Source organism: Stenotrophomonas maltophilia (assembly GCF_006974125.1).
In the GTDB taxonomy this organism is placed as follows: domain Bacteria; phylum Pseudomonadota; class Gammaproteobacteria; order Xanthomonadales; family Xanthomonadaceae; genus Stenotrophomonas; species Stenotrophomonas maltophilia_O.
Window position 1 is genome coordinate 456848 of record NZ_CP037858.1, and the last position, 56998, is coordinate 513845.

Consider the following 56998-nt stretch of genomic DNA (forward strand, 5'->3'; position numbering starts at 1 on the left):
CTGGCGATGCCGGCGCAGCGCGTGTTGCGGCTGGGTGCGCCCAAGGCCACGCCCAAGCGCGTGTTCGCGGCCGGTCCGCCGGCTGCGGTTTTGCTCGCCGCCGTGGCACCCGAACGCCTGCTGGGCTGGCCGATGAAGGTCTCGCCCGACGCACTGGCGCAGCTGCCGGCAGCGCTGCGCACGTTGCCGGTGGTCGGTCGCCTTGCCGGGCGCGGCAGCACGGTCAGTCTCGAGCGCCTGCTCGCGATGCAGCCGGATCTGGTGCTGGATGCCGGTGACTTCGATGCCAACTACCGCGACTCGGCCGAGCGGGTCTGGAAGCAGACCGCGATTCCCTTCGAACTGATTGCCGGACGCCTGCCCGATCATCCGGCGCAGCTGCGCCACGTTGGCCGGCTGCTGGGTGTTGCCGCACGCGGCGAAGCGCTGGCGCAGGCGGCCGAGGCGCAGCTGGCACTGGTGCGTGAGGTGCTGGCGACGCGTCCCTCTGCGACGCGGCCCACCGTGTACTACGGGCGTGGCAGCGACGGCCTGGAAAGCGGCCTGTCCGGCTCGATCAACACCGAAGTCATCGAATTCTGTGGCGGCCGCAACGTGGCCGCCAGCGCCGGGGCCGGTGGCCTCGCCCGCGTGTCGTTCGAACAATTGCTGGCCTGGGATCCGGACGTGATCCTGACCCAGGATGCCGGCTTCGCCGCGCATGCGGCACAGGATCCGCGCTGGCGCGGCCTGCGTGCCGTGCGCGAACGTCGCCTGCATTGCGCACCGGTACTGCCGTTTGGCTGGCTGGATGGTCCGCCCGGTGTCAACCGCCTGCCCGGCCTGCCGTGGCTGCTGTCCAGGCTGCATCCGGGTGCAGTGCCCGCATTGGCGCCTGCCGCGCTGCGCGCGCGCATCGGTGCGCTGCATCAACTGCTGTGGGGCGAGCCATTGCCCGCCCAGCTTGCACGCAGCCTGGATGCGAACGCCTGAGCATGCGCACGCTTCCACGTTGGGCCTGGCATGCCGGTGGCTGGAGCCTGCTGCTGGCGATGCTGCTGCTGGCGTTCTCGGTCGGCCAGTTCCCGGTGCGACCGGCGGCGCTGCTGCACGCCATCGGCTGGCAGCTGTTCGGCATCGGCGAACCCAGCCCGCCTGCGGTGCAGGCCGCGCTCTGGCATATCCGCCTGCCGCGCGTGCTGGCCGCCGTGCTGATCGGTGCGGTGCTGTCGGCGGCCGGTGCGGCCTACCAGGCCATGTTCCGCAATCCGCTGGTGTCGCCGGACATCCTCGGCGTCTCCGCCGGTGCCGGCCTTGGCGCTTCGCTGGGCCTGTTCCTCGGCCTGCCGATGCTGCTGGTGCAGGGCATCGCCTTCGCAGGCGGCCTCGGTGCGGTGGGCCTGGTCTGCCTGGTGGCTGCGCTGGTACGGCGGCACGATCCGGTGCTGGTCCTGGTACTGGCCGGCGTCGCAGTGTCCGCGCTGCTCGGTGCCGGCATCTCGCTGCTGAAGCTGCTGGCCGATCCGTACACGCAGCTGCCCTCGATCACTTTCTGGCTGCTGGGCGGCTTGAACGCGGTGGTCATCGACGACCTCAAGGTCACCGCGCCACTGCTGCTGATCGGGCTGTTGCCGCTGGTGCTGCTGCGCTGGCGGGTGAACCTGCTCGGCCTGGGTGATGAAGAGGCCAGCGCGCTGGGCGTGGCGGTCACCCCGCTGCGCTGGACGCTGATTGCCGCCGCCACGCTGTGCACTGCGGCGGCGGTGTCACTGGCCGGCATCATCGGCTGGGTCGGACTGGTGGTTCCGCATATCGCGCGGCTGCTGGTCGGCGCCGACTTCCGCCGCCTGCTGCCGGCCAGCCTGCTGCTCGGCGCCAGCTTCCTGCTCGCCGCCGATACGCTGGCGCGCACCCTGGCGCCAATCGAGCTGCCGCTCGGCATCCTCACTGCGTTCGTCGGTGTGCCGTGCTTTTTGCTGGTACTGGCGCGCAGCGAGCGTCGCCCATGAGCACCGCCACACTGCTGCTGGAAGCACGCAGCCTGGCCATCGGCCATGCCGGCGTGGCACTGGGCGCGCCGTTTGCGCTGTCGGTACAGCCTGGCGAGGTGCTGTGCCTGCTTGGCCCGAACGGCTGTGGCAAGACGACTCTGTTCCGTACACTGCTAGGCCTGCTGCCTGCGGTGCACGGCGAGGTGGACCTGCAGGGCTCGCCGCTACGCGCGCATGATCGTGCCGCCCGCGCCCGCCGTATGGGCTATGTGCCACAGGCCGCGCCGTTGCCCTTCCCCTGGCGCGTGCGCGAGGTGGTCGCCATGGGCCGCGCCGCGCACCTGGGCCTGCTGGCGGCACCGGGTCGCGCTGATGAAGCCATCGCCGATGACTGCCTGCGCGAACTGGGCCTGCAGGCGCTGGCCGACCGCACCGTCACCACGCTCAGCGGTGGTGAGCGCCAACTGGTGCTGATCGCACGCGCACTGGCGCAGCAGGCGCAGTTGCTGATCATGGACGAACCCACCGCCAGCCTCGACTTCGGCAACCAGCTGCGCATCCTCGATACCGTGCGCCGCCTGGCCGATCGTGGCATCGGTGTGCTGCTGTCCACCCATCAACCGCAGCACGCGCTGCAGGTGGCCGACCGCATTGCGTTGATGTCCGCCGGCAGCCTGCAGGCGCTCGGCCCTGCCCGCGAGGTCGCAACGCCCGAACGCCTCGCCACCCTGTATGGCGTCGATGCCGCACGCGTCGCCGCCGCCCTGCCCGCTTCCGGAACTTCTACATGAGTACACCGCTACCGACCCCGATCGACCACAGCGCACGCTATCGCCAACACCTGCAGGCCTGTGGCTTCCAGGCCAAGCCGGCCAGTGCCTGGGACGCGCGTGCCGCACAGTCCAGCTGGAAGCGCCGTCACGACGACTACAGCGAGGCGTTCCTCGCCCGGCTTGATCTTTCCGGCGTGGCCACCGTGCTCGACGTGGGCTGCGGCCCCGGGCTGCTGAGCCTGCCGATCGCCACGCAGGTCGGTCATGTGCATGCGCTCGACTACAGCACCGGCATGCTCGACGGCCTGCGTGCCGCCATCGCCCGCGACGGCGCTTCCAACGTCACGCCGTGGGCGCTGTCGTGGACCGACGACTGGCACGACGTGCCGCGCTGTGATCTGGCCATTGCCTCGCGCTCGCTGATGGTGGCGGATCTGGAGGCCGCGCTGCGCAGGCTGGATGCGCACGCCCGCCAGCGTGCCTGCATCACCTTCGCCACCGGTCCTCGGGCCGGCGTGCCGGAGTTGGCCGAGCTGCTTGGCCGTGATTGGGTGCCGATGCCCGACCACCGCTACCCGATCAACATGCTGCTGGACATGGGACGCGAGCCGCAGCTGGACTACCTGCCCGAGTCGGTGCGCGACGTCGCGCAGGATGCCGACGGCCTGGTGCGCCAGGCGGTGGAGCTGTTCGGTGCGTTGGATGCGGATGAGGAAGCACGCGTACGTGCATGGCATGCGCGCTCGCCACAGCATCGTTTCGGCATGGCGCCGACGCGGCGCTGGGCGTTCATCCAGTGGGCGACGAACGGCTGAACCGGTAGCGCCGGCCGCGGGCTGGCTGCTCCCGATGTCGTGGTTGCCGGCCAGCGGCCGGCACTACCATCACAGGTCAATTGCCAACGATGCGACCATCCACTACACGCGCCACCTGCTGCCCAAACACGGCCACATCCTGCGGATCGTGGCTGATCAACAACAGCGGGATACCGGTCTTGTCCAGCACCGTCTCCAGCTCCTGGCGCAGGTGCTGGCGAAGATCATGGTCCAGCGCAGAGAACGGCTCATCCAACAGCAGAGCCTGCGGTTGCGTCACCAGGGCGCGCGCCAGTGCAGTGCGCTGGCGCTGGCCACCGGACACCTGGGAAGGCAGCAGATCGCCCACCGTGTCGATGCGGAATGCGTGCAACCACTGCTCCACCGCATCGAAGCGCTGACCGATCCGCGGATTCAACCACCCCTTCTCCAGACCGAACGCCACGTTCTGGCGCACGCTCAGGTGCGGAAACAGCGCGTAATCCTGGAACACGTAGCCCAACCGGCGGCACTGCGGCGGCAGATCCACACCGGTGGCCGCATCGAACAGGGTCTGTCCCTGCAGGCGCACATGGCCCTGGCCCGGCCGCAGCAGGCCGGCCACCGCCTTCAAGGTCAGGCTCTTGCCCGCGCCCGAGGGCCCGAACAGCACCACCTGGCGCTGCGTGCACTGCAGCGATACGTCCAACACGAAATCCTGGCCGGCCGCCTGCAGGCGACGCTGCACCTGCAGGTCAAGCCACATCACGCAGCTCCCGGCGACGTCCGCCCACCAGCCGTGCAGCCAGCAACAGAATCACGATGCAGACCACCGAGGTCAGGATCACCAGCGCATTGGCCTTGCCGTCCTGGCCGGCCTGCACCGCCTCGTAGATGGCGATCGACAACGTCTGCGTTCGGCCCGGAATGCTGCCCGCCACCATCAACGTCGCGCCGAACTCGCCCATCGCGCGTGCGAACGCCAGCAGCAGGCCGGCGAGGATGCCGCGCCAGGCCAGCGGCAACGTGATGCGGAAGAACACCGCTGCTTCGGACACTCCAAGCGTACGCGCGGCCTGCTCCAGCTGACCATCCACTTCCTCGAACGCCGCGCGTGCCGGCTTGAACACGAGCGGCAGCGAAGCCACCGCCGCGGCGATCACCGCCGCCTGCCAGGTGAACACCAGGTTGATGCCGAACCACGACTGCAGCCACGCGCCGATCGGGCCGTTGCGACCGATCAGCACCAGCAGGTAATAGCCCAGCACCGTCGGTGGCAGCACCATCGGCAGGGTCAGCAGCGAATCCAGCAACTCACGGCCGGGAAAGCGCCGCCGCGCCAGCAGCGCGCCCAGTGCCACGCCCAGCACCAGATTGATCGCGGTGGCCCAGCCGGCCACCTTCAGCGACAACCACAGTGCGCTCCAGTCGAGATCCATGCCTCAGGGATTGCCGAACCCGTGCTTGGCCAGGATCGCCTGGCCCTGTGCCGAACGCACGAAGGCGGTGAATCGCTTTGCTTCGCCGGGCTGCGCGCTGGCCTTGGTCACCGCCAGCGGATACGCAATGCGCCCCGCCACCGGCACCGCGAAGGCACGGCGCACCCGGTCGGGCATCGCCTGTGCATCGGTGGCATAGACGAAGCCGGCGTCCACTTCGCCGCGCGCCACGTAATCCAGCGACTGGCGCACGTTCTGGGTGGTGATGGTCTTGCCCTGCACCGACGGCCACAGGCCCGCTGCTTCCAGCGCGCCCTTGGCATAGCGGCCGACCGGCACGCTGTCCGGGTTGCCCAGTGCGATGCGTTGCACGCCTGCACCGGCCAGGTCCTTCAAGGTACGTGGCGCAGCCTTGGCCTGCGGCGGCACCACCACCCACAGCGCATTCACTGCGAACACCTCGCGGGTACCGGCCGCCAGCAGGTCCTGCTGCTGGGCCTGGTCCATCGTGGCTTCGTCGGCCGACGCGAACACATCCACCGGCGCGCCGCGGCTGATCTGCTGCAGCAGTACGCCGGACGCGGCGAAGTTGAAGTCGACCTTGGTCCCCGGGTGCGCCTTCTCATAGGCGGCGCCCAGTTCGCGGAAGCTCTCGGTCAGGCTCGATGCCGCCGACACCGTCAGGTCGGCCGCCCACGCCGGCACCGTGGCCAGCAGTCCCAGCAACAACAGTCCAGCTCGCTTCATCGTCGGCTCCCGGCCAGGTTCAGTTCGGATCGGATTCGTCGGCCACCGCCAGCGCCGCCAGGCGCTCGGGCTGCAGCAGCAGGATCTCACGCTGCTTCACCGCGATGATTCCATCATCGCTCAGGCGACGCAGCACGCGGCTGGCGGTTTCCGGCGCCATCCGCAGGTAATTGGCGATCTCGGTACGCGCCATCGTCAGGTTGAAGCGCGTGGCGGAAAAACCACGCCGCGCGTAACGCTCGGACATGTCCAGCAGGAACGCGGCCATGCGCTCTTCAGTACGGTGGTTGGCGGCCAGGGTAGCGACCTTGCCGATCTCCGCACTGAGCAGGCTGAACAGCTTGGCCTGCAGACCCGGCATGCGCGTGGCCAGCGAGCTCAGCTTGGGGAACGAGATGCGGCACAGGTGCACCGTATCCAGCGCCACCGCATTGCAGGGGAAGCGCGAACCGTGGATCGCATTCAGGCCGATCACTTCGCCCGGCAGGCTGAAGCCCAGCACCTGCTCGTTGCCCTGGCTGTCATCGACGAAGGTCTTGACCATGCCCGCGCGCACCGCAGCAATCGAATCGAACGATTCGCCGGCGCGGAAGATGTAGTCACCTGCATGGAACGGACCGACATGGTCGACCAGCACGTGCAGATCACCCAGTGCGGTCTTGTCGTAGCCCTGCGACATGCACGCGTCGGAAAACGCGCAGGTGCTGCAGAAGTGCAGCGCATCGCCGTCATCGGCGGCGGCGGGGTTCGGTGTGGCCTGGCCGAGGCGGCCGTGCGAAGGCGGATTCGAAGACATCGGGGCAAGACTCAAGCGATGGCGGCCGCCGGCCGGAAGCATGCGGCCATCATACGCCACAGCAGCCGCCCTTCTTCGGCCAGCCGCAGTACGCGCCCATCCCAGTGTGCCCAGCCGCGCGCCAGCAACGGTGCCAATGCCGGCAGCTGCTCGGCGAAGCATTCTTCGAACGGTTCATCGTTGCGCCATTCGAAGGCAGCCGCATCGAGCGCGTGATCGCAGGCGATGCTCTGCGCCACCTCGGCCGCCAGTCGCTCGTCTTCGGACAGGATCAATCCGGCAGACACGCCCATGTGCCCAGCCTGCAGCCGCGCACGCCATTCGCCCAGTTCGTCCTCCAGGCGGTAGAACACCTCGCCGATCTGGCTGCAGGCGGACAGGCCAAGCCCGATGAAATCGCTGCGGTCGCGGCGTGGCGCGCCGGCCAGGTCACAATGACGCTGGCCATCGCCCGGGCCATGCGGGTTGGGCAGGTCGCCGCGCTGATAGTGATCGCCACCGATCGGCTCGTAACCCGCTGCGCGCAGCAGGCGCCAGCTCTGCAGCCATCGTGCGGCCGAAGGATGTTCCGGCAGTGCGCACGGCGCCGGCAACAGGATGCGCTCGGGCGCTTCGGCCAGCACCTCATGCAGTCGTTCGATGAAGCCGGTGTCCTCGCTGCCGGGCACCCGCAACTGGTAGTAGCGCGCGGTAAAGCCGACCTGTCGCGCCTGCGCCAGCAGGGTCGGCCCGGGTGCATCGGCGCGATCGATCACGTTCAAACGGGTGCAGCCCACCGCACGCAGCTGCGCCGGTGACAGCGCACTACCCGCGTCCAGACGCACCTCCACCTGTGGCCGCGCCACCGTGCGCAGGTGCTGCGGCACCGCATCCAGCAGCTGGCCCAGCTGCGGCGGCGGCAGCGTCTCGGCCAGCCCCAGCTGCAGTACCATCGCCACTACCTCGCGATCTTCAGCCAGCGCGCCGGCCTGCAGGCGCAGGGCCAGCAGCAGGGTGTCCAGATACGCCTGCGCTGGCGCATCGCGTCCACCACGACCAACCTGGAAGCCGAGCGTCAAGCCACGCGGGATCAGGTGCTCGTTGCTGGCGCGCACGGCGCCGCGCCACCCGCTTTCGCCAAAGCCGGTACTGAACTGGTCAGCCGGCGGAAATAGCACGTGCCGGGGCTGCCGCAGCAATGCCGCCTGCAGCGCAGTGTCCTCGCTCTCGTCAACGTGGAAGCTCATGGCAGACATCTTCGGGCGTTCCTCTTCGCGTGGCCCTGATTGAAATCAAGCGTGGCGCATCTGATGGTTCCTGCCGGCCAGCGGCCGGCACTACCCTTTCATCCACCACTCGGTAGTACCGGCCGTTGGCCGGCAGCACCCTTCACCCGCCACGCACCCGCTCGGCGGCAGCCGCATCGATGGCTTCGGGCAGATCGGTTTCGCGGTCGATCTGCGGGAAGTGGCGGCGTTCCATGCGACGGATCGCGAAGTGCATCCATGCCAGCGCAGCCGCCACCAGCACGAACAGCAGCATGAAGCAGCTGCTCCAGATGCCCACTGCATCGTTCAACGCGCCGAACACGATCGGCAGGATGAAGCCACCCAGGCCACCGATCATGCCGACCACGCCGCCCACGGCACCCACGTGCTTCGGGTAGTACACCGGAATGTGCTTGTAGACCGCGGCCTTGCCCAGCGACATGAAGAAGCCAAGCACGAACACCAGCACGGTGAACATCACCACGCCGATGGCCAGATGGAAGTGGATCGGGCCATGGATACCCTTCACCACATACTCGGTATCCGGGTAGGCCAGCAGGAAGGTGCAGATGGCCGACACGCCGAAGGTCCAGTACATCACCCGGCGCGCGCCCATCCGGTCCGACATCCAGCCACCCACCACCCGGAACAGGCTGGCCGGAATCGAATAGCACGCCGCCAGCATGCCGGCGTGGCCCACGTCCATGCCATAGGCGCCCACCAGGTAGTGCGGCAGCCACAACGCCAGCGCCACGAAGCCGCCAAACACGAAGAAGTAGTACAGCGAGAACCGCCAGACCTGCAGGTTCTTCAGCGGTGCCATCTGCTCGGCAAACGGCACCGGCTTCACGCCTTCGCGGCGGCGCTGCTCCAGCGACGGATCTTCCTTGCTGAAGAGGAAGAACAGCACCGCAGTAACCGCCAGCGCAACGGCCCAGACCTTGGCAACCATGGTCCAGCCGGCCGCCACCATCACCAGCGGCGCCAGCAGCTTGGTCACCGCCGAGCCGATGTTGCCGGCACCGAAGATGCCCAGTGCGGTGCCCTGCTTGCTGGCCGGGAACCACTTCGACACGTAGGCCACGCCCACCGAGAAGTTGCCGCCGGCGATGCCCACGCACAGCGCGGCAATCAGGAACTGGGTGTAGGTCTGCGCATAGGTCAGCATCCAGGTGGCCACTGCGCCACACAGCATCACCAGCACCATCACCTTGCGGCCACCGAACTGGTCGGACCAGATGCCGAGGAAGACGCGGCTGACCGAACCGGTCAGCACCGGCGTGGCGATCAACAGGCCGAACTGGGTGTCATTCAAGCCGAGCTGTTGACTGATCTGGATGCCGATGATCGAAAAGATCATCCACACCGCAAAGCACACGGTGAAGGCGAACGTGCTCAGCCACAGCGCACGTTGCTGCTGCCCGGCGCTGGCGGGGGCAAGAGCCTGGTTCATGAATTTTCCTCGTTCAGGGGGGTTCAGCCGATATCCGCTTCGGCTTCGATCTCATCCAGCCCGCGCACCGGGTAGCGCTCCTGCAGCTGCAGCGGGTAGGCCTGCACCTCGCGCTGCCGCACCTGCAATTCCAGGTAGTCACGCAGCTGCGGCAACACGGCCTCGAACGGCTGCGGCTGGCCTTCCTCGCGGGCATCGACGCAGACCACGTGGTAGCCCCAGCGCGATTCCACCGGGAAGCCGGCCAGGCCCTCGCGCAGGCGGAACACCTGTCGGTCGAACTCCGGCGTGGTCTGCCCACGCTGCAGCCAGCCCAGGTCACCGCCTTCGCTGCTGGATGGGCAGCGTGAATGGCGCAGGGCGAAATCGGCGAACAGGTGCGGCGACTCCTTCAGCAGCCCGACCAGCCGCTCACCCTCGGTACGTGCGGCGAAGCGCCCGGCCACGTCGTCGGCCGGCGCGGCCAGCAGGATATGGCGCAGACGCACGCGGTCGGGAGAGCGGAAGCGCTCCGGGTTCTGCTCGAAGTAGCGGCGGCAGTCTTCATCGGTCGGCACGCGGTCTTCGATCGCGTCTTCCAGCAGTTGCTGGATCAGCACTTCCTCGTCGCTTACCCGGTTGCCGTCCGGCGCCTGCAGACCCAACCGCTGCGCTTCCAGCCGCAGCAGCTCGCGCACCACCAGTGCACGCGCCGCCTCGGCCCGTGACTGTTCCGGGCGCATCGCCCGGTGGTGCTGCATCTCGCGGGCGATGTCAGCCTCGCTGATCGCGGTCTCGTCCACGAACAGCCGGCACGGTGCCGGCTGCCCGAGCGAGCGTGGCCCCTGCGCTGGCGCGTCATGGTGATGCGAATGCGCCTCGGCGGGAACCGGTGCGGCGGAGTCGATCACGGTGATCGGCAGGAATTTCGGCAGGCTGCCCATGGCTTACTCCCGCGGACCGTAGCGCAGCGTGGCCTGGCGGCGGCGCACCACCTGGTAGGGCCGCCACAGGTAGCTGATCGGAATGCTCCACACGTGCACCAGGCGGGTGAACGGCGCGATCAGGAACAGGGTCAGGCCCAGGAAGATATGCATCTTGTAGACCCAGCTGACGCCCTCGATGTAGTCAGCGGCACCGGCGCGGAAGGTCACGATGTGCTGCGCCCACTCGGCCAGCTGCACCATCACCCCGCCGTCCAGGTGGCCGGACGAGACGCGGATGCTGTACAGGCCCAGGCACAGCTGGGCGAACAGCAGCACCAGCACCAGGGTGTCACCGAAGCTGCCGGTAGCCCGCACGCGCGCGTTGAACAGGCGACGTACCAGCAGGATGCTGATGCCGATGAAGCACAGTGCGCCGAACACACCGCCGACCACCATCGCCAGCATCTGCTTCTGCGACGAGGTGATGAAGTGCTCGTACACCGCGTGCGGAGTCAGCAGGCCGACCAGGTGGCCACCGAGGATGGCCAGGATGCCGATGTGGAAACAGTTGCTGCCGATCCGCATGCCCTTGTCCGACAGCATCTGGCTGGAGCCGGTGCGCCAGGTGTACATGGCCTTGTCATAGCGGGCCCAGCTGCCGATCAGCAGCACCGCCACGGCGATGTACGGGTAGTACTGGAAGGCGAATTGATGCAGGGAGTAACTCATGGCTGGACCTCTCGATGCGAAGGACGGGCCGGCGTACGCACGGGCGGCTTGCAGTCTTCGGCGGGAGCTTCGGCGCCGAAGCGCACCGCCTCCTCCTCCCACAAGCGGTCCATGGCCTCGGCGGTATCGTCGCGGACTTCTTCGCTGGCACGCTGGCGCAGCGCATGCAGATCGGCCTTGCCGTCACCGGCTTCGACCAGAATCTCGAACAGCACCCGGTGCGGCAGCTTACGCTCGGCCGCACGTGCCGCCAGCATCCCGGCGATGTGGCCGATGTGGTGCAGCCACTCGCGGGCCTCGCTGCCGGGGCGATGGGCCAGGAACTCCAGCAGCAGCGGCAGGTAGTCCGGCAGCTCGCGTGCATCCAGCTCGAAGCCGTTGCGGCGGTAGGTTTCGACCAGATCGACCATGGCCTGGCCACGGTCGCGCGACTCGCCATGGATGTGCTCGAACAGCAGCAGGCTCATCGAGCGGCCGCGGTCGAAACTGGCCAGCCATGCGGCCTGTGCGTCCAGCGCGTCGGTGGCCAGCAGCTGCTGCACGAAACTGCGCAGCTGCTGGCGGCGGGCGGCGTTCAGCGCCGGGTCGTCACAGGCGGCGAGCAGTTCCTCGCCGTGCTCCCACAGTTCTTCGCGGGGGTAGTCCAGCAACACCCCGACCAGCTTGAGCACGCTCATCACACCACCTCCTTGCGGCGGTGGTTCGGACCCTTGTCCACCACGAAAGTGGTGGTCTTGCGCTGGCCGAACAGGTCGGCCGGGCTGTCACCATTGCAGCCGTTGCCGAAGGTGAAGCCGCAGCCGCCGCGCTCGCCGAAGGCATCGTTGGCGTACTCGCGGTGGCCGGTCGGAATCACGAAACGGTCCTCGTAGTTGGCGATGGCCAGGTAGCGGTACATCTCTTCCACCTGGGCGATGCTCAGCCCGGTCTGTTCCAGCACCGCGGTGTCTTCCACGCCGTCCACGTTCTTGGCCCGGCGCCAGGCACGCATGGCCATCAGCCGCTCCAGCGCGCGCACCACCGGCGCCTCGTCACCGGCCGTCAGCAGGTTGGCCAGATAGCGCATCGGAATGCGCAGCGAAGCGACGTCCGGCAGCTCGCCGCTCATGCCCACGCGGCCACGCTCGGCAGCGGACTGGATCGGCGACAGCGGCGGCACGTACCAGACCATCGGCAGCGTGCGGTATTCCGGGTGCAGCGGCAGCGCCAGCTTCCAGTCGATCGCCAGCTTGTACACCGGCGACTGCTTGGCCGACTCCAGCCAGCTGTCCGGGATCCCCTCCTTGCGCGCGGCGGCGATCACCGCCGGGTCGTTCGGGTCCAGGAAGATGTCCAGGTGGGCCTGGTACAGGTCCTTCTCGGCGGCCACCGAAGCGGCCTCGGCGATGCGGTCGGCGTCGTACAGCATCACCCCCAGGTAGCGGATGCGGCCCACGCAGGTTTCCGAGCACACGGTCGGCTCACCCATCTCGATGCGCGGGTAGCAGAAGATGCACTTCTCCGACTTGCCGCTCTTCCAGTTGTAGTAGATCTTCTTGTACGGGCAGGCCGAAACGCACATGCGCCAGCCGCGGCACTTGTCCTGGTCGATCAGCACGATGCCGTCTTCCTCGCGCTTGTAGATCGCGCCCGAGGGGCACGCCGACACGCACGCCGGATTCAGGCAGTGCTCGCACAGGCGCGGCAGGTACATCATGAAAGTCTTCTCGAAGGCGCCGTAGATCTCCTTCTGCACCTGGTCGAAGTTGTAGTCGCGCGAGCGCTTGCTGAACTCCGAACCGAGGATTTCCTCCCAGTTCGGGCCCCACTCGATCTTCTGCATGCGCTCGCCACTGATCAGCGAACGCGGCCGCGCGGTGGGCTGGTGCTGGCTGTCCTTGGCGGTGTGCAGGTTCTGGTAGTCGAAATCGAATGGCTCGTAGTAGTCGTCGATCTGCGGCAGATCCGGGTTGGCGAAGATCTTGGCCAGCATGCGCCAGCGGCCACCGGCACGCGGCACCAGCTTGCCGGCGCGGGTACGCACCCAGCCGCCGTTCCACTTGTCCTGGTTCTCCCATTCCTTCGGGTAGCCGATGCCCGGCTTGGTTTCCACGTTGTTGAACCAGGCGTACTCGACGCCCTCGCGCGAAGTCCAGACGTTCTTGCAGGTGATCGAGCAGGTATGGCAGCCGATGCACTTGTCCAGGTTCAGCACCATCGCGATCTGTGCGCGGACCTTCATCACACCACCTCCTTGGCGGCGGCCGGCACGGCCTCGCCATCTAGCCAATCCACCTTGTCCATCTTGCGCACGATCACGAATTCATCGCGGTTGGTGCCGCAGGTGCCGTAGTAGTTGAAGCCATAGGCCAGCTGCGCGTAGCCGCCGATCATGTGTGTGGGTTTGAGCACGATGCGGGTCACCGAGTTGTGGATGCCGCCGCGGGTGCCGGAGATCTCCGAGCCCGGCACGTTGATGATGCGTTCCTGGGCGTGGTACATCATCGCCATGCCCGGCATCACGCGCTGGCTGACCACCGCACGGGCGGCGATCGCACCGTTGACGTTGAACAGCTCGATCCAGTCGTTGTCGACGATGCCGGCGCTGCGCGCGTCGTCCTCGCTGATCCACACGATCGGGCCACCGCGCGACAGCGTCTGCATGATCAGGTTGTCGCTGTAGGTGCTGTGGATGCCCCACTTCTGGTGCGGGGTGATCCAGTTCAGCACGATCTCCTTGTTGCCGTTCGGGCGCTGGTTCAGCAGCGGCTCCACCGTGCGCGTGTTGACCGGCGGCCGGTAGCTCATGAACGCCTCGCCGAAATCGATCATCCACTCATGGTCCTGGTAGAACTGCTGGCGACCGGTCACCGTGCGCCACGGAATCAGCTCGTGCACATTGGTATAGCCAGCGTTGTAGCTGACGTTGTCGTCTTCCAGGCCCGACCAGATCGGCGAGGAAATGATCTTGCGCGGCTGTGCCTGGATGTCACGGAAGCGGATCGCCTCGTGCTCCTTGCCCACGGCCAGGTGGGTGTGCTCGCGGCCGGTGAAGGTGCCCAGCGATTCCCAGGCCTTCACCGCCACGTGGCCGTTGGTTTCCGGCGCCAGGTGCAGGATCACTTCGGCTGCGTCGATCGCGGTCGAGATGGCCGGGCGGCCTTGGCTTACGCCTTCTTCGTGCACGGTGTGGTTCAACTTGCCGAGGAACTCGACCTCGTGCTTCGTGTCCCAGCTCATTCCCTTGCCGCCGTTACCCTGCTTGTCCAGCAGTGGGCCGAGCGAGGTGAACTTGCGATACAGGTTCGGGTAGTCACGCTCCACCACCGTCATCGACGGCATGGTCTGGCCCGGAATGGCCTCGCACTCACCCTTCTTCCAGTCGGCCACGCCGAACGGCATGCCCAGTTCGTTGGGGGTGTCGTGCAGGGTCGGCACCAGCACCAGATCCTTCTCCACACCCAGCACGCCCGGCGCCATCTCGCTCACGGTGCGGGCCACCTCCTTGAAGATGTCCCAGTCGCTGCGCGATTCCCACGCGGGGTCCACCGCCTTCGACAGCGGGTGGATGAACGGGTGCATGTCCGAGGTGTTGAGGTCGTCCTTCTCGTACCAGGTGGCGGTCGGCAGCACGATGTCCGAGTACAGCGCGGTGGTGCACATGCGGAAGTCGAGCGTGACCAGCAGGTCCAGCTTGCCTTCCGGCGCCTCGTCGCGCCACTTCACCTCCTGCGGCTTCACTGCGCCCATTTCGCCCAGGTCCTTGCCCTGCAGGCCGTGGCGCGTACCCAGCAGGTGCCGCAGCATGTATTCGTGGCCCTTGCCCGACGAACCGAGCAGGTTCGAGCGCCAGATGAACATCATGCGCGGGTGGTTCTGGCTGGCGTCCGGGTCGGCGAAGGCGAAGTCCAGCGAGCCGTCCTTGAACTTGCCCAGCGCGTAGTCGGCCGGGGCTACGCCGGCCGCTTCGGCCTCGCGTACCAGCTGCAGCGGGTTGCGGTCCAGCTGCGGGGTGCTCGGCAGCCAGCCCATGCGCACCGCGCGCAGGTTCAGGTCGGCCAGGCTGCCGCCGTACTTGCTGGCATCGGCAAGCGGCGACAGCAGCTCGTCCACCTGCAGCTTCTCGTAGCGCCACTGCCCGGTGTTGAAGTAGAAGAACGAGGTGCCGTTCATGTGGCGCGGCGGCTTGCTCCAGTCGAGGCCGAACGCCAACGGCTGCCAGCCGGTCTGCGGGCGCAGCTTTTCCTGGCCCACGTAATGCGCCCAGCCGCCACCGGTCTGGCCCACGCAACCGCACATGATCAGCATGTTGATCAGGCCGCGGTAGTTCATGTCGTTGTGGAACCAGTGGTTCATGCCCGCGCCGACGATGATCATTGATCGGCCGTGGGTCTTGTCGGCGGTACGGGCGAACTCGCGGGCGATCTCGATCACCTCGGCGCGCGACACGCCGGTGATGCGCTCCTGCCACGCCGGCGTGCCCGGCACCATGTCATCGAAGCTCGATGCCACGTTACCGCCGCCAAAGCCACGGTCAACGCCATACTGGGCCAGCAGCAGGTCGTAGACCGTGGCCACCAGCGTCTCGCCGCCATCGGCCGTGGCCAGCCGGCGCACCGGAATGTTGCGGTCCAGTACTTCTTCGGCCGGCGCAGCGGTCCAGCCATCGCTTTCAATGCCGCCGAAGTACGGGAAGCTCACCGCCTCGATGCCGTCGTTGGTGTCGGACAAGCTCAGGCGCAGGCGTGTGTCGGCGCCATTGCTGGCCTTTTCTTCGATGTTCCAGCGGCCCTTCTCACCCCAGCGGAAACCGATCGAGCCGTTGGGCACCACGATCTGGCCACTGTTCTCGTCGTAGGCCAGGGTCTTCCAGTCCGGGTTGTTGGCTTCACCCAGCCCGCCCAGCTCACTGGCACGCAGGAAGCGGCCCGCCACCAGGCGGCCATCGTCGCGGCGCTCCAGACGCACCAGCATCGGCATGTCCGAGTACTGGCGGCAGTAGTCCTGGAAATACTGCGAGGGCGAATCGACATGGAACTCGCGCAGGATCACATGGCCGAAGGCAAAGGCCAGCGCCGCGTCGGTGCCCTGCTTGGGGTGCAGCCAGTGGTCGGTCAGCTTGGCCAGCTCGGAATAGTCCGGGCAGATCGCCACCGTCTTGGTGCCGTTGTAGCGCGCCTCGGTGAAGAAGTGCGCATCGGGCGTACGCGTCTGCGGCACGTTCGAGCCCCAGGCGATGATGTAGCGACTGTTGTACCAGTCGGCCGATTCGGGCACGTCGGTCTGCTCGCCCCAGATCTGCGGCGAGGCCGGCGGCAGGTCGCAGTACCAGTCGTAGAAAGACAGGCAGGCGCCACCCAGCAGCGACAGGTATCGCGCACCGGCAGCGTAGGACACCATCGACATCGCCGGAATCGGCGAGAACCCGACCACGCGGTCCGGGCCGTACTGCTTCACCGTATACAGGTTGGAGGCGGCGATGATCTCGTTGGCCTCTTCCCATTGCAGGCGCACGAAGCCGCCCATGCCGCGGCGGGTCTTGTACGAGCGTGCCTTCTCCTTGTCCTCCACGATGCTTGCCCAGGCATCAACCGGGGCCTTGCTCTTGCGTGCTTCGCGCCACAGGCGCAGCAGCGTGCCGCGGATCAGCGGGTACTTCAGCCGGTTGGCGCTGTACAGGTACCAGGAATAGCTGGCGCCACGCGGGCAGCCACGCGGTTCATGGTTGGGCAGGTCCGGGCGCGTGCGCGGGTAGTCGGTCTGCTGGGTTTCCCAGGTGACCAGGCCGTTCTTGACGTAGATCTTCCAGCTGCAGGAGCCGGTGCAGTTCACGCCATGGGTGGACCGCACGATCTTGTCGTACTGCCAGCGGGCGCGGTAACTGTTTTCCCAGTCGCGGCCCTCGCTCTTGGCAAAACCATGGCCATCGGCAAAGGTCTGGGGGTCACGCTTGAAGAACTGCAAGCGATCGAGGAAATAACTCATCGGGGGTCTCCCTTTGCGGACATCGGCATCGTGGCTGTGTGTGTCATCTGGCTGCGGTGCGTTCTCATGTCGTCAGCAGGGTGTCTCGGCACCGCGCCGGTAGTACCACCACCAGGTCACGGCCAGGCAGGTGACATAGAAAACAACGAATCCGTACAGCGCCATGTCGGGGCTGCCGGTCAACGTAATGGACGAGCCGTAGCTCTTGGGAATGAAGAAACCGCCGTAGGCACCGATCGCACCGGAGAAACCGACCACTGCGGCCGACTCGATGCTGGCCTGGTGTGCGGCCGTGGCCTTGCCCTCGGCGTTGTCGTTGGCCGACCAGCGCTCATGCAGGGTGCGGAAGATCACCGGGATCATGCGGAAGGTGGTGCCGTTGCCGATGCCACTGAGCACGAACAGCGCCATGAAGCTGAGCAGGAAGCCGTAGAAGTTGCCACCCTGGCCATCGCTGGGCAGGAAGTGCAGCACGCCGAACACTGCCGCGATCATCAGCGCGAACACCCAGAAGGTCAGGCGTGCGCCACCCCAGCGATCGGCCATGCTGCCACCCACCGAACGCATCAGTGCGCCCAGCAGTGGGCCGATGAAGGCGTAGGCCAGCGGGTTCACGTCCGGGAACTGGCTCTTCACCAGCATCGGGAAGCCGGCCGAGAAACCGATGTAGGAACCGAAGGTGCCGATGTACAACCAGCACATCAGCCAGTTGTGCTTGCGGCGGAAGATCACCGCCTGCTCGGAGAACGAGGAGCGGGCGCTGGTCAGGTCGTTCATGCCGAACCAGGCCGCGATGGCGCACAGCGCGATGGCCGGCACCCAGATGAAGCCGGCGTTCTGCAGGAACAGCGGCGCCCCACCCTCCACCGCGGGCTGCGGTGCACCACCCAGCGCACCGAACACGCCCACGGTGATGACCAGCGGAATCACCGCCTGCGCCACCGACACGCCCACATTGCCCAGGCCGGCGTTCAGGCCCAGCGCCAGGCCCTGCTTCTGCTTGGGGTAGAAGAAGGAGATGTTGGACATCGACGACGAGAAGTTCGCGCCACCGAAACCACACAGGATCGAGATGGCCACGAACACCCAGTACGGCGTGGCCGGGTTCTGCACCGCAAAGCCGAGCCAGAGCGTCGGCGCCAGCAGCGACGCGGTGGACAGCGCGGTCCAGCGGCGGCCGCCGAAGATCGGAATCACGAACGAATAGAAGATGCGCAGGGTCGCGCCGGACAGGCTGGGCAGCGCCACCAGCCAGAACAGCTGGTCGGTACTGAAGTTGAAGCCGATCTTCGGCAGGCTGATCGACACCGCCGAGAACAGTACCCAGACCGAGAAGGCCAGCAGCAGCGAGGGGATCGAGATGACCAGGTTGCGGGTGGCGACCCGCTTGCCGGTGCGCTCCCAATAGCCGGGGTCCTCCGGCGTCCAGTCGCTGATGACGCGACCCGGACTGGCAGTGCTGCGGACAACAGGATCGCTACCGACGGTCATACATGGCTCCAAGGCTGTGGAATGACGTGGGTACTGCGTTTCAAGTTGTAACCCGTCGTCATGCAGCCATTAGGCCGTGCAGCACGGACGACGGGGTTGATCTGGATCAATCAGGGGCCGGTTTCCACCCTGCCCCTGACAAATGTCAAACCGATGAAGCGGTGCTGCGGCGGGTCACCCCGCGCTGGCGCACGCTGTCGCGCACGTCCACATCGAACTGCAGCTGAAGCTGGCTGCCATCTTCCAGGGCAATGTCGAATGGCAGGCCATCCCGGCACGGCAGCCGCGCCGCCAAGGCCTCGACTGCCGGGCGCGGCAGTACCAGGCGGCAGAAGGTGCCGCCGTCCAGCAGCACGGGCTGTTCACCGCCATGCAGCGACACCGCCATGCCCCAGCCTTCGATACCGCCGAAGCGGGTCATGTTCTCGACCGATTCACCGGCCAGCAGGCGCGCCAGTTCGGCCTCGTCCAGGCGAAGCCGTACCGATTGGTCCTGCAACTGCACTTTCATGACGCAACATCCTCCCATTGTTCGGGGGTATTGCAGTTGACCAGCCCGGCCTCGTCAACCGGCGCCAGCGCCACGGTGTTCACGCCAAGACGACGCTGCAGCGCCTGCAGCGAGCGCGGACCGTCCGGGTCATCCAGCATCGATCCAAGTACGTTGCGACAAGCATCGTCTATATCCACCAGCATGGGCAGGGGGTGGCCCGCAAAGATCGTGCATGGACCGCGATGGCCGTCACGCAATTGCTGCAGCAATCGCGGCGGCAGCAGCGGCGTATCCACCGGCACCACCCAGGCCGGGCCATCGGGCATGCGCATCGCCACGCTGTAGAGCCCGCCCAGCGGCCCGCAACGTGCCACGCGGTCCGGTACGCCCCCGAACGCCGGGTAATTTCCGCTGACCCATACCTCGCCTGCGCCGGCCTGCATCAACAGGCCCCGCATGTGTTCCAGCAGCGTGCGGCCCTGCCACGGCAGCAGCGCCTTGTCGCGACCCATCCGGCTGGACAGGCCACCGGCAAGCACGATGCCGTTGATGCTCATCGCAGTAGAGCCACGCCATGCGTGGCTGCGCCGGCCGGATGCGCGGGAAAGGCCTCATCCACGCATGGCGTGGATCTACTGAACCCCGCCCCCCCCTGAAGGGCGGGGTCAATGCTGGTGATCGTGCGCATGGTCATGGGCATGAGCGGGTTCGCTGTCCGCATGGCACAGGCTGCAACCCTCGCTCCACTCGCTGTCGCCGTCCTCGTAATGCTCCTGCTTCCAGATCGGGCACTGGTGTTTCACCACCTCGATCAACTGCCGGCACGCGCGGAACGCTTCGTCGCGGTGCGGGCTGCCGGCGGCCACCACCACCGCCACATCGCCGATGCCCAACCGGCCCTTGGCGTGGGCCACATACAGCTTCAGCTTCGGACCGAACGTCGCCTCGACCTCGGCGGCCAGGCGCTTGAACTCGTTCAGCACCAGCGGCTCGAACAGGTCGTAGGTGATCCCGGTCACCGGCCGGCCGATGTTGACGTCACGCACCTTGCCGATGAACACGTCGATGCCGCCGAAGCCCGGATCGGAGACCGCGGCGATGCCCTCGGCCGGATCGATCGCCGCCTGCGCGCGATCCACCACCTTTGCGATGATCTTCTCGCTCATCGCTCAGCCCCCGCTCACCGGCGGCAGGATCGCCACCCGGCCATCGTCGGGCAGCGCCTCGTGGTCGCGCAGCACGCGTTGCTGGTCGGCGAACGCCGAGTAGTCCAGCAGGCCGGCGCGGAAACCCGGCCAACGCAGCGGCAGCAGTTCGCGCAGCGCCTGGCGCAGATCGGCCACAGTGTCACCGGCCACATCCACGGCAATCTCACGGCTGGCATCCAGGTCGGAAAACGCACCGAACAACTGCAGATTCACTTGTTTCATCATGACTCCTGGCTCACCAGCTGCACCGGTTCGTGGTGACCCCAGCCCTGCACGCGCACGTAGGTGCCAGCGCTGGCCAGGTCTCCCTCGGCCTCCAGCACCACCCAGGCGTTGGCCTGCAGCATGGACATCAAACGGAACGACTCCTGCCCGGACAGCACGCGCGCACTCAGGCGCCCCTGCCCGTCCATTTCCACCCGCGCACGCGCGTGGAAGCGCAGGCCCGGCGGCTTGCGCACGTCGGCCTGCAGCGGCAGCTGCAACATGAGCTCCGGCGCCAGCCCCAGCAGGCGGCGCAGCACCGGCTCGACGAAGAAACGCTGGCCCACGGCGGCCGACACCGGATTGCCCGGCAGGCCGAAGTACAACGCACCATCGGGCAGCACCGCGAACAGCAGCGGCTTGCCCGGGCGGATCGCCACCTTGTGGAACACGATGCGCGCACCACGGCCGCGCAGCGCATCGGGAACGAAATCGTAGCGCCCAGCCGACACCGCGCCGGTGCTGATCAGCACCTGCGCGCCCGCGGCCAGCGCTTCATCCAGCACCGCATTGAACGCGGCCACGTCGTCGCCCACCGTGCCCTGCCAGACCACCTCGGCACCGGCGGCCTGCAGGCGGCCGACCAGATACGGCCGGTTGCTGTCACGGATCTGCCCGGATTCCAGCGTCTGCGCCGCTTCGGTCACCAGCTCCTTGCCGGTGGCGATCACCGCCGCCTTCGGCCGTGCCACCACCGCCACCTGGCCCACGCCGATGGCATGCAGCAGGGTGCGCGCATTGATATCCAGCACCTGCCCGGCCTGCAGCACGCGCTCGCCTTCGCTCACGTCCTGGCCGCGCAGGCGCACGTGCTGGCCCGGCTTCACCGATGCCTTCAGCGCGATGCGGGTCGGGCGTCCCTCCTCGCTGGCGAGGATGTCCACGTTCTCGACCGGAACCACTGTGTCCAGCCCGGACGGCATGCGCGCACCGGTCATGATTTCCCAGGCACCCTCGCCGCCCTCGGCGCCGGCATCGCCGGCCGCCTGCCAGCCCTGCACCGCGAATTCGGTACCGGCCTCGAACGTCGCGCCGTTGGCACGCAGCGCGAAGCCGTCCATCGCCGAATTGTCGAACGGCGGCAACGACTGCCCGCTGTGGATGTCACTGGCCAGGGTACGGCCGCCGGCCTCATGCAGCGGCAGGCGCTCGGCCGGCAGCGGCGTGGCCGCGTCCAGCAGGTGCTGCAAGGCTTCGCTGTAGGCAATCATCAGTGGCCACCACCCTCGACCATCGCCAGGGCGTGGCCCAGTACCGGCGCCAGGATATCCAGGCACTGCGCCGCCGCCTTCGGGCTGCCAGGCAATGCGAACACCAGCATGTTGCCCAGCTGCACCACCTCGGCGCGGCTCAGCCAGGCCATCGGCGTGTGCTGTGCACTCAGTGCCCGCACCATCTGCGCCAGGCCATGCACCGGCCGCGCGTCCAGGGAACGCAGCGCCTCCGGTGTCAGGTCACGCGGGCCCAGCCCGGTACCACCGGTACACAGGCACAGGCGCACGCCCTCGGCGGCCAGGGCCTGCAGGCGGCCCGCCAATGGTTCGATGCCATCAGGCAACACCTCGGCGGCCACCACCTCGCCGCCCAGCCTTTTCAGGCCGGTCACCAGGGTCGGGCCGGACACATCCTCATAGGTGCCTTCGCTGGCACGATCACTCAGCGTGATCACCGCGCAGGCCGCGCCCTGCAGGCCCTTCGGTGCACGCGGCTTGAAACGCGCGCGCTCGGCATCGTCCATGCCGTCGGGGTGCAGCCAGACACCGCGCTTGCCGCCTTCCTTGAACAGCAGGCGGATGCCTTCGATGCGCAGCGCCGGTTCCACCGGCTTGCTCAGGTCGTACAGGGTCAACAGCGCCGCGTTGACGCCGGCCAGTGCCTCCATCTCCACGCCGGTGCGTGCCTCACTGGCGCACTCGCACCACACGCGGATCGCCTGCCGTTCCGGCACCGGCGCGCAGAACACCTGCACCAGTTCCAGCGGCAGCGGGTGGCACAGCGGCATCAGCATCGAGGCCATCTTTGCGCCCTGCAGGCCGGCAATCTCCGCCATCACCAGCGCATCGCCCTTGGGCAGGCGGCGCTCGACGATCAGCGGATAGGCCACCGGACCGGCATGCAGCTCGCCCACCGCCACCGCACGGCGGCGGGTGATGCGCTTGTCGCGGACATCGGCCATATGGAAGGCCGCATTCAATTCCCCACTCATCGTGTTGCTCATCCTCCGATGGAGGCCAGGTGCGGGGTCAGCCCGGTCTGGCCCTGGTGCAGTCCATGCCCGGCCGCTTTCAGGCCAAGCTGTGTGGTGATACGTGCCAGCAGCGCGTCGTGGTCATCGTCGCTCTGCAGCAGCGGGCGCAGCGGCACGCCGAACTCGCCGAACAGGCACAGCCGCAGGTCGCCCTTGGCGGTCACCCGCAGGCGGTTGCAGCCCTTGCAGAAGTCACGCGAATACGGGGCGATGATGCCGATGCTGCCGCGATGGTCGGGGTGGCCGAACTCGCGCGCCGGGCCGGCATCGGCGGCGCGCGGACGCTCGTGCCAGCCAGCGGCCAGCAGCTGCTCGATCACCACGTCGGCGCGCAGGTGGTGGCGCTGGAAATAGGCTTCGTTGTCGCCGGTGCGCATCAGTTCGATGAAGCGCACGCTGAAGGGGCGGTCACGCAGGTAGTCCATCCACTGCGGCAGCTCGTCGTCGTTCAGGCCACGCAGCAGCACCGCGTTGAGCTTGATCGCCGGCAGGCCCAACGCCTGCGCCAGGGCCAGGCCCTGTTCGATCTCCGGCAGGCGGTCGTGCCCGGTGATGGTCTTGAAGCGTTCGCGCTGCAGGCTGTCCATGCTCACGTTCAGCGCGGTCAGGCCAGCCCGGTGCCACCCCGGCAGGCGCCGCGGCAGCAGCGTGCCGTTGGTGGTGATGGCCACCTTGCGGATGCCCGGCACCGCCGCAACCGTGGCGATGATCTCGTCCAGGTCCTTGCGCAGGCTGGGCTCACCGCCGGTCAGGCGGATCTTGCTCATGCCCAGCGCGGCAAACGCACGCACCAGGCGCGAGATTTCATCCACCTGCAGGAAGCGCGGGCGGCCATCGGCCTGGTAACCGTCGGGCAGGCAGTAGCTGCAACGGAAGTTGCAGGCTTCGGTCAACGACAGGCGCAGGTACGGAAAGCTGCGTCCGAAACCGTCGGTGAGTTGGCTCATGGCTGGTCCACCTTGTTGCTCCACCGTCTTGCCTGTGCCCGGAACGGCCCGGATACCCTCGCCTGCTGGAACGATTGCCAGAGTACGCGGCCTTCAGTTCCATGGGCATGACTTAAATCAATCGTGTTCGGCCCCGCGCGGCAGGCGTTGTGGCAGCATGCGGCTTTCCGTGCAGCGGGCGTGTGACAACCCTCATGATGATGAACGATTTCCAGCAACTGCTGCATGCCGCCGGCGAGCAGGCTGAACCGCAACGCCTGCTGTTCGTATTCGTGCGCGCCGAGCTGCCCGAATCGCCCACCAGCGACCAGCGCGACCGGCATGACCGCCGCGAGGGCGGCACCCTGTCGCCGGTGCTGTGCGTGGACAAGCTGCCGGCCGAGGTGCCCAGCTTCCAGGCGCTGGCGGCCGAGTCGACCACCACCGGCATCGACTGGGACCTGGTGTTCGTGGCGGCGCTGGATGGCAGAGGCGGTTTCGCACCCAACAGCGACGAAGCCGCGCGCCCGCTGAAGCTGATGGTCAACGCCATCCATGACGGTCAGATCGGCCGCTTCGCCGCCTTCGACCGTGGCGGCGAGCCCGTTCAGTTCTATTGAGCCACCAGCTGCAGGGTCAGGAAGAAGATCACCAGCACGGTGTTCAGCCCCCAGGCCACGGTCAACCCGCGCGCGGCCACGCCCAGGTTGGGGTTGTGCGCGGTGGGCGCCGCCCGCCAGACCGCCGGGATGATCCAACCGGTATAGAGCAGCAGCACGGCAAATACCCCCAACAGCAGCGTGGTGCGCTGGTTGGCCAGCGCCCAGAGGGCTACCGCCCACAGAATGTTGCTGGGAATGACGCCCTGCAGCCAGAACACACTCCAGAGGCGGGAACGGCCCTGGGTGTCGGGGGTTGGGTGCAGCGAAGCGGTCGCGGTCATAAGTCTCCCTCTGATTAGGAAACGTGCTGAACAAGCCTGCGCTTGGTGGCTGGGAACGTCAACCCGAGTCGCACATCACGCTTTGACGCCTGTAGAGGCCAGCCATGTACAACTCAGCCCCCTCCCCGCAGAGCCTGTCGCCATCACCCCTCCCTGCTTGTTCCCTAACGCCCCCCAACCTCGACACCTGTCGCAGATTGCACGGTGCGGGTGGACCGCCGCGCCAGCCAGCGCTGGCAGTGCTTAACAGCGTGGGAGAATACCGAAAGCGTCTCCAATCGAGTGATGTTTGCAACTCTTCTGATTGGCATTGCACAGCGCCCCGGGCTCAGATGGCGTGCCACCGGAAAAGGGTGGCCGGGCTTCGAATCCCGTGTTGGCTTTGAGTAAGTGCGCTTGCCAGCCGGCGTCACCATGCGTGGCGCCGGCTGGCAATCCGTCTGCCGGCTATGGCGGGCGGTGCGTTGGGGGCGTTCGCGCCCGCCGGCTTGAGGCCAACCCGGATTCGAACCACGTACCGCCCGCCACCTTTCGGGTGGCGGCTACCGATTGCCCTGCACGGAGCCTTGCCATGAACGAATCGGACTTCCCGCATCTGCACGCCTACCGCAGCACCGCCCGCGACGACGGTTCGCCACAGACTGCGCCTGCGGTGGACAGGAACACCTTCATTGCCAACCTCAACCGCATCGGCTCCGGTGCAGCAGCCGACGGACAACCCTGGCCGGAGCGTCACCAGCTGCCTGGGCGCTGCCTGGCCCTGGCCGATGCAGATTGCGCGTTGAGCGGGTTGCGGGTGGTGCTGGAAATGCTGCTGGCGGCGGAACGAACCCGGCAGAACGGCGAGCCGGAAGAGTACGTGGGCGACCGGGTGATGGAGGGGTTGGTCATGGCCTGCCAGTCGTTGTGCGCGCAGGCGGTGGGGCGGTTGCAGCCCGAAGGGTGAACGCGATGCGCCACGCCCTTCGGCGAGGACCGCTTTCAGCAGGTGTCAGTGCTCGCTGAAAGCGCTCCTCAGATCGACGCCGATGATCGGTGAGAAGTCCACCTTGCACAGCTCCAGCTCGAAGAGCTGATCGTGATTGTCCAGGCACAGGGTGACTCTCACCGGCACGCCGTCGGCATCGGCAAGCATTGCAGTGGCAATGTCGCTTCCGAAGACCTGGGTCGTGCTGGACAGGAACACCACGCCTCCGAATCCGACGACCTCCACGTCCTCCACCTGGGCGAGCGCCAGATCCTTCAACAACCGTTCGGACAGCTCGGTCGTCTCCGGCAGCAGCCTATGGATGAGGGAGACCTCGTCGGGGGTGAGGAATCTGGGCACGGAATGTCCTTCAGGGCACTGCATCCGCCATCGGCTGATTCTCGATCCGCCATGTCCTGGCGTAGATCAGAATGACGCTTCCGGTCGAGCTGGTCTCGATACGAAAACACTTCAGACCGGACAGCGGATAGCCGACCGCCTTCCAACGATCAAGAAGATCAGCGAGTCCCGGCTCGTCATCGTCCACCATGGCGAACTCAATTCCCTCGTCACCCAGTACGCCGAAGTTCATGAGAGCCGAGCACCCGTAGGCTCCCGAGAAGCAAACGGTTGCCTGCCGGCCGTCCGGCCAGCGCACCTGAACCTTTACCTCATCGCATACGCCTGGATTGCTTCTGTCAATGTCGATAGCCAGCAACGTGGCGTCACACCATTCGAACGCGTTGAAATCCTCATTCATCTACGGGAACCTCTCAGACGTATACAGCTGGACGACCGAAACGTGACACCGCCGCCATTTGCTATGGCGGGCATAAGTGCTCCTGCGGGCCTTGTGGAACGGCCAGGATCTCGGCACGACGGTCGGCATCAGAGAATCGCTCGTTCCGGCAGACTGTCGGCCTAAGTAGTCATCAAACCCCGACACGGAAACAGCCAGCACTCGGCAGAGCAGCATGGTGGGATAGAGAGTCCTCTGACTGGCGACGAAGGCGTACCTCACGTGGACTCTTTGGCAAAGAACGCCGCCGCCCCTTTTTTAGGATTTCACACTCCATCCGTAGCAAGGAACGACAGAATCGGTAGCAACGGGCGCGGCCTCGCGGAAACCGCCACGTCCATGCGCCTCAGTCTCGCCGCGCATGGCCAGCCCGCTACGGATTCCTGACCCGCCACAAACAGCCCAAGCCTCGCCCCGGCAGTCGGCATCAAGGGGTGAAAGGCTCAGACCTGTAGTCACACCCATTGATGTCGCGAAACACTACTGAGTATTCCTTATGTTCATCTGCCTGCCCGGGAACGAAGAGACCGTTTGCATCAAACAATACTACCTGCGGCTTGCCGCGACTGACACGCAGACTCCGGGTGGGGCCAGCAACCTCCTCAAGGATCGGGTTGAAAATCTTCCAACTTGGGCTTCCCTTCGGTCTCTGCTCGGTGACCGCGCTCCGGGCAGCGACATGACCGTCGGGACCGTCGAGCGCAATCCGGATTGCGGGACCAGACATATGCGTCACCTCGAATCTACCAACCCAGGATTCGGCAACTGAAGCCGATTCGACATACCTTATCTGGGCCTCACTGCAGACCTTGTGACCATCAAGTGTGGAACATGCCGCACTACTCAGTGCGATCGCTAGGAAAAGCGCGACGTTCTTCAATTCACCGCCCCCTGATTATCAATCGATGCTTGCCACTATCATCCCACTGTTGCCTTGACCTGATCACCGCAGGAAGAATGCTCTCCGACAAATGGCTCTGCATTGCGGCAGCACCTTGCACCTCACATTCCTGCGCGCTCTGATACCGGTTTGCGCCAATACTAGCTTCGAATCGCTCTGCGGCCGCTCTTGCATTTTCGGCCCAGCCCTGCAGGTCTCCGACATGATCCATTTCGTCACGCATCGTCGAACGCCTGATGGCAGGAGAATCATATCGGTCGCGCATCAGCACAGTGGGGGTGAGGCCAACGGCATATTCTTCAAGATAGTGGCCCGCAGCATCGCAATTGCACTTAGGGCTGATAGTCCATTCCATGGTCGTCCGAGCAAGCGTATTGGCCCTGAATTCAGATGTCGGTGCGCCCGGGTACGTCGCAGTCATGTCGCCATTTCGAGTTCCCCTCTTCCATGCAACCGGATTCAACTCCCAATCCAGCAACCCAAATGGATCCATCGAAGCGACCGGCCTCGCACTCGCATAGAGATACAACAAAATGCCACCATTCAATCCCAACGGATCGCCCTGAGAATACCGCCCGACCTCAGGGTCATACTCTCGCTGCGAGTTGTAGAAGAAGCCGCTCGCATCGGTCGCCTGCTGCCCCGGGAAACGGAGGGCCAATAGAAAGGACAGGCCATCACCATCTGGATCCGCACTCGGAATCTGGTTGCCGAACACCTCGCTCTTGTTGCTCCACTCCCAGATCGAGACATTCCGTACCGGATCGATCACCACGCGCGGTGTGCCCAGATGATCCGGCTGCACGTAGGCCAGTTCCGGTACGCCGGTAGCCGGCACGTTGATCAGCGCCACCGGGTAGTTGTCCAGCCAGATCGCCTGCTGCTGAGCTTGGCCCGTGGCCGAGTAGTTACCCCGACATAGAGCAACAAGTCTGCCGCCGCTCTAACCCTCTCAAGATTTTCGACGTACTCAGTATGCATGCCACAGAAGAAACGTTCATCTCCTTTCGCAACTGCAACCCTCTGGCCTAGAGACATGTGCAGGAACGACAAATCATCATAGGTCGGAAGCACGAAGGTCCATAGGTAGATAGCAGACGGTGCAGGGTCTATCGCAAACCCAGAGATCACATCTCGCGTATACGAGGCAATCAAGAAATTCCCAACGACCCGCATGCCGCTTTTCTTGGCGTCTTTTTTCAATCTCCGCAGATCAAACGCTCTCATGCTATGCCACGGACCTTCCTGGAGGGCTGAGGAGCTCCCTGTTTCATGTCTCACACATTAAGAATCCGCCGGATCACCGGAGAGTCGATCAGCAGGTTCTCGCCGAGCGCTTTCGCAAGATCCTGCAACTCGGCAGACCATCCCTCAACGTGCGGAAGCGCCACCCTGGTGAACAAGGTCCTCTTCCCATCTGCCCCCACCCGAAAAACAACCAATTCCTTTGCATCTTCATCAACACAGACGAGATGGTCATACGTATTCATTGTCAATTGTTCCATGTATTCAATGGCGGAATAGGACTTCCGCTAAGACACGCAGCATATCTCTGCGTCGCCGACGCATGACAGACCGCACCAGCTCTTGCGCCACGCACCCTGGTGATTCCATTGCAGGTATCCGTGTCAGTCCGTAGCAGGGCCTCACAATCTTCTCCCTCCTCGTCCGAACACATCGCCTGACCGGCAATATTGCCCAGGAACCCACCGACCACCGAACCTGCGGCACCGCCAAGAGTACTCCCGCCGGCCGCGCCGCCGATGGCGCAGACTGCTGCCCCTGGGCCTGATGGACTGCAAGCCGCCGCGCCGCCGATGCCTCCCACAGCGCCTCCTCCGTAGTAGCCCGCCGCACCGCCGCAAACCGCACCTCCAGCGATGTAGGCCGCGACACACGCTCTTTTCTTTGCCAGCCCCTGCGGATCGGTAGCAATGGTTGGATTCGAATCGACATAAGCGTAAGCGCTGATGCCCCCCTTCAATCCAATAGGATCACTCTGCGAGTACCGCCCCACCGCCGGGTCGTATTCACGCTGGTAGTTGTAGAACAACCCACTCACGTCCGTCGCCTGCTGGCCCGGGAATCGCAGCGCCAGCTCGAACGCCACACCATCACCATCCGGATCAGCGCTCGGAATCTGGTTGCCGAACACTTCGCTCTTGTTGCTCCAATCCCAGATCGCGACATCGCGCACCGGGTCGATCACCACGCGCGGCGTACCCATATGATCTGGTTGGACGTAGGCCAGCTCCGGCACGCCGATAGCCGGCACATTGATCAGCGCCACAGGATAGTCGTCCAGCCAGATGGCCTGCTGCTGCGCCTGCCCCGTGGCCGAGTAGTTGCCCAGCCACTGCCCTGCCTCGTCATACAGGGTGATCTGCGCTGCGCCACTAACCGGGGTACGCAGTACGCGTTCACCGCGATGGTTGTAGCTGTAGCTTTCCACCACCGCATTGCCCTGCTTCACCGCGTTCATGCGGTTGGCATCGCTGTAGGTGAACGTCTTGCTGCCGATGCTGGTGGTGTTGCCCACTGCGTCATGGCTGCGCGCCTCGCCATCCACCGCAGTCAAGCGATGGCTGGTTGCGGGATAGGTGTAGCGGGCGGTGCCTGCCGAGGTGGTCAATGCGATGCGATTGCCGGTGGCGTCATACGCATAGGTTTCAATCGGAGTGCCGGTCGTGCCGTCCTGGGTCTGGGTCAGGCGGCCCAGCGTGTCGTAGGCGTACTTGGCGAGCACCGCCGAGCCCGCGCCGTTCTTCAGTTCGGTGATTGAACCGACCGGGTCATAGCCATAGCCCAGCGACAGGCCGCCTGCGGCCGGGTCGTGCACCGCTTGCGGGCGGTAGTCCAGATCCAGCGGACGCTGCAGCTGGCGGCCGTTGCCATAGGTCCAACCGGTCGCCGGGCCGAAGGCTGCGTAGGTCACGTTGTTCACCACGATCTGGCGGGCTTGGCCGGGCCGGGTCAGGCCGATCTGACTGATGCGCCCCTGGGTATCGCGCACGTAGTCGGCCACACTGCCATCGGGGTACGTCAACGCCGTCAGGCGGCCCGACTTGCTGTAGGCATAGCGCAGGGTACTGGCCACCCCATTGAGCGTCTGCACCTTGCGGGTGACCTGACCGAAGCGGTCATGGCAGTACTGGGTGCTGCCATTGACGTGCAGCACCTGCCCCAGTCGTCCCTTGGCAAAGCGCTCGTCGGCGGTGCAGACCGCTGGCGCCACGTCATAGCTGTAGCCCACATCCAGATTGGGATCCGGATAGGCAATGCCGATCAGACGGTTGAGTACATCGTAGTGATAGGTGGCGGTGACGCCACGCGCATCGGTGGCCGTCTTGCGGTTGCCGGCTGCATCTGAGGTGAAGCTGCTGGCGCCACTGTCCGGGCTGACCTGCCCGGTCAGGTCACCGAACCCGTTGTAGGCATAGGTCGTATGCAGGCCTTTCGGGTCGGTGACCTGGGTGACCTGGTCCAGCGCGTTGTACTGGCTGCGGATCTCCGCCGCCACGCCGCCGACATCCTGCAGGGTCTGCGCCAGTCGGTTCAGCGGGTCGTACTGCTGGCTGGTCACGCGCTGCAGGGCGTCGGTCACGGTCTGCGGGTTGCCGTTGGCATCGTAGGCAAAGCCGGTGGCGTGATTGCTCGCGTCCTTCAGTGCGGTCAGCTGGCCGAGCGTGTTGAACGTCCGTGCCAGGGTGCGACGCAGGGTGCCGCCAGTATCCAGCGTGTCTTCCTTGAGGCGGTTGCCGGCGTTGTCCAGCGTGTAGTGAATGGTGTTGCCGGCGTTGTCGGCGATATCCGTCAGCCGCTGGGCGGCGTCGTAGACATAGGTAACGCTGCTGCCGTCAGGCTCGGTGACCTGTTGCACCTGGCCGGTCGGCCAGTAGCTGATCTGGGTCACCCGGTCCTCGGCTGTGGCGGCACCGCGCACGGTGACCGAGGTCGGCCAGCCGCGGGCATGGTAGGTGTAGTCGGTCACAACGCCGTTGGCATCCTTGACCGACAACGGCCGCCCGAACGCGTCGTAAGCCAGAGTCTCGGCCGTCTGGCCCAGCGCATTGGTCACGCTGCGCAGGTCGCCCTTGCGATAGCTGCAGGCACCTCCGGTCGCGCACCCTGCATCATCCGCCGAGTAATAGGCATAGGTAACGGCATCGGCCACATCCGTGCGCGGGCCATCCACACTCTTCAGCAGCCCCTCCACCGGGCAGCTGCCTGCCGCTGCCACATCAGCGGCTTCGCAGTACGTGTAGCTGGTGATGCGCGTCTGACCGGAAGCGGTGTCGGTCACCGTGTTGGCCGTCGGCTGGCGTCGGGAATTGAAGGCCATGCGGGTTTCGCGGCTACCGATCCGGGTGGTCAGTACCGCATTGGTTTCGACGTCGCGCGCGGTGGTCACCACCCGCTGCTCGGGCAGGCCGACCGCTTCGGTCACGGCATGGATGCTGACGGCACGACCGCTCACCGCATCGGTGCCCTGCGCATAGGTGTGCTTGGTCTGGATACCGCGGCGATCGGTGTAGGTATCCAGGCGTCGGCGGAAGTCGACACTCTGGTCGTAGTAGGTCCGGCTGACGGTTCCCTGCGAATCACTCAGGCCGGTTACCTTGCGCGACGGCGCGGTGTCGCCCCCGGGTGTCAGGGTGTAATCGGTCTGCCGCCCAAGCGCGTCGGTCACGACTGCACCGCCGTTGGGGCTGTAGGCCAGTGTCACACCATCGGCACCGCCGGCATGCTGACTGGAGATCACACGGCCGATGGAATCGTAGGAAAAGGTGCTGTAGCGGCGACCGTCCTCGGCGGTGATACCCGTCAGGTGCTGGGGGAACGCCTGGTTCTCGTAGTGATACGTGCGCACACCACCACCCGCATAGGTCACCGTGGCAACCTGGTTCTGCGATGTATAGGTGTAGGTGGCGAGCGGAATGCCTTCGACCAGGACCGAACTGATCAGCGCCTCGTAGTCGTTGGACTGGTAGACGAACTCCAGCGTGCGGCCACTGCTGTGGGTGACGGCTGCAAGGCGCTCGCTGTCATCGTAGATGTAGGTCAGCGACGTGCCATCCGGGAAGCGCTTGCCGGTCAGACGCCCGTCCGTGCCGAAGGTAGAGATGGAGCCCGCTGAATACAGCGTCCAGTTGCCGTTCTGGACCAGACGATCGCCACTGTCGTCGTCCGCCTCATAGGCTTGCCCGATCTTCTTGAATGCACGCTGGAAACCAGTGCTTTCAATGATGCCCACACTGTCAACGCCATCCAGTGCCAGGTGGGCTCCCAGCGAATGGGTCCAGCCATAGCCGAAGCCACCGGATGACGTGGAGATGCCGGAGTGATAGAAGCGCGTCAGCGCGATCCAGCCAAGATCGAAGTCCTGCGCGATTTCGTACTTCTCGCCGGTTTTGACATCACACGGATTGCCGACATTGCCGTCGCAGGTACCGCCGTTGGAGGTCGGGTCCTGGTCGGGAAACGGACTCATGTTCGCCGCTGTATCGTTGCGGGACATGGGGCAGCTGCCGTTGCCGCCGTCCTTGTCGCACTTCTGCGACTTCGAGGTGATGGTCGCAACGAATTCTTCGCTGACGCAGGCGTTATGCTTGTTAGACCACTGTGTGAGGGGGATCGGGCAGTTCAGACGCCGGGTCCGCGTCATCTGGGCATCGCTTGGATAGGGCGTGCACGGCGACTCGGCTGTGTTGTCGCCGGTCATGTATATCACTTCAAAATCACGTGTCTCGATGGTTCCTTCCATGTCCGGACTGAGCGCATACCACTCACTTGCGGGCGTGACCGTTGCACCAGGGCATATAGGATTCTCTGCCTGAACCATGGCCAGATAGTCGGCAACCATTGCCTCTTCTGTTGGGAACTGCGCGGTGCTTAGATACGACCAATCAGGGTCGGAGGGCTGAGACTTTCCCATCCAGTAGGTGATCGACGTATTGCCGTTCAAGTCCATGACTTTCGACTTGATCTTGTCGACGTACTGCCAGCCGAACTGGAAATCTGGTGGGAACGGGCTGGGTGCGGGCAGGTTCTTGATGGCAGCCACCGCCGCCTGTTGGGTCTTGTACTGAGTCGCATCGCCGCCGGGCTGCGAAATGCGCCAGGTAATCTTGCTTTCCTGCGCCTGTGCCATAGCAGGGGCGAAGCAGCCGAGGGCAACAATCGCCAGCGCGGCACGCGAGAGGGTCTTCAGTCGTTCCAACATCCCTGTTCTCCTTCCTGGACGAACACAGCGCCGGCGGGAACGAGAACGCGAAGGTGTTCCCCGCGTCATGCTTCGGATCGTCCCTGGTCCGGAATGCGGCAGTGCCACATGCCGCCTTTGTCGTTGAGGACGCTTGCACATTCAAGTGTGGAGTCGCGTAACCGATCACAGATTCAAGCATCCAACGCCATTCAGCGGACTGCGCCCTGTCCCCATGACTTCCTGCACAGGGAGTCGGTGTTATACCTCACTACATTACCAGCACGACCTGTCGCGAGGTCGGCAGGCTACGGCACTCCGCTGCAGACCTGACCCATCGGAAGGGCTGGCACGCGGCATGGCCCAGGGGAATGGCAATGAAGAGCAACCGAGTGACGTTGTGGGTGCTGGCCGCGGTGATGGCCGCAACAGGCACCGTCCACGCCGGGGAAATCCAGGTGGATCGGGGCACTTATGCACTGCAGGCCGAGGAGACGGGGGCCGGCCCGATCACCGTGGTCTTCGAATCCGGCTTCGGGCAGGGTGCGGGTGCCTGGAAGGAGGTGGTCGCGGGTCTGGGGCGCGATTACCACAGCATCACCTACGCCCGTGCAGGGCTCGGCAAGTCCGGCAGCGATGGTCAGCCCAAGCGCATCGATGCGCACCTGGCCGACCTCACGGCCGTGATCGATACGCTCGCTCCCGGTCGCCGCGTTGTACTGGTGGGTCATTCCTATGGAGGCCTGCTGGCCACGGAGTTTGCACGCCGCCATCCGGAACGCCTGCAGGGCCTGGTGCTGGTGGACCCGGCCACGATGGGGCAGCGCCATGCGTTCAAGCAGGCCGACAGTGCCCGCGTGCAGGCAGACGATGCCCAGCTGCGGGCAATGGTGCCGCCGGCCATGGCTGCCGACTACGCCGTGCTGACCGAACAACTGGATGCACCCGGTGCGGTGACCCCGCGCACGATGCCGGACGTGCCCGTGGCGCTGCTGACTGCAACCCAGCTCGCTGCCGAACCGCTGTTCTTCGAGGAAACCGCAGCGGGCAAGGCACTCTGGAAGGCACAGCACGCCCTGCTCTTCTCAGGGTTCACGCGCGGTACGCATCGCTACCTGGCGACCGGCCACACCCTCCAGCGCGAGGATCCTGCTGCGGTGGTGGCCGCCATCAGAGCTGTTGTGGACCAGCCCTAGCGCCCGGCGACAACGCACTTCATGACCGCGACCGCTTTGGCCGGCGGCGCCTGCGCTCCCGACGCCGCACCTGCCCCCGCCCCGCATGCATACCCTCCCGCAGTGCGATATGCCCGAACATCAGCGCCGCGGCAACGAGCCCCGTCGCCACCAGTATTTCGAATCCCCGATCACCAAAGAGCAGGCGAATCGATATCTCCAGTGAGCACAGCCTGCCGCAGCGCAGGCCCTGCTCGTTGAAGCCATAGATGAGCACCAGTACACCCATCAGCCCGCACAACGCCATCAGGGCCAGGCTTGCGATGAAAATGAAAGGTCGATGGATACGCATGCGCTCGTCGTGGTCTTCTACGGTGATGTCCAGCGCGACGTTGCGAGCACGCGATCTGAAGCATCCAGCTCTACCGACCAGGCTTGGGTATCCAGGCCCAACCGGTTCTCATACCACCATCGCTGCACACAGCGGCCACTGCATCCACTGCTGGCATAGCGGGTAAAGGGAACACCGGCGTGCTCCACCACATCAGGCTGCCCCAGCGCCCGGAGTACCTCGCCCCTGCTCGCCCCGACCGGGACTGAAGCAAGCGCATGGGAATGCCACGCCGAGATCGCCGAGCAACCAGCAACGTACGCCACGAACAGGCCGGCAAGCCCCCACATAAGTGTCCTCATTGACAGATCCCCTCCTGCGCCGCGCGCCCGCGCATCATCCGCGCAGACCTTCTTCAACGTCAAACCTCGACAAGCGGGCCTGTTGCAGCGCCCGGCATCCGTGCTAGCGTGCGCCGTCAAACTCTCCATGGGGTGCAGGATGCGCAATGGAATGGGACGGAATCTGGTGATCGCCTGCATGGCCCTCGCTGTTGCCCCAGCGGCGGCAACAACGGCCGCAACAGCGACCGCAACGCCCGGTGATCGTGGGCAGGATTTCGTACAGACGCAGGCAATCGCAGCACGCTGCCAGAAGACCCTCCCTGGCTTGAAACTGCAGTTGCAGGAAGGTCGCCAGCACTGGCTGTCGACACTCGACGCCGCACAACTGCAGGCCGCCGAGGTCTATGCCAGCAGCAAGGAAGGCAAGGCTCTGGAAAAGGATGTGGAGCGGGATGCCTCCCGCGCCTTCGGTCGCAATCCCCTGTCCGCCGCAGCGACCTGCGTTGGCCTGCTCGCCGAGTACGGCCCGGCCCATCCGCTGCCTGCCGGAACGGCCATGCCGACCGACCGGGTGCAGCACTACATGCTGCACTTCGCGCCGATGGCACTGGCCCGGTTGCAATGCGCCCGCCTGGAGGGCATCGACGTGACAGCCCAACCCGATGGCTCGGAAACCTGGCAGTACCGGGCCTGCGGCCGGACCGAATCCGTCCGCATGGCCCCGCTCGGACAGAGCTGGTCGATGAACGATGCGGACCGCAATCGCCTGTTCGACGCGCTGACCCGATAGGTCGGACGGCATTCCACGGGGACGCAAGGACGATGTTTCCACTCGCCATCTGGACCAGGATGCGATCCATCCTTCCATTGACGGTCTGCACGGCGCTCAGCGCCTGCGGCCTGGTGATGGACAGTTCGTTCGACACTCTGCGCGAGGCGCTTGACGCCGACATGGTGAACAAGGGACGGATTCCCGGCTGGGTGCCCCACGAGGCGACCGACCTGCGCGAGGTGCATGACCTCGACTCAAACACCAGCGCGCTGGCCTTCACCAAGCCCCCTGCGATACCACTGCAGCTGCCTGCGGATTGCCAGGCAACCACATTCAACAACAGCGATCCTGTTGCGTTCAATCGATACTGGTGGCCCGGCAACGCGAGGCTCAACAAATCGTACCGCGTCTTTCGCTGCGCGCCTGAATCCGGAAAGTCAGTCTTCGTCGCCATCAACAGGGCAGAAGACCGCGTTCTTTTCTGGCGAACCTACGCGCGGTGATGCGCCTGCGCCGCCGCGCCTCCCTCAGGAACCCATGATGCCCAATGCACGCGCACGCTTCGCCGCCCTCGCCCTGTTGCTCCCGGCGTGGCTGCCGGCCTACGCCGCGCAGAACGCCCCCGCCGACGTCAAGGCGATCGAACAGGTGGTCGAATCGTTCCGCACCTCGCTGATCAACAAGGACAAGCCGACCTACATGAGCCTGTTCTTCTCGGACAAGCCGGAAGATATCGGCTGGCAGTTCGTCTCCGAGGACGTTCGCCTGCAGGACATCCGCAAGGCCAAGCCCGATGCGATCAAGGCACGGCAGATTCCCACCAACAACTTCATCGCGCTGATCGACGGGGCGGTGGCCTCGCCCAAGCCGAAGGAGGAGACATTCTCCAACACCAAGATCGAGACGGATGGCGATGTGGCTTCGGTGTCGTTCGACTACAGCTTCCACGACGATGGGGTGAAGACCAACTGGGGCAAGGAGATGTGGCAGCTGATCCGGACCGAACAGGGCTGGAAGATCTTCTCGGTGATCTACTCGGTCCGCGATTCACGCAGCCCGGCCGGGTGAGCGATCTGTCAGACTGGCGCACACCGTTCGTCCACACCCGCCAGACCCGATGACCCGCATTGCCGACCTCAGCGCCGACCAGCTCGCGCACCATGCCCTCAACATCTTCATCGCCCAAGGCCGTCACGTGGAAGGCGCACGGGTGATCTACCGGGCGCTGCAACTGGACCCGCACCATCCCGGTGCGCTGCGCTGTCTGAGCGATTTCCTGGCCCACGAAGGCACCGAACCGTTCGCAGCAGCCACGCTGGAGCACGCTTTGTCCGGCGCGGTCGCGCTGAATGACGATGCGCGCCGGATGCTGGATGACCTGCGTTTCCTCGACATCTGGTCCTGGGGATTCTCGCGGCACGTCTCCGGCGAAGCCAACCTCAGCGGCGATGCCTTCCAGCAGCGCGAGGACTTCGTCTTCGATGGGCCGGCCTATGCGGCCTTCCTCAACACGGTCACCGAGCCAGCCGGATCGCTGCAGGGCGCCTTCCAGGCCGCCGTCCGCATCTGCGGGCTGATGTCCGGCCTGCTGCGCCATGCGGAGAAGGACAATCCGGCGTTCGATGATGTGCTGCGATCTTCCGCCTTCGTCGAGACCGAAGCGTACCCGGCATGGCTGGCCTCGCCGACCGATGAGCTGGACGCCCTCGACCAGGCCATCCAGGCGCAGCGCCAAGGCGGTTGAGTACGCCCCACCCGTTTCCGTAGTCCGGGCCGGAACCTTCACCGCCCGGCCTCGCGCAAGGATGCCCTGCCCTATGACCCGCCTGCTCATCATCGAAGACAACCCCGAGCTGGTTGCCAATCTGTATGCCTTCTTTGAACCGCTGGGCTACGTACTGGACGACGCCCGCGACGGCGCCAGCGGACTGCGCCGGGCCACGCAGCACGACTACGACGCCATCCTGCTGGACCTGATGCTGCCGCGGCTGGACGGCATGACGCTGTGCCAGAAGCTGCGCCAGGAATTCCAGAACCCGGTACCGATCCTGATGCTGACCGCGCGCGATCCGGTCGAAGACCGCGTGCAGGGCCTGGCCCTGGGCGCGGATGACTACCTGGTCAAACCGTTCTCGCTGATGGAACTGGATGCACGGATCAAGGCCCTGGTGCGGCGGGCACAGGGTCGCCAGGTCCAGAGCGTGCTGGCGTGGAAGGACCTGCAGGTGGACACGCGCTCGCCACAGGCCTGGCGGCAAGGCCGCTGCATCGCGCTGACGCCCACGTCGCACAAGCTGCTGATGTGCCTGGTGCGTGCGGCGCCCGCCGTGGTGCGCAAGCAGGAGATGGAATACCTGGTCTGGGGCGACGAGCCACCGGACAGCGGCGCGCTGCGAACCCACATCCATGAACTGCGCCTGCAGGTGGATCGCAGCTTCGATACCGCGCTGATCACCACGGTGCACAGCGTCGGCTGGCGCATGCAGGCGTGAGTCCTGCCTCCCTCTACCGCCGCCTGAGCCTGCGTGCCCGCATCACGATCTCGTTCGTGCTGTTGATGGCCGGTGCCATGGGTTTCATCGTTCTGGCCGAACAGGTCGACTACGACCAGGTCCGGGCTGCTGTCGTCGCGCGGACCCAGCACGGTGAAGTGCAAAGACTGCAGGCTGCGCTGGCTCGTGGCCAACGCCCCACCCTGCCACCGGGGACCCAGCTGTTCGATGCCGATGACGTGCCTGTCGTGCTGCGCCAGTACGGCCCGGGCCATCACGGCGAAGAGGCGCCCAACGAGTGGCACCTGAGCGTCTTCGACAACGGCGACCAGCGCTACTACCTGCTGCAGGACGCGGCGCACTATGGCTATCTGGAACACCTGATCAATGCCTTCGCGGCACTGGTCATTTCGATCTGCGTGCTCTGCGCCTTCCTGATCGGTCGCAAGGTAGCGACGCACGTCATCGCGCCCATCACGCGATTGGCGGACGCGGTGCAGGACGGCCAGAAGCCCTTTCCCTACCAGGACGCGCGCGATGAGATCGGTGTACTCGCCCGCGCGTTCGCCCGGCACAGTGACGAGCTCGAACGGTTCCTGCATCGCGAACAGTGCTTCAGCGGCGATGCCAGCCACGAGCTCCGCACGCCGCTGGCCATCATCGGCGGCGCTGCGGAGACATTGGCCTGCCAGCTTCCGGCCGAGAGTCACCTGGTTCCCAGCGCAGAGCGCATCCTGCGCACCACCCAGGAGATGCAGCGCCAGCTGACCTGCCTGCTGCTGCTCTCACGCGCCCCCAGCACCGTGCCACGCAATGAGGTGGCCCTGCGTCCGCTGATCGAATCCTGCATGGAGCGTTGCCAGCCCTGGATTTCCGGCAAGCCGGTGATCGTTGCGTTTGATGCCCGGCATGACGCCGTGCTGGACACCAACGCGGATCTGGCGCACAGCGTGATCTGGAACCTGCTGCGCAACGCCTGCCAGTACACTGAAAGGGGCGAAGTGAGGATCACCCTCCACGACACCACACTCATCATCGCCGACACGGGACCCGGCCTGCCCTCCAGTATCGACCCACAGCAGTTCCAGCGTTTCCTGCCCGGCAGCCCGCACAGTGGCGAAGGACTGGGGCTGTCGATCGTGCAGCGCATCGTCGAGCACCTGGGCTGGAGGATGACGGTGCATTCCTCGCAGCAGGGATGCCGGTTCAGCCTGGAGTGGCCCATCTGACGGTTTCCTGACGCGCGCCTGCACATGCTGGGGGTTGCTCACTTCACGGCGGAAACGGCATGCAGCACCCCAAGGACAGCGGCAAGTACCCGCACGGCAAGACCGGCCTGAGCCGCATCTTCCACACCCTCATCCATTCGCGCGATGGTTTCATCGCCACCTTCCGCGGCGAGGCTGCCTTTCGCCAACTGCTGCTTCTGCACGCGCTGTTGATCATTGCAGCGTTCGTGCTGGACATCAGCAAGCTCGAACGGGCGCTGGTGCTGGCGGTCTGCTTCATCAGCCTGCTGGTGGAACTGCTCAACTCGGCGATCGAAGCAGTGGTCGATCGCATCTCTCTGGAGCAGCATCCGCTGTCCAAGAACGCCAAGGACATGGGCAGCGCCGCGCAGACCACCGCACTGTTGATGGTGGGCGCGGTGTGGGGCGTGATCCTGCTGGGCTAGTCCGCCCAACCTGACAACTTCCTGATAAAGCGGTTTCGATACTGCGCGCACTCCCGCTCCACGGAACCTGCTCGTGCGTCAATGCCGCCGTATTCCACGGCCCCATCCGATCATTCTGGTCTGGGCCGCCGCACTGTTCTTCACCACAATTGGAAACATCGCCCTCTGGAAGACATTGTGGGGGCTGATCGACCTCAACAGCCTGCGCAGCGTGCTGTTCCTGGCCAGCCTGCCGGTGGTGCTGTTCTGCCTGCTCAACCTGATGCTGACGCCACTGCTGGCACTGCCGTTCCTGCGCAGGCCGCTGCTGGTGCTGCTCGTTGTCGTCAGCGCCGCCTGCAGCTACTTCATGCTGCACTACAACGTGCTGATCGATCGCAGCATGGTGCAGAACGTGTTCGAGACCAACCAGGCCGAACTGAACGCCTATCTCTCGCTGCCACTGCTGTTGACCCTGCTGGCGCTGGGCGTGCTGCCCGCTGCCGGGCTGGCCCTGGTGCGCACCACCAGCGGGGCCGGTTCGATACGTTCGCTGCTGGTGTGGCCGGCCAGCGTTCTGGCGTCATTGCTGGTACTGCTGGCAATCGGCTTCGCGTTCTACAAGGACTACTCCTCGCTGCTGCGCAACAACCGCCATCTCCGTGACCAGGTGCTGCCGTTGAACGTCGTGCGCCATACCCACGGTTATCTGAAAGGTCTCTACAGCACCCGCCAGCAACCCTTGCGCCCGATCGGCATGGACGCCCGGCGCGTACCGGGCCCGCGTCCGAAGCTGGTGATCATGGTCGTCGGCGAGACCGCGCGCTCACAGAACTTCCAGCTCAACGGCTACCCACGCGCGACCAATCCCCGGCTCTCGCGCAAGGAAGGCGTCATCAGCTTCAATGATGTCTCGTCATGCGGAACCGCAACGGCGATCTCGGTGCCGTGCATGTTCTCGCAGATGACCCGCAGCCAGTACGACGATGTTCGCGCAGCGACCGAGGAGAACGTGCTCGACATCCTGCAGCGCACCGGCATCAGCGTGCTCTGGCGCAACAACAACAACGGCGGCTGCAAGGGCGTGTGCGAACGCGTGCCGACCGAGGACATGCCCGCGTTGAAGGTGGCCGGCCAGTGCGTCAATGCCGACGGCACCTGTTACGACGAGGTGCTGCTGCATCAGCTCGGTACACGTATTGACGCCATGAACGGTGACGCCCTGGTCGTGCTGCACCAGCTGGGCAGCCACGGACCGACCTACTTCGAACGCTACCCGGCACACTCGCGGGCATTCAGCCCGACCTGCGACAGCAACCAGATCCAGCATTGCAGCAACGAGGCACTGGTCAACACCTATGACAACACCCTGGTCCATACCGACCGCATGCTGGGCAAGACCATCGACCTGCTGCAGGGCTATTCGGACCAGCGTGATGTCGCACTGATCTATGTGTCCGACCATGGCGAGTCGCTGGGCGAACGGGGCATGTACCTGCACGGCACGCCTTACTTCATCGCACCGCGCGAGCAGACCCAGGTGCCGATGGTGATGTGGTTCTCACCGGAGTTCAGCCGCAACGCGGGCGTGGACCTGGCCTGCCTGCGCGAGAATGCCCTGCACCGGGCGCACAGCCACGACAACGTCTTCCACTCGCTGCTGGGCCTGTTCAGGGTCAACAGCACGGTGTACCAGCGCGATCTGGATGTGTTCGCCGGATGCCGCGCGTCGGCGTCGCCGGCTGTGGCCACTTCACCGGCGAGGCAGCGCCGGCTGATGCCGGTCGCTGCCCGGAACGTGGCGCGTTACTGCGCCGCCAGGGCGAAATCCAGGCCCGCACACACCGCCGCCACCTGGGCGTCGTTGCATTCCTGCGGATTGGTGCGCGGGCTGTCCGGATAGACCTCGGTGGTGGTCGCAAAGCGCGCATCGGTGAAGCCGGCGCAGGCGCCGATCGAACGCGATTCACCCCAGACCACGCCCGGCGACTGCAGCGGCAGGCCGACCAGGTTGCCCTCGGCGTCGGCCGGGGCGATGTGGGTGACCGGGGCCACAGCGGTGATCAATGCCTTCTGGAACTCGGCCTGCGGATCTTCGCTGTTGCCGATCACGTAGAAGCCATCCGGAATGGTGTCGCGCTCGAACGGCTTGCCGTCGCGGGCGCAGCGGGCCGGATCGAACTCCTGCAGGTCGCTGTCGGTGGTCTCGTGCAGGTCCAGGTGCACCAGCAGGTTCGGCTTGCGCTCGGCCACCCAGGCCATCAGGGCGGCCGCTTCCTCGATCTGGCCGCCGTCACGGAAGCTGCGGTTCGGGTCGATGGCATCCGGGTTCCAGCGCTGGATGCGCTCGTAGCCCCACGGGCTGACGCACGGCGCCACGATCAGGTTCAGCCGGCCCAGGTAACGCTCGGCCTGCTGTTCCAGGAACTGCAAGGCGCCATGCACGCCGCTGGTCTCGTAGCCATGCACGCCACCGGTGATCAGCGCGGTCGGCAACGCCGGGTTCCAGTCGTGGTTGACCACCGCGAACAGCGGGTAATGGTCCGGCGCATAGTCCAGCTGGCCGTACTGGATCACGTCGAAGCTGTCGTCCAGGCGCTCAAGGGCGGCCACCACGTCGTCGTGGTAGCTGCGCTGGCGCTGCTGGCGGGCCCGCCACTGTGCGCGTTCCGCGTCGCCCCAGGGCTGTCCAGGGGTGCCGATCGGGTAGAACTGCGCAACAGTCATTGGGTACTCCAAGGGTCGAACGGGATGGGTGCAGCCGGTCATTCTAAGCCTTGTCGCGCCTGCGGGTCCCCTCCCCCGGCCCCGCCTTCATCCAGGCCGGGTCATCTGGTTGTAAAATCAACGGTTTTTGGCCCCTCACCCCTTGATGGCGAACGCAGCGCAGCCGGTCCTGGGTGGACCGGAGTTCCTCCGCCTGCTCGCCCGTCTCAGCGACGGCGCGATGCCGGCCACCAGTCCCGCCCTGACCGATCGCCTCGGCCAGTGGGTGGACTGGAGCCGCGCCGTGGCCCTGTCCGGGGCGCTCGGCGGACGCCTGCCCGAGCCGGGTGAGGCCACCGAAGCGGTCGAGGATGTGCTGGCCGACTGCGCCCAGGCGCACGCCAGCCTGCTGGCCTCGATCCGTGAGGATGCCGAGGCCGAGCGCCTGCTGGACCTGGCCGAAGCCGCCGCTGCACCCAACTTCGCCTCGCTGCGCCAGCGCTACCGGGTGCTGCAGCAGGCCATCCAGACGGCCACCGGGCGCCTGCGCGGCCGCCTGCGCGACCAGCTGGTGCAGGTTTCGCCCGAGCTGGCGCGGCTGGCCGAGGTCGATGCGGTGATGGAGCAGACCCTCACCCCGCGCGAGCACAGCCTGCTGGCCACTGCGCCGGCAGTGCTCGGCGCCCGATTTGAACGCGTGCACGGCCAGCCCGGCTGGCGCGCGGCCTTCCGCCATGACATGCGCACGCTGCTGCTCGCCGAACTGCAGCTGCGCTTCCACCCGATCGAAGGGCTGCAAGACGCCCTGCGCTCCCACTGACCGGAACACCATGTCCAGAACTGCTTTCCATGTCGTTGTTTTCCTTGTCGGCCTGCTGGCCGTGTGCTGGATCGGCATTGGCTACGTTTCGGTGCATCCGCTGGGTGCAGCGGTGGCGGCGATCATCGCAGCCTGCTACATCGCCGGTGGCGTGGAGCTGTACCGCTACCGCCAGGCCAGCAACGGCCTGCGCACCGCACTGAGTGACCTGTCCGGTGCAAAGGAAAGCCTTGCCCCCTGGCTGGAACGCGTGCCGGTGGGCCTGCGCAACGCCGTGCGCCTGCGCGTGGAGGGCGAGCGCACTGCCCTGCCCGCACCGGTACTGACCCCGTACCTGGTCGGCCTGCTGGTGCTGCTGGGCATGCTCGGCACCCTGCTGGGCATGATGGACACGCTGCGTGGCACCGGGCTGGCCCTGCAGAGCGCGACCGACATGGCCGCGATCCGCGGCTCGCTGGCCTCGCCGGTGCAGGGCCTGGCGGTGGCATTCGGTACCTCGATTGCCGGTGTGGCCAGCTCGGCCATGCTCGGCCTGCTGGCGGCGCTGCTGCGCCGCGACCGCCTGCAGGCCGTGCAGCAGCTGGACCGCGCCATTGCCGGCGACCTGCATCCGTACTCGCAGGCCTGGCAGCGCGCCGAGTCGCTGCGCCTGCTGCAGGCACAGTCCGCGGCGCTGCCGGCGCTGGTCGACCGCCTGCAGGCGATGACCAGCACCTTCGAACAACACAGTGCGGCCGCCAATGAGCGCCTGCTGGCCGGCCAGGCCGAGTTCCTGACCCAGAGCCAGGCGCTGCAGGAGCGGCTGGCGGTCTCGCTGCAGCAATCGCTGCGCGAAGGTGCCGAAGCCAGCGCCGCCGCCATCGGTGGCGCGCTGCAGCCGATGACCGAGACCACCCTGGCGGGCCTGGCCCGTCACGGCGAGGCACTGCATGCCCGCGTCGAGCAGGCCGTGCAGCAACAGTTGGCCGGCCTGAGCGACGGTTTCGAGCGCAGCCGGGTCGCCACCGAGGCCAGCTGGGCCAAGGTGGTCAGTGAACAGACCCAGGCACAGCAGGCGCTGGTGGGCGATCTGCGCCAGCACCTGCAGGCCTTCAGCGATGGCCAGGCCACGCATGCCGAAGCGCTGGTCGCACGCATCGGCGAGCGCCTGCAGGCCGATGCACAGGGCAACGCGGAGGCCTTGCGCGCCGCCGCCGAGCAGCAGCACGCCCTGAACAGCGCATTGGTCGAGCGCCAGCAGCAGGCGCTGCTCGCGGCCGGTCAGCAGCTGGACGAGCACGCGCAGGCGCTGCTGCAGGCACTGGAGCAGCGCCACAGCGCCAGCCAGTCGCTGCTGCAGGACCACGAACAGCAGCGCTCGCAGGATTGGCAGGCCGCGCAGGCCGCCGCAGCGACCGCGCACGCCGAACTGCAGGCCAGCCTGGACAGCCGCGAGCAGCAACGCCAGGCGCGCTGGGACGCGGTCAGCGCCGAGCTGCAGCAGGCCCACGCCGCCCTGCAGGCGCAGCTGCAGGCCGGCGACGAACAGCGCCTGCAGCGCTGGAGCGATGCCTTGCAGCATGTTTCCACCGACCTGGCCGAGCGCCTGCACGCCAACGGCGAACGCCTGGCCGCGCAGCAGCAGCAGGTCTGCGACACGCTGGCGGCTACCGCGCAGCAGATCGGCGAGAACGGTCGCGCGCAGGCCAGCGCCACGCTGGCCGAAGTGTCTACTCTGCTGCAGACCGCCGCTGCCGCACCCAAGGCCGCTGCCGATGTCATCAACGAGCTGCGCAGCACGCTGTCCGAGAGCCTGGTGCGTGACAACGCGATGCTGGAAGAACGCGGTCGCCTGCTGGCCACCGTGCAGACCCTGCTGGATGCAATCAACCACGCCTCGCACGAACAGCGCACGGCGGTGGACGCGCTGGTCGGCGGTTCGGCCGAGCTGCTGGAACGCGTCGGCAACCGCTTCACCGACCATATCGCCGCCGAGACCGGCAAGCTGGATGGCATTGCCGCGGCGCTCAATGGCAGCGCCGGTGAAGTGGGCCAGTTGGCCGGCACCTTCGGTGCCGCGGTGGAGCAGTTCGGTTCTGCCTCGACCGAATTGTCCGGCCGCCTGGAACAGATCGGTGGCGCGCTCGATGCCTCGTTGGCACGCAGTGACGAACAGCTGGCCTACTACGTGGCGCAGGCGCGTGAAGTGGTCGACCTCAGCCTGCTGTCGCAGAAGCAGGTAATGGAAGAACTGCAGCAGCTGGCCACGCGCCGCGGCAAGGCCGGCAGCGCATGAGCGACGAGCTGGAGGTCGACGGCGGCTCACACGCCCCGATCTGGGCCGCCTTTGGCGACCTGATGTCGGTGCTGCTGGGCGCGTTCGTGCTGATTCTGGTCGGCGTGGTTGCCGTGCAGTTGGAGCTGTCGCAGCGGCTGGACCAGGAAGTGAAGCAGCGCCAGGCCGAAGCCAAGCGCCTGCAGACACTGGAACAGGCGCTGGCTGGCCCGCTCGCCGCCGGCCGGGTGACGCTGGTCGACGGCCGCATCGGTATCAGCGGCAGCGTGCTGTTCGCGCTGAACTCCGACCAGCTGCAGCCGGAAGGCCAGGAGCTGCTGCGCAGCCTGGCCGCGCCGCTGGCCGCCTACCTGGGCAGCCGCGAAGAGATCCTGATGGTCAGCGGCTTCACCGATGACGCACCGGTACGAGAAGGCAACCGCCGCTTTGCCGACAACTGGGAGCTGTCCGCGCAGCGTTCGTTGACCGTGACCCGCACCCTGATCGCCGATGGCGTGCCGGCCGACGCCGTGTTCGCCGCCGCGTTCGGCAGCGAGCAGCCGGTCAGTTCCAATGCCAATGAAGAAGGCCGCGCACGCAACCGCCGCGTGGAGATCGCGCCGATTCCAAAGCCCAAGGCGCCGGATGGCAAGTAAGCCGCCCGCGCTGGAAGGCCTGCGCGCACTGGTGCGCGACCTCGATGCGGGGTCGCGCTCGCTGCCGCATTACCCGCAGGTGCCGATGCTGCAGCAGGTGCAGCGCGAGTGGTCGGAGCTGCGCAGCGAACTGCAGGTGCGCCGCTCCCTGCGCACCGAGGCCCCGGCAGATGGCGGCCCGCTGAACTCGGCGGTGCTGGTGCAACGCATGCTGGACACGATGCAGGCGAGCAGCCCCGGCTACCTGCGCCACTTCATCGACTATGTGGATACGTTGTCGTGGCTGCAGGCGCTGCAGGACGGCGCCGCCAGCAGTGCGGATGCCGCAAAGCCGAAGCGCACGCGCAAGCCGCGCAACGCCGGTTGATCGCACATTGACGCCAGCCCTGTTCGGCGCGCCTGGATACGACACTCCTTTTCCGCGCGCCTGGTAGACACCAACCTTGGTTGGTGCTCCACCAACGACGCCGCGCATGCCAACCAAGGTTGGCATCTACCAGTGCATGCGTCGGCATGCCACGCATGTAGCGGTGTCACCAGACAGTCATCTGTCTAGCGCACCATTTTCACGTTGACCCACGGCGCCTGCAGCGTCCGCAGTCACCTCGGTTGTCTCCCCTTTCGACTCCATGAGCTCCGCGCCCGCGCGGTGGCTCGTGCCTGCCTGAGTGTCCGTAACATGACCAAGACTTTGTTGGCCGCCGCGCTCTCGATCGCGCTCGCTCCCGCGGCCTGGGCGCAGGATGCTGCCCCGACCTCCAGCACGCCCTCCGCCACCACCCTCGATGCGGTCTCGGTGATCGGCAGCGGTGAAGCCCGCCAGGTGCAGCGCATCACCCGAGAGAACCTCGACATCCTGCCGCCGGGTACCAGCCTGCAGAAGACCCTCAACCTGCTGCCGGGCGTCAACGCGCAGTCGGCCGATGCGCTGGGCACCAACGAGCAGTCGATGACGCTGAGCCTGCGCGGCTTCAACTCGACCCGTCTCGGTTACACACTCGACGGTGTGCCGCTGGGCGATGGCGCGTACAACAACTACAACGGCCTGACCATCAACCGTGCGCTGATCAGCGAGAACATGGCCGGCGCGGAACTGGCGGTGGGCATCGGCAGCCTCGGCACGCCGTCCACCAGCAACCTCGGCGGCACCATCTCCTACACCTCCGACCGCCCGGCCCAGGAGCTGGGTGGCCGCGTGGTGCAGACCTTCGGCAGCGATGCCAACCGCCGCACCTTCGTGCGCGTGGACAGCGGCGAGTACAACGGTTTCTCCGGTTACGTCTCCGGCATGAATGCCGTCTCCGACCTGTGGAACGACCAGACCGCCTACAACAAATCCTCCACCAGGCAGTTCAATGCCAAGGGCGTGTGGAACTTCGGCCGCGGCCAGATCACCGGTTTCGTCGATACCTCGCGCACCACCCAGGCGGACTACTTCTACCTGTCCAAGGACGAGATGTCGCGTGGCCTCGGCTGGGACTGGGGCGGCTACGCGCCGGACTGGAACAAGGCCGTGGCCAAGGCCTACTGCAATACCGCCAGCTTCAACGCGAAGAAGTGCGACAGCAGCGGTCCGGACAAGGATGCCGATGGTGCCTTCACCGCCGGCCAGATCCTGCGCGACGACAACCTGTACTACCTGGCCGGTGACTTCTTCCTGGCCGATGGCTTCAGCCTGCGTGCACTGGCCTACCACCATGACGATCGTGGCGAGGGCCACAACTGGAACAGCGGCGCTTGGTCGAACAAGGGTACGGCACAGGAGATCCCGATCATCTTCCGCAACACCATCTACACCATCGACCGCGATGGCGGCACGCTGTCGTTCGACTGGGAGCTGGGCGCACATCGCATCGAAGGCGGCGTCTGGTACGAGCGCAACACCAGCAGCGCCGAGCGCTACCAGACCGCCGTGGATGGGCCGCGCGACCTGAGCGGCATGAACACCCTGCCCTCCGATGTCGGCGTGTTCGCCCAGCGCACGCGCTGGAAGACCCATCAGTTCTTCCTGAAGGACACCTGGCGCCTGCTGGATGATCGCCTGACCCTGGAATTCGGCGCCAAGAGCCCGCATGCCACCTCCGATGCACAAGCACTGCCAGGCGACGCGAAGACGCCGATCTCACCGGCCTCGAACAACCAGTTCGCCACCGGCTCACTGAAGGCCAGCAAGAACTTCCTGCCCAGCATCGGCGCCAATTTCCGCCTGGCCGAGCACCACGAGATCTTCGCCAGCTACGCCGAGAACATCGCCATGTTCCAGGGCGGCTTCAAGCTGGGCCCGCAGGCCGTCAGCCAGGCCACCTGGAATGCGCAGGGCAACCTGAAGCCGGAGGAATCGCGCTCGCTCGAAGCCGGCTACCGCTTCGTCACCGATACCCTGCAGGCCTCGATCGCGGCCTACAGCGTGCGCTTCGACAACCGCCTGCTGCAGTACAACCCCTGCGACTCACGCCAGCCGGTCGGCCCGACCTGCGGCAACCGCTTCTACAACGTCGGCGGCGTCGACAGCCGCGGTGCCGAGCTGACCGTGCTGTGGACCCCGAACGAGCACTTCAGCTGGTACACCTCGGCCTCGTTGAACCGCTCGACCTACGCCTCCAACTACGTGCAGGCCGGTGTGGAGCAGCAGATCAAGGGCAAGATCCAGACCGATACGCCCAAGCAGCTGCTGGCCACCGAGATCACCTGGCGCGACAACGGCTGGTTCGCCAGCCTGCGTGGCAAGTACACCGGCGAACGTTTCTACACCTACACCAACGACCAGGGCTTCGGCGGCTTTACCGTGTTCGATCTGGCCGGTGGCTATGACTTCGGCCAGGTCGGCTTCGCCAAGGGCATGCGCCTGTCGTTCAACGTGACCAACCTGACCAACAAACGCTACGCCAGCAACCTGGATTCGAGCGTGTTCGCACCCAGCGACCCGGCCGGCAAGCTGTACGTGTTCCATGCCTCGGCACCGCGCCAGGTGTTCGGTACGATCGACCTTCGCTTCTGATCGCCCCCCGGAGTCCACCGATGCTCGCGACCGCCCTGCTGCTGGCCACCCTCTCCGCCAGCGGATACTCCGCTCCGCATGAGGCCGCTGGCGCACCGCCACGCACCCTGCAGCTGGGCGGTCGCACCTATGTGGACCAGGGCCTGGTCGCCGCCGGGCGGCTGCCCGCAGGCACGGTGGACTTCCTGGGCGATACGCTGGGCTCGTTCTCGTCGCTGGCGGTGCAGCCCGGCACCTGGAAGCGCACCGCCAACGGCTACGAAGGCCTGCTATGGACGCTGCCAGACCGCGGCCGCAACGACCCCGAGGCCGGCCTGTTCTACGACTACACCGGCCGCGTGGAGCGCATGCAGCTGCGCATCGACATCTCCCCGGGCACGCCTGCGCTTGGCACGCTGACCATGGTGTCCGACAAGGGCGTGGTGCTGAAGGACTTCAACGGCCAGCCGTTCACCGGTGCCGACCCGGGTGACCACACGGTCACCCAGCGCGAGGTGGTGCTGCCCTCGCCGGCCAGCGGCGCAGGCGCGGGAAAGGTCTCGCTGGATGCCGAGTCGCTGCAGTTCACCGCCGATGGCCACTTCTACATCGGCGATGAGTACACCGCCAACGTCTACTACTTCGATGCGCAGGGTCAGCTGCAGGGTGTGATCGTGGCACCACCTGCGATCCGTCCGCAGCGCGAGGGCAAGCCGGCGTTCGGTTCACTGGCGCCACCGCAGACCGGCCGCCGCAACAACCAGGGCGTGGAAGGCATGGGCCTGTCTCCCGACGGCACCCGACTGTTCGTCGCCCTGCAGAGCGCCACGCTGCAGGACAGCGCGCAGGGCAACGCGGCGGGCCGCATCAACACCCGCGTACTGGTCTACGACGTGACGACCTCACCGACGCCACAGCAGCCGATCGGCCATTACGTGATGGCCCTGCCCGCCTACGCACACGATGGCAAGGGCAAGCTGGACCGTACCGCCGCGCAGAGCGAGCTGCGCGCACTGGACGACCATCGCTTCCTGCTGCTGGCCCGCGACGGCAACGGGCTGGGCAAGGACGGCGATGACCCGATCGTCTACAAGTCGGTGCTGCTGGTGGATGTGGCCGAAGCCAGCAACCTGGCCGGAAGCTCCTACGAAACCGGCACAGCCTCGGTGCTGGCCGACCCGGCGGACACCGTGTTGAAGGACGGCATCGTGCCCGCACGCAGCGACGAACTGCTGAACCTGCTCGACCGGCCGCAGCTGGCCCGTGCAGGGCTGGATCTGGACACGAAGCGCGGCCCGCATGCTGGGCTGCTGTCAGAGAAGTGGGAAGCCATGGACGTGCTGCCGGCGCTGGACCCGCAGCACCCGAACGACATACTGCTGCTGATCGGCAACGACAACGACTTCATCGCCCGCCACTGCCGCATGCAGGGCCAGGCCTGCAACAGCGCCTACGACAACGATAATCGCGTGCTGGTGTACCGCCTGACCCTGCCCTGACGAAGAACAGACGTCACGCTCTCTGTAGAGCCGAGCCCATGCTCGGCTGAGGCAGAAAGCAGCCGAGCATGGGCTCGGCTCTACAACCCGCGATCCATTTCATCGCAGATGGGGTGCTATCACCCGCGCAGGGTGGCACCGCCGTCGACGTACAGGTCACTCATCGCCACATGCCCGGCCTGCTCGGACAGCAGGAACATCACCGAATGGGCGATGTCTTCCGGGTTCGCCAGCTTGCGTAGCGGGATGCCGGCCTTGTAGGTCTCCAGGTTGCCGGCGATCACCCGCTCGGCACCGTGCTCGTCCTGCCACATGCCGGTCTGCATCGGGGTCAGCGTTGAGCCCGGGGCGACGATGTTGCAGCGGATGCCCAGCGGCGCCAGCTCCAACCCAAGGCAGCGGGTGAACATGGTGGCTGCGGCCTTGGACGCGGCATACGCCGCCATGCCGTGCCGCGGTACGCCGGCCGCATTCGAGCTGACGGTAATGATCGCGCCCTGCCGGCGCGGCGACATCACCCGCGCAAGTGCACGACCGACATGGAACACGCCATCGGCATTGACCGCGAACACCCGGCGCCAGTCATCGTCGCCGGTTTCGGTAACACTGCCCACATGCAGTACGCCGGCCACGCTGGCGGCCAGCATGATCGGCCCGATGCTGGACTCGACCTGGTCCACCAGGGCGTCGACGGCGGCGCTGTCGGTCACATCGAGTGCGAACGACCTGACCCGCGTATCGGCCACGTGTGGCGCCTCACGATCGGTCGCTACCACTGTGCAGCCGGCCTCGGCCAACAGCCGTACCAGTGCCTCTCCGATGCCACCGGATGCACCGGTCACCAACGCTACACGGCCTTCAAAACCGGTCAACTGCATGTTGCGATCTCCTGTTGCTCGTCCCATTGGCGCAGGCGCGCCGACAACCACGGTGCCAGCTGCGCCACCGCATCGCGGCCGGTCAGTTCGGCGTGCAGGAACGGCAGCTCCAGCGCCTGCACCTTGCGCGCGTGGGTCCGCCACAACGCCGACTGCAGCTGTGGCCGCGCCTGATGATCACGACCCGCACGGACGTGCACCAGCGTGCCGTCGAACGGTTGGTGGATGTGTTCGCGGATCAGTCGATTGGTGCCGGTCACCGCGCGCACCACGCCATCGAGCACCACCTCCGGCAGGCTGCCGAGTGCACTACCGCCACGTCGCAGGAACGCCAGAATGCGTTCACGGCTGTCCAGTTCCGGATGCGCATCCGGGTCATGACCGGCAATCGCCAGCAGTGCCCGCAATGCAGCGATGGCATCGGGTTCTGGTTCGGCCCGCCAGCACTCGCTGGGATAAGCGTCCAGCAGCACCAGCTCGCCGACGTCGCGGCCGATCTCATGCAGGCGCACCGCCATCGCCTGGGCGAGGATGCCACCCACCGACCAGCCCAGCAGATGCACCGGCCCCTTCGGCTGCAGTGCGACCACGCGCTGTACGTAGTCGTTGGCCATCGCCTCGATGCTGCTTGGCAGCGGCTGCCGCGCGTCCAGTGCCGGCGACTGCAGGCCATACACCGGGCGTGCCGGCTGCAGTGCCCGGGCCAGGGTGCGGTAGTTCCAGGCGATGCCACCGGCCGGGTGCAGCACGAACAGCGGCGTGGCCCCGGCAGCTTCGGTCGCGGCCAGCGCGATCACCGGCCCCAGTGCGTGATCGGCCAGCGCGGGCGGCTCGGCAATGCGAACCGCCAGCGCGGCCACGGTGGGCTGCGCGAACAAGGCACCCAGACCCAGGTCGCAGCGCCAGCGCTGCTCGATGGCCAGCAGCAAGTGCACCGCCGACAGTGAGTCACCGCCGAGACTGAAGAAGTCCGCATCCACCGCCACCGGCGCCTCACGCCCGAGTGCCTGGGCAAACAGCAACGCCAGCTCCTGTTCCAACGGCGTGCGCGGCGCCAAGCCGGCAACTTCATGTTGCGGTGGCTTCGGCAACGCGTTGCGGTCGAGCTTGCCGTTGGCGGTCACCGGCCAGTGGTCCACGCCGACGAATGCCGAGGGCACCATGTAGTCCGGCACACGCGTGGCCAGGTGGCTGCGCAGCGTCACGGCGTCGGCAAGCGCGGTTGGCACATAGGCCACCAGACGCGCTTCGCCGGGAGCATCCTGGCGCAGCAGCACTTCCACGCGCTCCATGCCCGGCAGTTCGCGCAAAGCCGCCTCGATCTCGCCCAGTTCGATGCGCAGGCCGCGCAGTTTCACCTGATGGTCGCTGCGGCCCAGGTACTCCACCGCACCATCGCGGCGCCAGCGCGCCACGTCGCCGGTGCGGTAGATGCGCTCGCCCGGCAGGAAAGGATCCGCAAGAAAGCGCTCTGCAGTGAGATCATCGCGACCGAGATAGCCACGTGCCAGCTGCACGCCACCCAGGTACAGGTCACCGGCCACGCCCACCGGCACCGGCTGCATCCGGGCATCCAGCACGTACAGGCGGGTATTCCAGACCGGGAACCCGATCGGCACCGGCCGCGAGCGGTCCTGCGCCGACGCCGGCCAGTAGCTGACATCCACCGCAGCTTCGGTCGGGCCGTACAGGTTGTGCAGCTCTGCGTGCACGCGCGTGTGGAAACGGTCGCGCAATGAAGCGTCCAGCGCCTCACCGCTGGTGAACACCCGGCGCAGCTGCAGCCCTGCCGAGGCCGGCACGGCGAGGAAGGCATCGAGCATCGACGGCACGAAATGCGCCGTGGTGATGCCATGCCCACGGATCAAGCGCGCCAGTTCGGTGGGATCACGATGCGCGTCCGGCCCGGCGACCACCAGGGTGGCTCCACACAGCAGCGGCAGGAAGAACTCCCAGACCGAGACATCGAAGGTCGCCGGGGTCTTCTGCAGCACGCGGTCATCGGCCTGGATGCCGTAGTGCTCGCGCATCCACAGCAGGCGGTTGACGATGGCACGGTGTTCGACGACCACGCCCTTGGGTTCGCCGGTCGAACCGGAGGTATAGATCACATAGGCCGCATCGCTGGGCGCTGGATCGGCCCATGGCGCGGCGAAACTCAGCGCGGTCCATTGCTCCGGCGCGAGCACCGGTACGCCAGCCATGCGCGCCGAAACCTCCGCGGCGGCCAGTACGCACACCGGCTGCGCCGAGGCGAGAACACGCGCCAGGCGCTCATCGGGATGGGCAAGGTCCAGCGGCAGGTAGGCGGCTCCGGCACGCAGCACCGCCAGCAGCCCGATCACCAGCTCCAGCGAGCGCGGCAATGCCACCGCCACCACGCTGCCCGGGCCGACATCCATCGCCCGCAGCTGTGCCGCCAGCGCGAAACTGCGCGCTTCCAGCGTTGCGTAATCCAACGCAGTGTCGCCGAACACCAGCGCCGGTGCGTGCGGGTCCCGATCCATGCCCTGTTGCAGCAGCTCGACCAGGGTCGTCTCCGGCAATGCGTGCGCGGTGGCATTGAAACCGTGCAGCACCTGCTGCGCCTCCGCGGGCGTCGCCAGAGGCACGGCTGCGATATCGTCAGCCTGCAGTGCCGCCGACACGAAGTGCAGCAGCCGCGCCGCGTGCGCCTCGACATCGTCGCGACTGTACAGCGCGGGATTGGCCTCGATCTCCAGATCCAGAAGGTGCTGGCCATCGCCACGGAAGCCCAGTGTCAGATCATCCACCGGCCCGGTGCACAGCACCTCCAGCGTCGCCTGCACGCCGGTCAGCGCCAGCGGCTTGTAGAACGGCTGCACATTCACCAGCGGGCCGTGCAGACGCTGCTGCGCGCCGACCAGGCCCAGGTCCCGGCGTAGTTGCTCACCGCGGTAGCGGCCGTGCTTGCGGCCCTGGCTGAGCTGGCGACCCAGGCCGCGGGTAAAGGCCTCGACGCTGCCCTCGCCGGCCGCCACGCGCAGCGGCAACACGTTCATCACCATCGCCGGCACCCGCGCCGACGCGTTGCCGAGCCGCCCCATGTAGGGCACGCCCAGCACCACTTCATCGGCGGCGCTCATCCGCCGCAGGTACTCGGCCGACAACGCCGCCAGCACATCCGGCCAGGGCTGCAACCAGCGTACCGATGCCTGCAGCAACTGCTCACGGAACGCCGCATCGAGCGGCTGCACCCAACGCAGCGCGTCGTCACTGGCAGCGAGCGTACCCGCCAGTCCTACGCCCGCCGGTGCACCTTGCATATGCTCACGCCACCACTGCCCGGCCTGCGCGCGGTGCGGGTCGGCACGATAGGCTGCATCATCGGCCAGCACGCCCGCCAGCCCCGGCAGTGACTCACCCATGCGGCCGGCATACAACGCGCACACGCGATCAGTGAACAGCGCCATGCCGTAGCCATCGGCGGCCAGATGATGCACCCGCAGGTACCAGACCCAGCGCTGCCCGCCCAGTTCAAGCAGCACCTGCTGGCTGATCCGGTCGCGGGTGGGGTCGACCGGGCTCAGCCGGTCAGCCTGCATCAGGCTGCGTGCCGCAGCGGCGGCATCCGCCTCGGCGGAAACATCACGCACAGAAAGCAGCGGCACGTGTGCCGGGTCGTGCCACTGCAGCGGCTGGCCATCGGCTCCTTCGGCAAAGCGCAGCGCGAAGGCCTGGGCTTCGACCGCAGCCTGGTCTGCCGCTGCGACGAACGCGGCCACGTCCAGCGGGCCGTCGATCCACACCGCATGCGCGGTATTGAATGACGGGTTGTCCGGTGCCAACCGCTGTGCGAACCACAGTCCGGCCTGGGCCTCGGTCAATGCCACCGGCGTGGCCAGCGCGACGGCGTTCATGCGTTCTGCGCGGCCTGCAGCGTTTGCACCACGTTCCACCACTGGCGCAACGTGGTGTGCTCGGCCAGCTGCGAGAACTCCAGCGGCAGGCCGGTGTTGCCCCAGGCCAGCACCAGGCCGAGCATGCGCATCGAGTCCAGGTCCAGGTCGATCAGGTTGTCGTCGTCACCGATTTCTGCTGGCTCGCACTCCAGAACGCGCGCCACGTCAGCACGCATCCGCTCCAGATCCAGCACCTCACCCGTGGCAGCCATCACAGCACCTCCAGCAGCTGGTCGGTGGTCATCGGCACCCCGCTGGTGCGCGCGATCCAGTGCAGCGCCTGATCGTGATCGGCACGCGAGAAGTCCGCCACCGCATCGGCGGCGATGAAGGCCTCGATATCGCGCTGGAAGGCTTCCACCACGGTCGCGGTGCAGCCGATATGGGCGTACACGCCGGTGACCAGCAGCTGGTCGCGGCCACGTACCCGCATCAGTGTTTCAAGGTTGCTGCGCTGGAAGGCGCTGTAGCGGTGCTTCACCAGCACGTGCTCGCCCGGCTGCGGTGCCAGCGCCTCGATGATCGGTTCATGGTCGGCGCTGCGACGCATGCCCGGTCCCCACAGGTCGGCCTGCAGGCCACGGTCACGGCGGTCCTGGTCGCCATGCTGGGCCGTGTAGAACACCGGAATGCCGTGCGCCCGGCAATGCGCCAGCAGGCGTGCGATGTTGTCCACGGCCGGCCGCGGCGGTGCGTTGCCGGCGTCGAACGCAGCCAGGAAGTAGCGCTGCATGTCGTGTACCAGCAGCGCGACGCGATCGCGCTGCGGGCGCCACGGGCCGCGTGCCTGTGGCAGCTCGGCGGCAGTCGGCAAGGGGTAATCGGTGATACGGGGCAGCGCCATCAGCGCGTTCCTCCTGTCTGTTGCAGATGACGCGCGCGCAGTTGCGCGCGCAGTTCGCGGCGGCTGATCTTGCCGACCGCGGTGGTATCGAAGCTGTCGACGAACACGACCTGGTCGGGCACCTTGAACGCCGCCAGGCCGCGCCCGCGCATCCAGGACTTCAGCGCCGGCGCCTTGAACGGCTCGCCCTGCGGAATCACGAAGGCGCAGCTGCGCTCGCCCAGATACTCATCGGGAATGGAGACCACGGCGGCATCGAACACGCCCGGATGTGCCAGCAAGTGGTCTTCGATCTCCTCGGCGGAGATCTTTTCGCCGGCACGGTTGATGTGGTCACCGGCGCGGCCCTGCACCACCAGGTAGCCCCCGGGCAGCTGCTGCACGCGGTCGCCGGTGCGATAGAAGCCATCGTCG

The 56998-nt window shown here is 66.4% G+C and carries 52 protein-coding genes and 1 pseudogene (2 of these 53 cut by a window edge); 21 read left to right on the forward strand and 32 right to left on the reverse strand.

Features of this window, described 5'->3' with window-relative positions; translation table 11 throughout:
* The 4 genes in view from EZ304_RS02090 to EZ304_RS02105 are tightly spaced (at most 2 nt apart) and all read left to right on the forward strand, a layout consistent with a single transcriptional unit that may run on beyond the window.
* Positions 1-972 carry the 3' portion of an ABC transporter substrate-binding protein gene (locus tag EZ304_RS02090; RefSeq protein WP_142806122.1) on the forward strand. Its footprint begins 66 nt before the window's first position, so 972 of the gene's 1038 nt are visible here — the last part of the coding sequence; its start codon lies off the left edge, out of view; its stop codon occupies positions 970-972.
* Between the two features lie 2 nt (positions 973-974).
* On the forward strand, positions 975-1988 hold the full coding sequence (locus EZ304_RS02095; RefSeq protein WP_099553451.1) for a FecCD family ABC transporter permease: 1014 nt from the start codon (positions 975-977) through the stop codon (positions 1986-1988).
* Entirely contained in the window at positions 1985-2761 is a 777-nt protein-coding gene (locus EZ304_RS02100) for an ABC transporter ATP-binding protein (RefSeq protein ID WP_099553449.1), read from the forward strand. Before EZ304_RS02095 ends, EZ304_RS02100 begins: the two co-directional genes overlap by 4 nt.
* Positions 2758-3558 carry a class I SAM-dependent methyltransferase gene (locus EZ304_RS02105; RefSeq protein WP_142806123.1) on the forward strand — a complete coding sequence of 267 codons (801 nt, stop codon included), beginning with the start codon at positions 2758-2760 and terminating at the stop codon, positions 3556-3558. The genes EZ304_RS02100 and EZ304_RS02105 overlap by 4 nt, the downstream gene beginning before the upstream one ends.
* A 76-nt stretch (positions 3559-3634) precedes the next feature.
* On the opposite strand, the gene EZ304_RS02110 is transcribed toward EZ304_RS02105, so the two are convergent.
* The 19 genes from EZ304_RS02110 to moaA all read right to left on the reverse strand — a co-directional run bounded on the left by EZ304_RS02110 (position 3635) and on the right by moaA (position 23468).
* On the reverse strand, positions 3635-4303 hold the full coding sequence (locus EZ304_RS02110) for a sulfate/molybdate ABC transporter ATP-binding protein (RefSeq protein ID WP_142806124.1): 669 nt from the start codon (positions 4301-4303) through the stop codon (positions 3635-3637).
* Positions 4293-4976, reverse strand: a complete 684-nt coding sequence (gene modB / locus EZ304_RS02115; protein ID WP_005413347.1) for a molybdate ABC transporter permease subunit — start codon at positions 4974-4976, stop codon at positions 4293-4295. The genes EZ304_RS02110 and modB overlap by 11 nt, the downstream gene beginning before the upstream one ends.
* A gap of 3 nt (positions 4977-4979) precedes the next feature.
* On the reverse strand, positions 4980-5723 hold the full coding sequence (gene modA / locus EZ304_RS02120; RefSeq protein ID WP_142806125.1) for a molybdate ABC transporter substrate-binding protein: 744 nt from the start codon (positions 5721-5723) through the stop codon (positions 4980-4982).
* A 19-nt stretch (positions 5724-5742) separates the two neighbouring features.
* Positions 5743-6519, reverse strand: a complete 777-nt coding sequence (locus EZ304_RS02125; protein ID WP_005416832.1) for a helix-turn-helix domain-containing protein — start codon at positions 6517-6519, stop codon at positions 5743-5745.
* An 11-nt stretch (positions 6520-6530) separates the two neighbouring features.
* A complete protein-coding gene (locus tag EZ304_RS02130; protein ID WP_142806126.1) occupies positions 6531-7745 on the reverse strand; it encodes a coproporphyrinogen III oxidase in 1215 nt (404 codons plus the stop codon).
* 142 nt (positions 7746-7887) lie between these two features.
* Entirely contained in the window at positions 7888-9219 is a 1332-nt protein-coding gene (locus EZ304_RS02135; protein WP_012480466.1) for an MFS transporter, read from the reverse strand.
* A gap of 23 nt (positions 9220-9242) precedes the next feature.
* The gene (locus EZ304_RS02140) at positions 9243-10142 is read right to left on the reverse strand and encodes a peptidylprolyl isomerase (protein ID WP_142806127.1); all 900 of its coding nucleotides are present in this window, start codon (positions 10140-10142) and stop codon (positions 9243-9245) included.
* A 3-nt stretch (positions 10143-10145) separates the two neighbouring features.
* The gene (gene narI, locus EZ304_RS02145) at positions 10146-10853 is read right to left on the reverse strand and encodes a respiratory nitrate reductase subunit gamma (protein ID WP_099553434.1); all 708 of its coding nucleotides are present in this window, start codon (positions 10851-10853) and stop codon (positions 10146-10148) included.
* A complete protein-coding gene (narJ, locus tag EZ304_RS02150; protein ID WP_142806128.1) occupies positions 10850-11530 on the reverse strand; it encodes a nitrate reductase molybdenum cofactor assembly chaperone in 681 nt (226 codons plus the stop codon). Before narJ ends, narI begins: the two co-directional genes overlap by 4 nt.
* Positions 11530-13074: a nitrate reductase subunit beta gene (narH, locus tag EZ304_RS02155; protein ID WP_032959969.1), complete on the reverse strand. Its 1545-nt coding sequence runs from the start codon at positions 13072-13074 to the stop codon at positions 11530-11532. The genes narJ and narH overlap by 1 nt, the downstream gene beginning before the upstream one ends.
* On the reverse strand, positions 13074-16817 hold the full coding sequence (locus tag EZ304_RS02160) for a nitrate reductase subunit alpha (RefSeq protein ID WP_142806130.1): 3744 nt from the start codon (positions 16815-16817) through the stop codon (positions 13074-13076). Before EZ304_RS02160 ends, narH begins: the two co-directional genes overlap by 1 nt.
* Positions 16818-16889: 72 nt before the next feature.
* Complete coding sequence (locus tag EZ304_RS02165) at positions 16890-18308, reverse strand: NarK family nitrate/nitrite MFS transporter (RefSeq protein WP_142806131.1); 1419 nt, start codon at positions 18306-18308, stop codon at positions 16890-16892.
* A gap of 145 nt (positions 18309-18453) precedes the next feature.
* Positions 18454-18819: a hypothetical protein gene (locus tag EZ304_RS02170; protein ID WP_142806133.1), complete on the reverse strand. Its 366-nt coding sequence runs from the start codon at positions 18817-18819 to the stop codon at positions 18454-18456.
* The gene (gene mobA / locus EZ304_RS02175; protein ID WP_142806134.1) at positions 18816-19358 is read right to left on the reverse strand and encodes a molybdenum cofactor guanylyltransferase; all 543 of its coding nucleotides are present in this window, start codon (positions 19356-19358) and stop codon (positions 18816-18818) included. The genes EZ304_RS02170 and mobA overlap by 4 nt, the downstream gene beginning before the upstream one ends.
* Positions 19359-19466: 108 nt before the next feature.
* Entirely contained in the window at positions 19467-19967 is a 501-nt protein-coding gene (locus EZ304_RS02180; RefSeq protein WP_049444673.1) for a molybdenum cofactor biosynthesis protein MoaE, read from the reverse strand.
* Positions 19968-19970: 3 nt separating this feature from the next.
* Positions 19971-20231 (reverse strand): MoaD/ThiS family protein, encoded by a 261-nt coding sequence (locus EZ304_RS02185; RefSeq protein ID WP_099553422.1) that lies wholly within the window; start codon positions 20229-20231, stop codon positions 19971-19973.
* The gene (locus EZ304_RS02190) at positions 20231-21484 is read right to left on the reverse strand and encodes a molybdopterin molybdotransferase MoeA (protein WP_142806135.1); all 1254 of its coding nucleotides are present in this window, start codon (positions 21482-21484) and stop codon (positions 20231-20233) included. Before EZ304_RS02190 ends, EZ304_RS02185 begins: the two co-directional genes overlap by 1 nt.
* A complete protein-coding gene (gene moaCB / locus EZ304_RS02195; RefSeq protein WP_099553417.1) occupies positions 21484-22479 on the reverse strand; it encodes a bifunctional molybdenum cofactor biosynthesis protein MoaC/MoaB in 996 nt (331 codons plus the stop codon). Before moaCB ends, EZ304_RS02190 begins: the two co-directional genes overlap by 1 nt.
* Positions 22480-22487: 8 nt before the next feature.
* Entirely contained in the window at positions 22488-23468 is a 981-nt protein-coding gene (gene moaA, locus EZ304_RS02200; protein WP_142806137.1) for a GTP 3',8-cyclase MoaA, read from the reverse strand.
* Between the two features lie 194 nt (positions 23469-23662).
* On the opposite strand from moaA, the gene EZ304_RS02205 reads away from it, so the two are divergent.
* Positions 23663-24067 carry a hypothetical protein gene (locus EZ304_RS02205; protein WP_024958877.1) on the forward strand — a complete coding sequence of 135 codons (405 nt, stop codon included), beginning with the start codon at positions 23663-23665 and terminating at the stop codon, positions 24065-24067.
* On the opposite strand, the gene EZ304_RS02210 is transcribed toward EZ304_RS02205, so the two are convergent.
* The gene (locus EZ304_RS02210) at positions 24061-24390 is read right to left on the reverse strand and encodes a hypothetical protein (protein WP_005416862.1); all 330 of its coding nucleotides are present in this window, start codon (positions 24388-24390) and stop codon (positions 24061-24063) included. The genes EZ304_RS02205 and EZ304_RS02210 overlap by 7 nt on opposite strands.
* A 571-nt stretch (positions 24391-24961) precedes the next feature.
* On the opposite strand from EZ304_RS02210, the gene EZ304_RS02215 reads away from it, so the two are divergent.
* Complete coding sequence (locus EZ304_RS02215) at positions 24962-25336, forward strand: hypothetical protein (RefSeq protein WP_142806139.1); 375 nt, start codon at positions 24962-24964, stop codon at positions 25334-25336.
* Positions 25337-25381: 45 nt separating this feature from the next.
* Here the strand turns inward: EZ304_RS02215 and EZ304_RS02220 are convergent, their stop codons facing one another.
* From EZ304_RS02220 to EZ304_RS02240, 5 genes and pseudogenes are all read right to left on the reverse strand, one after another.
* The gene (locus EZ304_RS02220; protein WP_134709321.1) at positions 25382-25717 is read right to left on the reverse strand and encodes a DUF6984 family protein; all 336 of its coding nucleotides are present in this window, start codon (positions 25715-25717) and stop codon (positions 25382-25384) included.
* 10 nt (positions 25718-25727) lie between these two features.
* A complete protein-coding gene (locus EZ304_RS02225; RefSeq protein WP_142806140.1) occupies positions 25728-26117 on the reverse strand; it encodes a hypothetical protein in 390 nt (129 codons plus the stop codon).
* A 1415-nt stretch (positions 26118-27532) separates the two neighbouring features.
* Positions 27533-27970 (reverse strand): annotated as a pseudogene (locus EZ304_RS02230) (RHS repeat-associated core domain-containing protein); the annotation flags it as partial.
* A gap of 364 nt (positions 27971-28334) precedes the next feature.
* Positions 28335-28547, reverse strand: coding sequence for a hypothetical protein (locus EZ304_RS02235; protein ID WP_234411782.1), 213 nt, complete (start codon positions 28545-28547; stop codon positions 28335-28337).
* Between the two features lie 2 nt (positions 28548-28549).
* Positions 28550-33280: an RHS repeat-associated core domain-containing protein gene (locus EZ304_RS02240; protein WP_260678207.1), complete on the reverse strand. Its 4731-nt coding sequence runs from the start codon at positions 33278-33280 to the stop codon at positions 28550-28552.
* A gap of 356 nt (positions 33281-33636) precedes the next feature.
* Between EZ304_RS02240 and EZ304_RS02245 the strand changes: the two genes are divergently transcribed.
* Entirely contained in the window at positions 33637-34455 is an 819-nt protein-coding gene (locus tag EZ304_RS02245) for an alpha/beta fold hydrolase (protein ID WP_142806141.1), read from the forward strand.
* A gap of 19 nt (positions 34456-34474) precedes the next feature.
* Here the strand turns inward: EZ304_RS02245 and EZ304_RS02250 are convergent, their stop codons facing one another.
* A complete protein-coding gene (locus tag EZ304_RS02250; RefSeq protein ID WP_142806142.1) occupies positions 34475-34786 on the reverse strand; it encodes a hypothetical protein in 312 nt (103 codons plus the stop codon).
* A 507-nt stretch (positions 34787-35293) separates the two neighbouring features.
* Between EZ304_RS02250 and EZ304_RS02260 the strand changes: the two genes are divergently transcribed.
* From EZ304_RS02260 to eptA, 8 genes are all read left to right on the forward strand, one after another.
* Positions 35294-35899 carry a hypothetical protein gene (locus tag EZ304_RS02260; RefSeq protein WP_242884726.1) on the forward strand — a complete coding sequence of 202 codons (606 nt, stop codon included), beginning with the start codon at positions 35294-35296 and terminating at the stop codon, positions 35897-35899.
* Positions 35900-35958: 59 nt separating this feature from the next.
* Positions 35959-36384 (forward strand): hypothetical protein, encoded by a 426-nt coding sequence (locus EZ304_RS02265; RefSeq protein WP_142806144.1) that lies wholly within the window; start codon positions 35959-35961, stop codon positions 36382-36384.
* Positions 36385-36418: 34 nt separating this feature from the next.
* Positions 36419-36949, forward strand: a complete 531-nt coding sequence (locus tag EZ304_RS02270; RefSeq protein ID WP_142806145.1) for a nuclear transport factor 2 family protein — start codon at positions 36419-36421, stop codon at positions 36947-36949.
* 49 nt (positions 36950-36998) lie between these two features.
* Entirely contained in the window at positions 36999-37625 is a 627-nt protein-coding gene (locus EZ304_RS02275; RefSeq protein WP_142806146.1) for a hypothetical protein, read from the forward strand.
* A 73-nt stretch (positions 37626-37698) separates the two neighbouring features.
* Entirely contained in the window at positions 37699-38373 is a 675-nt protein-coding gene (locus EZ304_RS02280) for a response regulator transcription factor (protein ID WP_142806147.1), read from the forward strand.
* Positions 38370-39602, forward strand: a complete 1233-nt coding sequence (locus EZ304_RS02285) for a sensor histidine kinase (RefSeq protein WP_099553391.1) — start codon at positions 38370-38372, stop codon at positions 39600-39602. Before EZ304_RS02280 ends, EZ304_RS02285 begins: the two co-directional genes overlap by 4 nt.
* A 59-nt stretch (positions 39603-39661) precedes the next feature.
* On the forward strand, positions 39662-40048 hold the full coding sequence (locus EZ304_RS02290) for a diacylglycerol kinase (RefSeq protein WP_099553388.1): 387 nt from the start codon (positions 39662-39664) through the stop codon (positions 40046-40048).
* 73 nt (positions 40049-40121) lie between these two features.
* A complete protein-coding gene (gene eptA / locus EZ304_RS02295) occupies positions 40122-41930 on the forward strand; it encodes a phosphoethanolamine transferase EptA (protein ID WP_142806149.1) in 1809 nt (602 codons plus the stop codon).
* Here eptA and EZ304_RS02300 read toward each other — a convergent pair.
* Complete coding sequence (locus EZ304_RS02300; protein ID WP_099553384.1) at positions 41834-42754, reverse strand: M14 family metallopeptidase; 921 nt, start codon at positions 42752-42754, stop codon at positions 41834-41836. The two genes, eptA and EZ304_RS02300, sit on opposite strands and share 97 nt — an antisense overlap.
* A gap of 145 nt (positions 42755-42899) precedes the next feature.
* Between EZ304_RS02300 and EZ304_RS02305 the strand changes: the two genes are divergently transcribed.
* The 6 genes from EZ304_RS02305 to EZ304_RS02330 all read left to right on the forward strand — a co-directional run bounded on the left by EZ304_RS02305 (position 42900) and on the right by EZ304_RS02330 (position 50939).
* Positions 42900-43553: a DUF3348 family protein gene (locus tag EZ304_RS02305; protein ID WP_099553382.1), complete on the forward strand. Its 654-nt coding sequence runs from the start codon at positions 42900-42902 to the stop codon at positions 43551-43553.
* 10 nt (positions 43554-43563) lie between these two features.
* A complete protein-coding gene (locus EZ304_RS02310) occupies positions 43564-45828 on the forward strand; it encodes a DUF802 domain-containing protein (RefSeq protein WP_142806151.1) in 2265 nt (754 codons plus the stop codon).
* The gene (locus EZ304_RS02315; protein WP_099553377.1) at positions 45825-46463 is read left to right on the forward strand and encodes an OmpA family protein; all 639 of its coding nucleotides are present in this window, start codon (positions 45825-45827) and stop codon (positions 46461-46463) included. Before EZ304_RS02310 ends, EZ304_RS02315 begins: the two co-directional genes overlap by 4 nt.
* Positions 46453-46830, forward strand: coding sequence for a DUF2894 domain-containing protein (locus EZ304_RS02320; protein ID WP_142806152.1), 378 nt, complete (start codon positions 46453-46455; stop codon positions 46828-46830). The genes EZ304_RS02315 and EZ304_RS02320 overlap by 11 nt, the downstream gene beginning before the upstream one ends.
* Positions 46831-47142: 312 nt before the next feature.
* A complete protein-coding gene (locus EZ304_RS02325; RefSeq protein WP_142806153.1) occupies positions 47143-49461 on the forward strand; it encodes a TonB-dependent receptor in 2319 nt (772 codons plus the stop codon).
* A 20-nt stretch (positions 49462-49481) separates the two neighbouring features.
* Positions 49482-50939 carry an esterase-like activity of phytase family protein gene (locus EZ304_RS02330; RefSeq protein ID WP_142806154.1) on the forward strand — a complete coding sequence of 486 codons (1458 nt, stop codon included), beginning with the start codon at positions 49482-49484 and terminating at the stop codon, positions 50937-50939.
* Between the two features lie 119 nt (positions 50940-51058).
* Here EZ304_RS02330 and EZ304_RS02335 read toward each other — a convergent pair whose 3' ends face one another.
* The 5 genes in view from EZ304_RS02335 to EZ304_RS02355 are tightly spaced (each overlapping or abutting the next) and all read right to left on the reverse strand, a layout consistent with a single transcriptional unit that may run on beyond the window.
* The gene (locus EZ304_RS02335) at positions 51059-51817 is read right to left on the reverse strand and encodes a 2,3-dihydro-2,3-dihydroxybenzoate dehydrogenase (protein ID WP_142806156.1); all 759 of its coding nucleotides are present in this window, start codon (positions 51815-51817) and stop codon (positions 51059-51061) included.
* Positions 51808-55698: an enterobactin synthase subunit F gene (locus EZ304_RS02340; protein ID WP_142806157.1), complete on the reverse strand. Its 3891-nt coding sequence runs from the start codon at positions 55696-55698 to the stop codon at positions 51808-51810. Before EZ304_RS02340 ends, EZ304_RS02335 begins: the two co-directional genes overlap by 10 nt.
* On the reverse strand, positions 55695-55952 hold the full coding sequence (locus tag EZ304_RS02345) for a phosphopantetheine-binding protein (protein ID WP_099498057.1): 258 nt from the start codon (positions 55950-55952) through the stop codon (positions 55695-55697). Before EZ304_RS02345 ends, EZ304_RS02340 begins: the two co-directional genes overlap by 4 nt.
* A complete protein-coding gene (locus tag EZ304_RS02350) occupies positions 55952-56584 on the reverse strand; it encodes an isochorismatase family protein (protein WP_142806158.1) in 633 nt (210 codons plus the stop codon). Before EZ304_RS02350 ends, EZ304_RS02345 begins: the two co-directional genes overlap by 1 nt.
* Positions 56584-56998 carry the final stretch of a (2,3-dihydroxybenzoyl)adenylate synthase gene (locus EZ304_RS02355; RefSeq protein WP_142806160.1) on the reverse strand. It continues 1238 nt past the right edge of the window, so 415 of the gene's 1653 nt are visible here — the last part of the coding sequence; its start codon lies beyond the right edge, outside the window; its stop codon occupies positions 56584-56586. The genes EZ304_RS02350 and EZ304_RS02355 overlap by 1 nt, the downstream gene beginning before the upstream one ends.

Coding starts and splice junctions, on each gene's coding strand:
- EZ304_RS02095 (WP_099553451.1), top strand. CDS start 975: ATGCGCACGCTTCCACGTTGGGCCTGGCATGCCGGTGGCTGGAGCCTG.
- EZ304_RS02100 (WP_099553449.1), top strand. CDS start 1,985: ATGAGCACCGCCACACTGCTGCTGGAAGCACGCAGCCTGGCCATCGGC.
- EZ304_RS02105 (WP_142806123.1), top strand. CDS start 2,758: ATGAGTACACCGCTACCGACCCCGATCGACCACAGCGCACGCTATCGC.
- EZ304_RS02110 (WP_142806124.1), bottom strand. CDS start 4,303: ATGTGGCTTGACCTGCAGGTGCAGCGTCGCCTGCAGGCGGCCGGCCAG.
- modB (WP_005413347.1), bottom strand. CDS start 4,976: ATGGATCTCGACTGGAGCGCACTGTGGTTGTCGCTGAAGGTGGCCGGC.
- modA (WP_142806125.1), bottom strand. CDS start 5,723: ATGAAGCGAGCTGGACTGTTGTTGCTGGGACTGCTGGCCACGGTGCCG.
- EZ304_RS02125 (WP_005416832.1), bottom strand. CDS start 6,519: ATGTCTTCGAATCCGCCTTCGCACGGCCGCCTCGGCCAGGCCACACCG.
- EZ304_RS02130 (WP_142806126.1), bottom strand. CDS start 7,745: ATGAGCTTCCACGTTGACGAGAGCGAGGACACTGCGCTGCAGGCGGCA.
- EZ304_RS02135 (WP_012480466.1), bottom strand. CDS start 9,219: ATGAACCAGGCTCTTGCCCCCGCCAGCGCCGGGCAGCAGCAACGTGCG.
- EZ304_RS02140 (WP_142806127.1), bottom strand. CDS start 10,142: ATGGGCAGCCTGCCGAAATTCCTGCCGATCACCGTGATCGACTCCGCC.
- narI (WP_099553434.1), bottom strand. CDS start 10,853: ATGAGTTACTCCCTGCATCAATTCGCCTTCCAGTACTACCCGTACATC.
- narJ (WP_142806128.1), bottom strand. CDS start 11,530: ATGAGCGTGCTCAAGCTGGTCGGGGTGTTGCTGGACTACCCCCGCGAA.
- narH (WP_032959969.1), bottom strand. CDS start 13,074: ATGAAGGTCCGCGCACAGATCGCGATGGTGCTGAACCTGGACAAGTGC.
- EZ304_RS02160 (WP_142806130.1), bottom strand. CDS start 16,817: ATGAGTTATTTCCTCGATCGCTTGCAGTTCTTCAAGCGTGACCCCCAG.
- EZ304_RS02165 (WP_142806131.1), bottom strand. CDS start 18,308: ATGACCGTCGGTAGCGATCCTGTTGTCCGCAGCACTGCCAGTCCGGGT.
- EZ304_RS02170 (WP_142806133.1), bottom strand. CDS start 18,819: ATGAAAGTGCAGTTGCAGGACCAATCGGTACGGCTTCGCCTGGACGAG.
- mobA (WP_142806134.1), bottom strand. CDS start 19,358: ATGAGCATCAACGGCATCGTGCTTGCCGGTGGCCTGTCCAGCCGGATG.
- EZ304_RS02180 (WP_049444673.1), bottom strand. CDS start 19,967: ATGAGCGAGAAGATCATCGCAAAGGTGGTGGATCGCGCGCAGGCGGCG.
- EZ304_RS02185 (WP_099553422.1), bottom strand. CDS start 20,231: ATGAAACAAGTGAATCTGCAGTTGTTCGGTGCGTTTTCCGACCTGGAT.
- EZ304_RS02190 (WP_142806135.1), bottom strand. CDS start 21,484: ATGATTGCCTACAGCGAAGCCTTGCAGCACCTGCTGGACGCGGCCACG.
- moaCB (WP_099553417.1), bottom strand. CDS start 22,479: ATGAGTGGGGAATTGAATGCGGCCTTCCATATGGCCGATGTCCGCGAC.
- moaA (WP_142806137.1), bottom strand. CDS start 23,468: ATGAGCCAACTCACCGACGGTTTCGGACGCAGCTTTCCGTACCTGCGC.
- EZ304_RS02205 (WP_024958877.1), top strand. CDS start 23,663: ATGATGATGAACGATTTCCAGCAACTGCTGCATGCCGCCGGCGAGCAG.
- EZ304_RS02210 (WP_005416862.1), bottom strand. CDS start 24,390: ATGACCGCGACCGCTTCGCTGCACCCAACCCCCGACACCCAGGGCCGT.
- EZ304_RS02215 (WP_142806139.1), top strand. CDS start 24,962: ATGAACGAATCGGACTTCCCGCATCTGCACGCCTACCGCAGCACCGCC.
- EZ304_RS02225 (WP_142806140.1), bottom strand. CDS start 26,117: ATGAATGAGGATTTCAACGCGTTCGAATGGTGTGACGCCACGTTGCTG.
- EZ304_RS02235 (WP_234411782.1), bottom strand. CDS start 28,547: ATGAATACGTATGACCATCTCGTCTGTGTTGATGAAGATGCAAAGGAA.
- EZ304_RS02240 (WP_260678207.1), bottom strand. CDS start 33,280: ATGTTGGAACGACTGAAGACCCTCTCGCGTGCCGCGCTGGCGATTGTT.
- EZ304_RS02245 (WP_142806141.1), top strand. CDS start 33,637: ATGAAGAGCAACCGAGTGACGTTGTGGGTGCTGGCCGCGGTGATGGCC.
- EZ304_RS02250 (WP_142806142.1), bottom strand. CDS start 34,786: ATGCGTATCCATCGACCTTTCATTTTCATCGCAAGCCTGGCCCTGATG.
- EZ304_RS02265 (WP_142806144.1), top strand. CDS start 35,959: ATGCGATCCATCCTTCCATTGACGGTCTGCACGGCGCTCAGCGCCTGC.
- EZ304_RS02270 (WP_142806145.1), top strand. CDS start 36,419: ATGATGCCCAATGCACGCGCACGCTTCGCCGCCCTCGCCCTGTTGCTC.
- EZ304_RS02275 (WP_142806146.1), top strand. CDS start 36,999: ATGACCCGCATTGCCGACCTCAGCGCCGACCAGCTCGCGCACCATGCC.
- EZ304_RS02280 (WP_142806147.1), top strand. CDS start 37,699: ATGACCCGCCTGCTCATCATCGAAGACAACCCCGAGCTGGTTGCCAAT.
- EZ304_RS02290 (WP_099553388.1), top strand. CDS start 39,662: ATGCAGCACCCCAAGGACAGCGGCAAGTACCCGCACGGCAAGACCGGC.
- EZ304_RS02300 (WP_099553384.1), bottom strand. CDS start 42,754: ATGACTGTTGCGCAGTTCTACCCGATCGGCACCCCTGGACAGCCCTGG.
- EZ304_RS02305 (WP_099553382.1), top strand. CDS start 42,900: ATGGCGAACGCAGCGCAGCCGGTCCTGGGTGGACCGGAGTTCCTCCGC.
- EZ304_RS02310 (WP_142806151.1), top strand. CDS start 43,564: ATGTCCAGAACTGCTTTCCATGTCGTTGTTTTCCTTGTCGGCCTGCTG.
- EZ304_RS02315 (WP_099553377.1), top strand. CDS start 45,825: ATGAGCGACGAGCTGGAGGTCGACGGCGGCTCACACGCCCCGATCTGG.
- EZ304_RS02320 (WP_142806152.1), top strand. CDS start 46,453: ATGGCAAGTAAGCCGCCCGCGCTGGAAGGCCTGCGCGCACTGGTGCGC.
- EZ304_RS02325 (WP_142806153.1), top strand. CDS start 47,143: ATGACCAAGACTTTGTTGGCCGCCGCGCTCTCGATCGCGCTCGCTCCC.
- EZ304_RS02330 (WP_142806154.1), top strand. CDS start 49,482: ATGCTCGCGACCGCCCTGCTGCTGGCCACCCTCTCCGCCAGCGGATAC.
- EZ304_RS02335 (WP_142806156.1), bottom strand. CDS start 51,817: ATGCAGTTGACCGGTTTTGAAGGCCGTGTAGCGTTGGTGACCGGTGCA.
- EZ304_RS02340 (WP_142806157.1), bottom strand. CDS start 55,698: ATGAACGCCGTCGCGCTGGCCACGCCGGTGGCATTGACCGAGGCCCAG.
- EZ304_RS02345 (WP_099498057.1), bottom strand. CDS start 55,952: ATGGCTGCCACGGGTGAGGTGCTGGATCTGGAGCGGATGCGTGCTGAC.
- EZ304_RS02350 (WP_142806158.1), bottom strand. CDS start 56,584: ATGGCGCTGCCCCGTATCACCGATTACCCCTTGCCGACTGCCGCCGAG.